The organism is Gordonia sp. BP-119, assembly GCF_016924115.1.
In the GTDB taxonomy this organism is placed as follows: Bacteria; Actinomycetota; Actinomycetes; order Mycobacteriales; family Mycobacteriaceae; genus Gordonia; species Gordonia hongkongensis.
The window spans coordinates 1-44,189 of sequence record NZ_JAFFZF010000039.1 but is presented as its reverse complement, the minus strand read 5'-3'; the positions used below and the strand labels follow the sequence as shown (position 1 = coordinate 44,189).

General features: G+C 69.3%; 27 protein-coding genes and 1 rRNA gene. 6 read left to right on the top strand and 22 right to left on the bottom strand.

The annotated features are described in order from the left end of the window. From JW364_RS19435 to infC, 20 genes are all read right to left on the bottom strand, one after another. Positions 1-123 (bottom strand): 16S ribosomal RNA (locus JW364_RS19435); the annotation flags it as partial. Positions 124-574: 451 nt separating this feature from the next. After that, on the bottom strand, positions 575-1,909 hold the full coding sequence (tyrS, locus tag JW364_RS19430) for a tyrosine--tRNA ligase (RefSeq protein ID WP_078113150.1): 1,335 nt from the start codon (positions 1,907-1,909) through the stop codon (positions 575-577). Positions 1,910-1,968: 59 nt separating this feature from the next. Next, positions 1,969-2,190: a Trm112 family protein gene (locus JW364_RS19425; RefSeq protein ID WP_078113151.1), complete on the bottom strand. Its 222-nt coding sequence runs from the start codon at positions 2,188-2,190 to the stop codon at positions 1,969-1,971. Positions 2,191-2,195: 5 nt separating this feature from the next. Beyond that, on the bottom strand, positions 2,196-5,192 hold the full coding sequence (locus tag JW364_RS19420) for an AMP-binding protein (protein ID WP_205334135.1): 2,997 nt from the start codon (positions 5,190-5,192) through the stop codon (positions 2,196-2,198). 95 nt (positions 5,193-5,287) lie between these two features. Next, a complete protein-coding gene (gene argH, locus JW364_RS19415; protein ID WP_137810672.1) occupies positions 5,288-6,760 on the bottom strand; it encodes an argininosuccinate lyase in 1,473 nt (490 codons plus the stop codon). Continuing rightward, the gene (locus tag JW364_RS19410) at positions 6,757-7,956 is read right to left on the bottom strand and encodes an argininosuccinate synthase (protein WP_058253842.1); all 1,200 of its coding nucleotides are present in this window, start codon (positions 7,954-7,956) and stop codon (positions 6,757-6,759) included. Before JW364_RS19410 ends, argH begins: the two co-directional genes overlap by 4 nt. Before the next feature lie 159 nt (positions 7,957-8,115). After that, on the bottom strand, positions 8,116-8,622 hold the full coding sequence (locus tag JW364_RS19405; protein WP_010844368.1) for an arginine repressor: 507 nt from the start codon (positions 8,620-8,622) through the stop codon (positions 8,116-8,118). A 13-nt stretch (positions 8,623-8,635) separates the two neighbouring features. Beyond that, positions 8,636-9,559 carry an ornithine carbamoyltransferase gene (gene argF / locus JW364_RS19400; protein ID WP_205334134.1) on the bottom strand — a complete coding sequence of 308 codons (924 nt, stop codon included), beginning with the start codon at positions 9,557-9,559 and terminating at the stop codon, positions 8,636-8,638. After that, positions 9,556-10,785: an acetylornithine transaminase gene (locus tag JW364_RS19395; RefSeq protein ID WP_205334133.1), complete on the bottom strand. Its 1,230-nt coding sequence runs from the start codon at positions 10,783-10,785 to the stop codon at positions 9,556-9,558. The genes argF and JW364_RS19395 overlap by 4 nt, the downstream gene beginning before the upstream one ends. Further along, entirely contained in the window at positions 10,782-11,699 is a 918-nt protein-coding gene (gene argB / locus JW364_RS19390; protein ID WP_205334132.1) for an acetylglutamate kinase, read from the bottom strand. The genes JW364_RS19395 and argB overlap by 4 nt, the downstream gene beginning before the upstream one ends. Continuing rightward, positions 11,696-12,958 (bottom strand): bifunctional glutamate N-acetyltransferase/amino-acid acetyltransferase ArgJ, encoded by a 1,263-nt coding sequence (argJ, locus tag JW364_RS19385; RefSeq protein ID WP_205334131.1) that lies wholly within the window; start codon positions 12,956-12,958, stop codon positions 11,696-11,698. Before argJ ends, argB begins: the two co-directional genes overlap by 4 nt. Continuing rightward, positions 12,955-14,004, bottom strand: coding sequence for an N-acetyl-gamma-glutamyl-phosphate reductase (argC, locus tag JW364_RS19380; RefSeq protein ID WP_058253847.1), 1,050 nt, complete (start codon positions 14,002-14,004; stop codon positions 12,955-12,957). The genes argJ and argC overlap by 4 nt, the downstream gene beginning before the upstream one ends. Before the next feature lie 58 nt (positions 14,005-14,062). Continuing rightward, complete coding sequence (pheT, locus tag JW364_RS19375; protein WP_205334130.1) at positions 14,063-16,540, bottom strand: phenylalanine--tRNA ligase subunit beta; 2,478 nt, start codon at positions 16,538-16,540, stop codon at positions 14,063-14,065. A gap of 63 nt (positions 16,541-16,603) precedes the next feature. Next, complete coding sequence (gene pheS, locus JW364_RS19370) at positions 16,604-17,656, bottom strand: phenylalanine--tRNA ligase subunit alpha (RefSeq protein ID WP_065632027.1); 1,053 nt, start codon at positions 17,654-17,656, stop codon at positions 16,604-16,606. 124 nt (positions 17,657-17,780) lie between these two features. Then, positions 17,781-19,175: an acyltransferase family protein gene (locus JW364_RS19365; RefSeq protein WP_065632026.1), complete on the bottom strand. Its 1,395-nt coding sequence runs from the start codon at positions 19,173-19,175 to the stop codon at positions 17,781-17,783. A 110-nt stretch (positions 19,176-19,285) separates the two neighbouring features. Next, on the bottom strand, positions 19,286-21,766 hold the full coding sequence (locus tag JW364_RS19360; protein WP_159371930.1) for a Tex family protein: 2,481 nt from the start codon (positions 21,764-21,766) through the stop codon (positions 19,286-19,288). A gap of 46 nt (positions 21,767-21,812) precedes the next feature. Continuing rightward, positions 21,813-22,622 (bottom strand): RNA methyltransferase, encoded by an 810-nt coding sequence (locus tag JW364_RS19355; RefSeq protein WP_159370970.1) that lies wholly within the window; start codon positions 22,620-22,622, stop codon positions 21,813-21,815. A 47-nt stretch (positions 22,623-22,669) separates the two neighbouring features. Continuing rightward, positions 22,670-23,050: a 50S ribosomal protein L20 gene (gene rplT / locus JW364_RS19350; RefSeq protein WP_010844357.1), complete on the bottom strand. Its 381-nt coding sequence runs from the start codon at positions 23,048-23,050 to the stop codon at positions 22,670-22,672. Between the two features lie 43 nt (positions 23,051-23,093). Beyond that, positions 23,094-23,288 (bottom strand): 50S ribosomal protein L35, encoded by a 195-nt coding sequence (gene rpmI, locus JW364_RS19345; RefSeq protein WP_012834577.1) that lies wholly within the window; start codon positions 23,286-23,288, stop codon positions 23,094-23,096. Positions 23,289-23,434: 146 nt separating this feature from the next. Further along, a complete protein-coding gene (infC, locus tag JW364_RS19340; RefSeq protein WP_162540013.1) occupies positions 23,435-24,076 on the bottom strand; it encodes a translation initiation factor IF-3 in 642 nt (213 codons plus the stop codon). A 264-nt stretch (positions 24,077-24,340) separates the two neighbouring features. On the opposite strand from infC, the gene JW364_RS19335 reads away from it, so the two are divergent. Beyond that, positions 24,341-24,766: a DUF1844 domain-containing protein gene (locus JW364_RS19335; RefSeq protein WP_058253854.1), complete on the top strand. Its 426-nt coding sequence runs from the start codon at positions 24,341-24,343 to the stop codon at positions 24,764-24,766. A 73-nt stretch (positions 24,767-24,839) separates the two neighbouring features. Further along, positions 24,840-25,127, top strand: coding sequence for a PspA domain-containing protein (locus tag JW364_RS19330; RefSeq protein WP_165629961.1), 288 nt, complete (start codon positions 24,840-24,842; stop codon positions 25,125-25,127). A 114-nt stretch (positions 25,128-25,241) separates the two neighbouring features. Here the strand turns inward: JW364_RS19330 and uvrA are convergent, their stop codons facing one another. After that, a complete protein-coding gene (gene uvrA / locus JW364_RS19325; RefSeq protein WP_159370971.1) occupies positions 25,242-28,124 on the bottom strand; it encodes an excinuclease ABC subunit UvrA in 2,883 nt (960 codons plus the stop codon). 241 nt (positions 28,125-28,365) lie between these two features. On the opposite strand from uvrA, the gene JW364_RS19320 reads away from it, so the two are divergent. The 4 genes from JW364_RS19320 to JW364_RS19305 all read left to right on the top strand — a co-directional run bounded on the left by JW364_RS19320 (position 28,366) and on the right by JW364_RS19305 (position 33,538). Continuing rightward, positions 28,366-29,064: an MBL fold metallo-hydrolase gene (locus JW364_RS19320; protein ID WP_159370972.1), complete on the top strand. Its 699-nt coding sequence runs from the start codon at positions 28,366-28,368 to the stop codon at positions 29,062-29,064. A gap of 238 nt (positions 29,065-29,302) precedes the next feature. Continuing rightward, positions 29,303-30,397 (top strand): DoxX family protein, encoded by a 1,095-nt coding sequence (locus JW364_RS19315; RefSeq protein ID WP_068971017.1) that lies wholly within the window; start codon positions 29,303-29,305, stop codon positions 30,395-30,397. Positions 30,398-30,503: 106 nt separating this feature from the next. Then, entirely contained in the window at positions 30,504-31,193 is a 690-nt protein-coding gene (locus JW364_RS19310; RefSeq protein WP_159370973.1) for a hypothetical protein, read from the top strand. Further along, entirely contained in the window at positions 31,190-33,538 is a 2,349-nt protein-coding gene (locus JW364_RS19305; protein ID WP_165629960.1) for an AAA family ATPase, read from the top strand. The genes JW364_RS19310 and JW364_RS19305 overlap by 4 nt, the downstream gene beginning before the upstream one ends. A 339-nt stretch (positions 33,539-33,877) precedes the next feature. Here the strand turns inward: JW364_RS19305 and JW364_RS19300 are convergent, their stop codons facing one another. Continuing rightward, on the bottom strand, positions 33,878-44,167 hold the full coding sequence (locus JW364_RS19300; RefSeq protein WP_374100854.1) for an amino acid adenylation domain-containing protein: 10,290 nt from the start codon (positions 44,165-44,167) through the stop codon (positions 33,878-33,880). Positions 44,168-44,189 lie beyond the last annotated feature (22 nt).

The following is a 44,189-nucleotide window of genomic DNA, read 5'->3' as shown; positions in this document are numbered from 1 at the left end:
ACCCACGTGTTACTCACCCGTTCGCCACTCGAGTACCCAGCAAGCTGGGCCTTTCCGTTCGACTTGCATGTGTTAAGCACGCCGCCAGCGTTCGTCCTGAGCCAGGATCAAACTCTCCATGAAAAAATGTAGAAACCAAACCAGCCCCAAAAGGGCCGACGTTTCAACACAAAATCTTCAACCAGGAAAGCAAAACCTGACCAAAATAATCCTCAAAAAAAACTGGCATCAAAAAATAAACTCATCAGCGTCACGCGACATCAAAGCCGCGGACACATCATCCAAGCAAACCATCTGACACCACAATATGGCATCAAACAATCCGCCAACACACTATCGAGTTCTCAAAGAACACACACCCACCAGACGCCTTCGATGTGAAGCCGGCTCCGATGAGCTTTCCCAGAGCGCGAGAAATACTCACGCTCTTGTTCTCGGGAGTGGCCCGCACAGGCGGCCCGAGCGAGTGGCTCGGGCGCTGTTACTTCCCCGGGGCTTGCGGCTCCGGGGGAGTTGCTCTCTGCGGTGCGTCGATTAAGTTACACAGGCGCGAACAACGCGTCAAATCGCCAGGTCAGAGGCCCAGTTTGGCGCCGGCGAAACTCTTCTTGCCGCGACGCACCACCAACCACCGCCCGTGGAGCAGATCGGCGTCGGCCGGCTGCCACTCCGGGTCGGTGATCTTGGTGTTGTTCACGTAGGCGCCGCCCTCGGACACTGCACGGCGAGCAGCTTTGTTGGACTCCGACAGCTTCGTGTCGACCAGCAACTCGATGATCGTCGGACGGGTCTCGCTGTACTCGGCGATCGAGGTCTCCCCGACCGCGGCCGCGAGGGTCGCCTCGTCGAGTTCATCGAGCTCGGCCCGACCGAACAGTGCCTGGCTGGCCAGTTGGACCGCATCGGTGTTGGCCTGACCGTGGATGAGGGTCGTCATCTCGGCGGCGAGTGTGCGCTGTGCGCGCCGCAGGTGCGGGGTCTCGGCGGTGGCACGTTCGAGTTCGTCGATCTCCTCGCGCCCCAGGAAGGTGAACCAGCGCAGGTAACGGATGACATCGGCGTCCGCCGTGTTCACGAAGTACTGGTACCAGGAGTAGGGGCTCGTCAGTTCCGGGTCGAGCCACAGACTGCCCCCACCCGTGGACTTGCCGAACTTCTTGCCGTCCGACGAGGTCACGAGCGGAACCGTCATCCCGTGCAGCGCCGAGCCGTCGAGTCGACGGGCCAGATCCACGCCGCCGACGATGTTGCCCCACTGGTCGGAACCACCGATCTGCAGCACACATCCGTACCGGCGGTTCAGTTCCACGAAGTCGTTCGACTGCAGGAGCAGGTAGCTGAACTCCGCGTAGCTCATGCCGTCGGCTTCGAGGCGTCGCTTCACCGTGTCGCGCGCGAGCATCACGTTCACCGAGAAGTGCTTACCCAGGTCGCGGAGGAACTCGATCGCCGACAGCTTGCCGGTCCAGTCCAGGTTGTTCACCACCACGGCGCCCGTAGGGGTGTCGTCGATGTCGACGAACCGCCGAAGCTGCGCATCGATACGCGCGGCCCACTCGGCCACGGTGTCGGCCGAGTTCATCGTCCGCTCGCCCACGTCGCGAGGATCACCGATCAGACCGGTGGCGCCGCCCGCGAGGACGATCGGACGATGACCCGCCAACTGGAAACGCTTGAGGGTCAGCAACGGGACGAGGTGACCGGCGTGCAGACTCGCCGCCGTCGGGTCGAAGCCCGCGTACAACGTGACCGGTCCGTTGGCGAGCGCCTCCCCCAGTGCACCGAGATCGGTGGACTGGGCGATCAGCCCGCGCCATTGCAGTTCGTCGAGGATGTCGACGGTGGCGGGGACGGCAGTCGGCCGGAAGGACTCGGCCGGTCGGGGGGGTTCGACGTTGTCAGCACTCACCCCTCGATCTTGTCATCCGACGAGATCGAGGTGCGGTCGAGGTGACGCCCGCAGGCGGGCTACTCCGGCTGAGAACCGACGATGCGCACGTGCTCGGCGTCGTCGACCGTGCGCGCCTCGTCGACGAGCATCACCGGGATGCCGTCGGAGTCGATGCGGTAGGCGACATGCAGCCGCGGGTTGTAGAGCTCGTCGCCGGCGTCGACCAGCGGACCGTGGTCCTGCGGGCAGGCCAGGCGTTCGCGCACGATCGGGTCGATGGCCTCAGCGCGTGTCGTCACCCGGATCAGCCTAGGGCATTGCGCGTCGAGGTCCCGCTCCAGTCCAGCTTCTCCGCCACGGTCCTCGTGTACCTGCGATAGCGCCCTTCGTCGTCGCGGTACCAGACGCGCGCACCCGGTTTCGGAAGTCCGTCCTCGACCAGACCGGTGCTGAGCGGGCGGAACGACGCCGACTGCGGGATGTCGTCGACGACGTGGACGAGATGAGGGCGCTCTTCGGCCCGGTACTCCCCGAGCGCGATCCGCAGTTGTGTGACCGTGAGCGAGTCCGGCGTGACCCCGGGCCGGAGGGTCATCGCCGCGACGACGACCTGGTGGCCGGGTTCGCCGACCCCGTAGACGACGACCTGGTCGACGCTCTTCAGTCGGGACAGGGCGTGTGCGATCGGGGGGATGAACACCGGGCCGTCCGCGGTCCGGAGCACGCGGTCGGTCGCTCCGAGGAAGTACAGGTCGCCGTCGGCGTCGCGCACGAACAAGTGACCCGACACCTCCCACCGATCACGCGTCGTGAAGACGTCGCGGAGCACCGTCCCGTTGGTGTCGAACTTGTGCTTGGCCTTGGCGAGGAGCAGACCGGGCTCCCCCGTCTCTGCCCGGCGGACGAAGCCCGAGTCGTCGATGAGCAACCGGTCGCCGACGATGTCGTAGGCCGCGACCTCGACGGGGTTCGTCTCCGGCAGTGGCCGGCCGACGGAGGACAACTTGTCTCCGGAGACGTTCGCGAGGATCGCCGAGCCGTCGGCGGTCGCGAAGAACTCGAGGATGCGCGCGCGGGGGAAGCTCGAGCACACGTCCTCCCAGAGTCCCGCCGACATACCCGAGCCCATGAACAGCCGGATCGGATTGTGCTGGTTGATGTGGAAGTCGGGGTCGCGCACGATGCCGCTGAGCATCGACCAGGTGTAGGACACGACGGTGATGCCGTAGCGCTGCACCTCGACGGCGAAGTTCGTGGGATCGATGCCGTTCGACAGCGCGATCCTCGACCGCCCGACCACCGTCGCTCCCAGGGTCGTGAGCAGCCCCGACGCGTGGTGCAGGGGCGGCAGGCAGTACACGGTGTCGCGGTCGGTGAGCGCTGCCGCGGCCGCGGCGCCGAAGGCCGACATCGCGAACCGGTGGTTGGTCACCGGCCACGGAACGAGCTTGCCGTAAGCCCGGCTGAACAGGATGAACGCGAGGTCACCCGCGAGGCCGGGGTCGGGCCGGTACCAGGTCGGCATCACGACTTCGTCGGGATCGATGCGTTCCATGTCGACGATCGACGTGCCGTCCGCACCGTCGATCGCCCGGGAGTCGCCACTGCCGCCGCCGAGCACCAGGACACGGTCAGAGGCGGCACTGGCGAGATCGAGATTGGTGGGGTCGGTGACGATGACCGAACTGTCGGCGAGCCGCATCATCTCGCGGACGTCGGCGTCCGCGGCGAGCAGCACCGCCACCGCGCCCAGACGCGAGAGCGCCGCGATGACGACCAGGGCGCTCGGCCGGGTGTCCATCAGGACGCCGATGTGCTGACCGGGGCGGATGCAGCAGTCGACCAGCCCGGCCACCACGTTGTCGATACGCGTGTTCACCTGGGCGTGGGTGAGCACACGGTTCTCGAAGAGGAACAGTTCCTTGTCGCCGCCGCGCTTGGTGTTCTCGGCCATCAGCTTCGACAGGGAGATGCGCGTCCCGCTCTGGATCTGTCCCAGCCGGAACAATCGGGGGACGGTCCGCACCGACTCCGAGGCGACGGCCCGCGAGGTGCGCTGCAGGGAGTTGGCCAGGCCGAGCAACTCGCGCGAGGCGGCGGTGCCGGCGTCGGCCACCGACCCCACACCGTGCGTGAGTCGCGACGACAGGCTGACCCCGCCGCCGTGACCCGGCTCGACGAGCGACATCTCGGAGACGAGTTCGGGGCGCGGACCGTTGTCGGAGAGCCAGTTCACCCAGTCGGAGGTCGTCGGCCAGGTGTGTTCACCGGCCGCGCTACCGACCACGAGTCCGAAATGTCCGGCCGGCAAGGTGGATTCGTACACCTCCGCGTCGGGCGCGGCGCGGACGATGCCCCGTACCGCCGCCGGTTGCCCGATGTCGTCGGCATCGCCCACGAACGCGAGCACCGGGCAGGTGATCTCGGCGAGGGACACCAGATCGCCGTTGATCACGAAGCCGCCGGAGACCATGCGGTTGTGCGCCACGAACTGCCGGAGCAGCTCGGCGATCGCCGGGCCGGACCATGCGACCCAGCCGTCGGCCTCCAAGAAGCGGCGCTGGTCCTCCCGTGGGAGCAGCGCCTCACGATCGTGCAGACGGCGCAGGAAGTCGATGCGGCTGCGCACCGTCTTCACCGGATCCAGGAGCTGGAAGCCGGTGCGCGCCATCCAATCCCGCACCCAGAGGTTGCGTGAGAACGCCTTGTCGGCCAGGAATTCGGCCGCCGGGGCCACCAGTCCCGCGGGTAGCCCCAGGGGCAGTGCGGCGAGGACGTCGACCGGACTGCCGAACGTGATCAGACTCGCGATCCCCTTGGACCGGCGGTACGCCGCGGTCTGGTAGGCGAACATCCCGCCCTGCGAATACCCGGCGAGGTGGATGTCACGGCCGGTCGCCTCGACGATCAGGTCGATCGCGTGGCTGATCGCGACCACGTGGTCGGCGAGATTGCGTTCCATCCCGCCTTCTTCGGAGTCGGGTGACCCGAAGTCGACGACCCACGGCGTGATGCCGTTGCGGTGCAGAATCGACACCGCTCCGTTGTGCTCGGTGACGTCATAGACGTTGGCCGACACCATCATCGGCGGCACCAGGACGATGTTCGGGCCGGTCGACGGATCGTTCGGGAAATACCGACGCAGCCGGAACATCTTGTGCGTCTCGACGACCGCGAAGGGCGCCGGTTCGGTACCGGTCTCCAGTCCACCGAACCGCAGCACCTCGAGGCCGTTCTGCGCGGTGGCCAACACCCTGCCGACCGCCCCCACGAGATCGGGGCCCCCGTCCCACACCGCCATCGTGTCGATCCTCCCGTCGTCGGTGTACCGGCCTCACCGGCGCGTTGATTGACGCGGCGTCGGTGACACAGGTCACTGTACCCAGTCGTGCGGGATCAGCGGCGCCCGCCGTGCCCAGCGGTCCAGCGTGTCCTGAGATCGGCGGTCTGGGCCGTGACGACGTCGATCTGCCGCCGGACCTGTCCGGGTGCGGTGCCGCCGTGCGCGTTGCGCGACTCGACCGAACCGCGAACGGTCAGGACGTCACGCACCGCCGGCGTCAACGCCGGATGGACACCGGCCAGCGTCGCGTCGTCGAGTTCGTCCAGGCCGACGCCCCGGGACTCGGCCTCGCGGACACACGCACCCGCGGCCTCGTGCGCCACCCGGAACGGCACGCCCTGTCGGACCATCCATTCGGCGATGTCGGTGGCCAGGGTGAAACCCGCCGGTGCGAGTTCCGCCATGCGATCGGTGTGAAACTCCAGCGTGGCGACCAGGCCGGTCACCGCGGGCAGCAGCAGCTCCAGTTGGGCCACCGCGTCGAAGACCGGTTCCTTGTCCTCCTGCAGATCCCGGTTGTAGGCCAGCGGTTGCGCCTTCAGTGTCGCCAGCAGTCCGGTGAGGTCGCCGATGAGACGACCCGCCTTGCCGCGCATGAGTTCGGCGACGTCCGGATTCTTCTTCTGCGGCATGATCGAGCTGCCGGTGGACCACGCGTCGGCCAGCGTCACGTAACCGAATTCCGGTGTGCTCCAGATGATCACCTCTTCGGACAACCGGGAGAGGTCGACTGCGATCATCGCGAAGACGAACGCGGCCTCCGCGGCGAAATCGCGCGATGAAGTGGCGTCGATCGAGTTCTCCGCGGGTGCGTCGAAGCCCAGGTCGGCGGCGATCGCCGCCGGATCGAGGCCCAGGGAGGAGCCGGCCAGGGCGCCGGAACCGTACGGCGACACCGCGGTTCGACGATCCGCGTCGGCGAGCCGGTCGATGTCGCGCAGGAGTGGTTGCGCGTGCGCCAGCAGGTGGTGCCCCAGCAGGACCGGTTGTGCGGCCTGCAGGTGCGTCTTGCCCGGCATGATCGCGTCGGGATGGGCCGCCGCCTGTGCGGTGAGCGCGTCGACGACGTCGAGCAGGCCCAGCGCGACCCGCCGCATGGCGGCGCGCAACCACATCCGGAACAGGGTCGCGACCTGGTCGTTGCGTGAGCGTCCGGCGCGTAACCGGCCCCCGAGTTCGGGACCGACGCGCTCGATCAGGCCGCGCTCGAGGGCACCGTGGACGTCCTCGTCGGATTCGGCCGGCCCGAAGCTGCCGTCGGCGACATCGGCGGCCAGGCGATCGAGCCCGTCGAGCATCCCGGTGAGGTCCTCGGCGGTGAGCAGCCCGGCCTTGTTCAGCACCCGCGCGTGCGCTTTGGACGCCTCGATATCGAACGGGGCCAGGGCCCAGTCGAAATGGGTCGACTTGCTCAGCGCGGCCATCGCCTCCGCCGGACCACCGGCGAAGCGACCGCCCCAGAGCGAACCCTGGTTGGTCGTCCCGCCGGTCTCCGGGCCGCTGCCGCCGCCGGTGCCCGCACTCACAGATTCAGGTCCCGCTTCGCGGCGATCTTCGACGACAGGCCGTGCAGCTCGACGAAGCCGCGGGCCGCGGACTGATCGAAGGTGTCGCCCTCGTCATAGGTCGCGAGGTTGAAGTCGTAGAGCGACTCCGAGCTGCGGCGGCCGGTCGCGGCGATCGTGCCGCCGTGCAGGGTCAGCCGGATCTCGCCGGTCACGTGCTCCTGCGTGGAGGCGACGAACGCGTCCAGCGACCGCTTCAACGGCGAGAACCAGAGGCCGTCGTACACCAGCTCGGCCCACTTCTGGTCGGTGCCGCGCTTGTAGCGACCGAGCTCACGCTCGATGGTCACGTGCTCGAGTTCTTCGTGTGCGCGGATGAGAACCATGGCGCCGGGCGCCTCGTACACCTCACGGCTCTTGATGCCCACCAGTCGGTCCTCGACCACGTCGAGGCGTCCGACGCCTTGGGCGCCGGCCCGACGGTTGAGTTCCTGGATCGCCTCGAGGACGCTCACCGGGCGGCCGTCGATGCTGACCGGGCGGCCCTTGTCGAAGCCGATGATGACCTCGTCAGGCGAGTTCCAGTTGACGGTGGGGTCTTCGGTGTAGTCGTAGACGTCCTTCGTCGGCGCGTTCCACAGGTCCTCGAGGAAGCCGGTCTCGACGGCGCGTCCCCACACGTTCTGGTCGATCGAGAACGGCGACTTCTTGGTCACGTTGATCGGGATGTCGTTCTCCCCGGCGAAGGCGATCGCCTTCTCGCGGGTCCAGGCGTAGTCGCGCACCGGCGCGAGCACCTGCAGATCGGGCGCCAGGGTGGCGAAACCGACTTCGAAGCGGACCTGGTCGTTGCCCTTGCCGGTGCATCCGTGGGCGACGACGGTGCCGCCGTGATCCCGGGCGGCGGTGACCAGGTGCTTGGCGATCAGCGGGCGCGACAGCGCCGAGACGAGCGGATAACGATCCATGTAGAGCGCGTTCGAGGTGATCGCGCCGAGGCAGTACTCGTCGGCGAACTCGTCGCGGGCGTCGACCACGACGGCCTCGACCGCGCCGCAGTCGAGTGCGCGCTGGCGGATGACCTCCATGTCCTCGCCGCCCTGACCGAGGTCGAGTGCCACGGCGACGACCTCTTTGCCGGTCTCCTTCTGGATCCAGCTGATCGCGACCGAGGTGTCCAAGCCGCCCGAGTATGCGAGTACGACACGTTCTGCCATGAGGTGAAGCTCCTGTTCTGCGCGATGACCGAGTCCATCATCGGCCCCGGTGTTCCGACGACACCGCCCGGGTATCCGGTTGGCGGCGTCTCGGCTGTTCGTTTGGTGTGGTCTGCCGGTTCCGCGGAGGCGGAACCGAGAATGTCGATGCGGCGAGGGTTACACGAGGCCCTCGATCCGGCGGGCGAGTTCCGCTCCGTCGAGCGGCTCGCGCGCGACGACGAAGATCGTGTCGTCCCCGGCGATCGTCCCCACGACGTCGGGCAGGCGCGCCCGGTCGAGCGCAGCCGCCAAGTAGTGCGCGGCGCCCGGGGGCGTTCGCAACACCGCGAGGTTGCCGCTGCTGTCGGTCGAGACCAGGAGGTCCGACACGAGCCGGCCGAGCCGGTCGGTGCCGCCGGACACCCCGCGGACGGGCGAACCGTCTTCGGGCACCACGTAGACCCCGGCGCCGCCGTCCGCTGCCCGCAGCTTCACGGCCCCGAGCTCGTCGAGGTCGCGCGACAGGGTGGCCTGGGTGGCGTCGACGCCCTCCTCGGCGAGCAACCGCTGCAGCTCCGACTGGCTGCGTACCTGATGCGTGGACAAGATCTCGATGATGCGCGCATGGCGACCCGCCCGGGTGGCGGCGAGGCGGCTCTCCGAGGGTTCGGCTCCGGCGGTCATCGTGGGTGTCCGCTCACTGGTGGTCCAGCAGCCAGATCAGCAGCGCCTTCTGCGCATGCAGGCGGTTCTCCGCCTCGTCGAACACGACGCTGCGGGGTCCGTCGATCACCGAGGCGGTGATCTCGTCGCCACGATGGGCCGGCAGGCAGTGCAGGACGATCGCATCATCGGCGGCATGCATGAGCAGGTCATCGTTGATCTGGTACGGCCGGAACGGCGCCGTGCGGTCCTTGCCGTCGTCCTCCTGCCCCATCGACACCCAGGTGTCGGTCACCAGGACGTCGGCCCCCGTCACAGCGGCGACGGGGTCGGTCTCGAGCTTCACCGAGCCGCCGGTCTGCGCGGCACGCTTCTCGGCGTCGGCGATCACCGCCGGGTCCGGCTGGAAGCCGTCCGGCGAGCTGAGGACGACGTGCATGCCGGCCGTGACGCCGCCGAGCGCCAGCGAATGCGCCATGTTGTTCGCGCCGTCACCCAGGTACGTCATCGTCAGACCCGCCGGCTGGCCCTTGTGCTCGGCGATCGTCTGCAGGTCGGCGAGCACCTGGCAGGGGTGGAACTCGTCGGACAGCGCGTTGACGACCGGGACGGTGGCGGTCGAGGACAGCGCCTCGAGCCGGTCCTGCCCGAACGTCCGCCACACGATGGCGTCGACGAAGCGGGACAGGACCAGGCCGGTGTCCTCCAGGGTCTCCTCGCGACCGAGCTGTGTCGTCCGGCCGTCGACGACGACCGCATGACCTCCGAGCTGGGCGATGCCGACCTCGAACGAGAACCGGGTGCGCGTGGAGTTCTTGTCGAAGATCACCCCGACCCCGCGGGGGCCCTCCAGCGGCCGGAAGTCGAACGGCTTCGCCTTGACCTCGGCCGCGAGTGCGAGCACCTCGGCCTGCTCGGCCGGGGTCAGGTCGTCGTCGCGCAGGAAATGTCTGGTCATGGCTTGTCCCCCTCGTTCGATGTGGCGGCGTGCGCGGCGGTGTCGACCTGTGCCGCTGCCGCGGCGGTGTCGAGCAGTGTCGGTAGCGCGCGCACGAAATCCTGTCCCTGCTCCTCGGTGAGGATCAGCGGCGGGGCCAGGCGCAGGACGTCGGGCGCGGGTGCGTTGATGAGGAACCCCGCGTCCCGGGCGGCGGCCTCGACGCGCTGCGAGAGCGCCTGCGTCAGCACGACTCCGAGCAACAGGCCGGACCCTCGTACGTGCGAGACCAACGGGTGCTGCAGGTCCTCGATGCCGGTCGCGATCGACTTCCCCACCGCGGCAACAGAATCGAGGAGACCGTCGGCTTCGATGACCCTCAGGACGGCCAGCGCGGCGGCCGCACTGACCGGATTGCCACCGAAAGTGGTGCCGTGCTGGCCCGGCCCGAACAGGTCGGCCGCCGGTCCGGTGGCGATGCACGCACCGATGGGGAGGCCACCGCCCAGCCCCTTCGCAAGTGTCATCACATCGGGAACCACGCCCACCTGCTGATGGGCGAAGAACGTGCCGGTGCGAGCGACGCCGGTCTGCACCTCGTCAAGGATCAGCAGCGCGCCGCGCTCCTCGGTGATCCGGCGAGCGGCCGCCAGGTAGTCGGCGGGGGGCACGACGACGCCGGCCTCGCCGAGGATCGGTTCGAGGATCACCGCGGCGGTCTGGTCGGTGACCATGGCGTCGAGCGCGTCGACGTCACCGTAGGGAACGAACCGGACGCCCGGCGGCATCGGTTCGAACGGTGTGCGTTTGGCGGGCTGACCGGTCATCGCGAGCGCACCCATGGTGCGTCCGTGGAAGGCCTGCTCCGCCGCGACGATCTCGGGCCGGCCGGTCCGCCGGGCCAGTTTGAACGCGGCCTCGTTCGCCTCGGTGCCGGAGTTGCAGAAGAACACGCGACCCGGATGACCGAACCGGCCGAGCAATGCCTCGGCGAGTTCGACGACGGGCGGGGCGATGTAGAGGTTCGACACGTGCCCGAGCGTCTGGAGCTGGTGGGTGACCGCGTCGACGATCGCCGGGTGGGCGTGGCCGAGGGCGTTCACCGCGATCCCGCCGAGCAGGTCGAGGTAGCGCTTGCCATCGGCGTCGGTGACATACGCTCCCGAGCCCTCCACGAGGGCGATCGGGGGTGTGCCGTAGTTGTTCATCAGCGACTGTGCCCAGCGCTGCTGCAGTGGCGCGGTCATGCGTCCTCCTCAGGCACGACGACGGTGGTGCCGGTCGAGCTCTCGGTCAACAGTTCGGCCAGTACGGAATGGGCGACACGCCCGTCGATCACGTGTGCGCGGTCGACGCCGCCGGTGACGGCGCGCAGGCAGGCCTCCATCTTGGGGACCATGCCGGAGTCCAGCGACGGCAACAGCTCGGTGAGTGTGTCGGTGTCGATCTGGGACACCAGGGATCCGCGGTCGGGCCAGTCCGTGTACAGGCCTTCGACATCGGTCAGCATCACCAGCCGGGACGCCCCCAACGCCTCGGCGAGAGCACCGGCCGCGGTGTCGGCGTTGATGTTGTGCACCACCCCGTCGCGGTCCGGTGCGATCGTCGAGACGACCGGGATGCGGCCGGCGGCAACCAGATCCAGCACCGCCGAGGTGTTGACCGACGCGATGTCGCCGACGAGGCCGATGTCGGTGGGAACACCCTCGACGAGCACCGTGCGCCGCGTCGCGGTGAACAGGTGGGCATCTTCACCGGTGATGCCGACGGCATACGGTCCGTGCGAGTTGATCAGCCCGACGAGCTCCCGCCCGACCTGACCGAAGAGAACCATGCGGGCGACGTCCATGACCTCGGGGGTCGTCACCCGGAATCCGCCCTTGAACTCACCCGAGAGTCCCAGTCGCTTCAGCATCGCCGAGATCTGCGGGCCACCACCGTGAACCACCACGGGATGCATGCCGCACGCGCGCAGAAAGACCATGTCTGCCGCGAACGCCTTCTTCAACTCGTCGTCGATCATGGCGTTGCCGCCGTACTTGACGACGACGGTCGCACCGGCGAGCCGCTGCAGCGCGGGCAGGGCCTCGGCGAGCACCTTCGCCTTGGCCAGGCCGGCCGCGGGGTCGATCGGGTGGACGCCCGATGTCGTCTCGCTCATGACGAATACGCCGAGTTCTCTTCGACGTACGCATGGGAGAGGTCGGTGGTCCGGACACTGGCCGCCGACTCTCCCAGCTTCAGGTCCACGACGACGGCGATGTCGGGGCCGGACAGGTCCACATCTCGCGCGCCCTCGACCCCGAAACCGTTCTCGCACACCGGGTTGCCGTTGAACGACACCGCGATGCGGTCGGGGTCGACGGTGACCGGCGCGGCGCCGACCGCGGCGAGTACGCGTCCCCAGTTGGGGTCCGATCCGAACAGGGCGGTCTTCACCAGCGAGTCCCGCGCGACGGCACGGGCGACAGTCAGCGCGTCGTCCTCGGTGTGCGCGCCGGTGACCGTGATCACGACCCGCTTCGTGACGCCCTCGGCGTCGGCCATCATCTGGGCGGCGAGATCGTCGCAGACTTCGAACACCGCGTCGTCGAGATCGGTCTGCTCGACCGGGATCTGGCTGGCGCCCGAACTCAGCAGCAGAACCGTGTCGTTCGTCGAGCACGAGCCGTCGATGTCGAGCCGGTCGAAGGTGCGTGCCGTCGCCCTGCGCAAGGCGGTGTCGAGCTGCTCGGCGGTGGCCACCGCGTCGGTCGTGAGCACGACCAGCATCGTCGCCAGTGACGGCGCCAGCATTCCGGCGCCCTTGCCCATGCCGCCGACGTTCCACCCCTGCGGGTGGTGCAGCGCAGCCTGTTTGGGGACGGTGTCGGTGGTCATGATCGCGTGGGCCGCGTCGGTGCCGCCGGACAGGCCGCCGCCCATGTCCTGGACGATCTCGGTGACCCCGGCGAGGACCTTGTCCATCGGCAGCCGGTCGCCGATCAGTCCGGTGGAGCACACCGCGACCTCCACGGCGCCCGTGCTGGTCCCCCAGTTGCTGAGCGCGTCGGCCACCGCCTCCGCGGTCTTGTGGGTGTCCTGGAAGCCGCCCGGTCCGGTACAGGCGTTCGCGCCGCCGGAGTTGAGGATCACGGTGCGCAGCCGGCCGGTGGTGAGGACCTGCTGTGACCACAGCACCGGTGCCGCCTTCACCTGGTTGCGGGTGAAGACGCCGGCGGCGGAGTGGTCGGGGCCCTCGTTGAAGACAAGTGCGAGGTCGAGCGCACCGGATGCCTTGATGCCCGCCGCGATTCCGGCGGCCCGGAACCCCAGGGGCGCGGTGACGCCCTGGTTCCGCACGAGCCGCGGGTGATCTCCGGGGGCGCCGCCCTCGATCCGGTCCTGCTCTGTTTCCGCGCTGCCCTGCGATCCGGTCACGGTGCCACTCCCACGGTGCTCAGTCCCTCGTTCTCGGTCCAGCCCAGCGCCAGGTTCATCGATTGGACCGCGGCGCCACCGGTCCCCTTGGTCAGGTTGTCGACTGCGCCGACGACCACGAGGGTCTGTGCGCGTTCGTCGACGGTCACGCCGAGCTGGACGGCGTTGGAGCCGATCACCGAACCGGTGGCAGGCAGCCGCCCCTCCGGCAGCACGTGCACGAATTCCTCGTCCGCATAGGCCTTCTCGTAGACCGCGCGGGCCTCCTCCGCGGTGGCCCCGGTGCGCGCGGTGCACGTCGCGAGGATGCCGCGGGCCATCGGGGCGAGGATGGGCGTGAACGAGACGGTCACCGGCTGTTCCGCGGCGGCCGAGAGCGCCTGGGAGATCTCCGGCGTGTGCCGGTGGACCCCGCCCACGCCGTAGGCCCGCGCGGACCCGATGACCTCGGACGCCAGCAGGTCGACCTTGGGCGACCGACCGGCACCCGATGCCCCGCTCACCGCGACGACGGTCACGTGTGGATCGGCGATGCCCGCGGCGATGGCCGGGAGCAACGACAGGATCGACACCGTCGGATAGCAACCGGGCACCGCGATCCGGCTCGCGTCCCGGAGCGTCTCCCGGTTGCCGGGCAACTCGGGCAGACCATACGGCCAGGTCCCGGCGTGGTCGCCGCCGTAGTACGACGTCCATTCACCGGCGTCGCGCAACCGGAAGTCGGCCCCGCAGTCGATGATCAGCGTCGTCGGCGGCAGGGCGTCGGCGATCACCGCGGATGCGCCATGCGGCAGGCCCAGGAAGACGACGTCGTGTCCGGCGAGGATCTCCGGGGTCGTGTCCTCCAGGACTCGGTCGGCCAGCGGGAGCAGGTGGGGATGGTGCGCACCCAGGAGCGTCCCGGCATTGCCACCCGCGGTGAGCGCGCCGATCTCGAGTTCGCCGGATCGCAGACGGGGGTGCCCGCACAGCAACCGGAGTATCTCGCCACCCGCGTAGCCGCTCGCGCCGGCCACCGCCACCCTCACCTTGCTAGTCGAAGCCATGTGATCATTATGCAGCAGGCTGCAAATCAATTCACGGCGGGGTGACACGCCGATGGGGTCAGCGGAGACGGGCCCCCACCCGCGCGGCGGCTGCGTCGACGGCGGCCAGCTTGGCCTCGTTGGCCTCGTCCTCGGTGAGGGTACGGTCCGGGGCGCGGAACCGCAGCGAGAACGTCAGCGATTTGTTGCCCGCGCCGACCTGTTCACCGGTGAAGACGTCGAACAGAGCGATGTCCTCGAGCAGGTCGCCGGCCCCCTCACGAAGCGCCTTCTGGACGTCCGCGGCCGGGACCTCCCCTCCGACGACGACGTTGACGTCCTGCAGGACCGCGGGGAACACCGACACCGACGGCGCCGGGAGTCGCGCGTCCAGGGGCAGTGCGTCGATGTCGATCTCCACCGCGCAGGTCCGCTTCGGCAGATGGGCCCGCTCGAGCACCGCGGGGTGGAGTTCGCCGGCGTAACCGACCGTGCGGCCGTCGACCGTCAGCCGCGCGCAGCGGCCGGGATGCCACGGGCGCTGATCGTCGGCGGTGAGCTCGACGGTCACCCCCGCCGCGCGACCGATCGTGCGCGCCGCCTCGAAGGCATCGAGGTGGTCGGCGGCGCGTCCCGGACCCCAGGGACCCGCGGGATCGCGCAATCCGGTGAGGACGACGCCGACGTGCAGCGGCTGATGGGGCAGCGAGGCGTCGAGCGCCGCGATCTCCTCGTCGGTCGGGCGGCGCGTGACGTCGAGCGCGTCCACCGCGGCGACGTGATCGCCGGCGATGACGACCTGACCGATGGTGAACAGCGACAGATCCCGCTGACCGCGTGCGATGTTGCGGGCCGCCATCTCGAGTAGCCCCGGGAGCAACGTCGTGTTGAGCTCGGGGCGATCGGATTCGAGTGGGTTGAGGACCTTCACGGTGCGCCGGCGCTCATCGTCGGCGGGCAGGTCCCAGAGGTCGAACACGCCGGCCGGCATGAACGGATACGGCAGGACCTCGACGTAGCCGTCGAGCGCGAGGGTGCGTCCGACGCTGCGCCGGCGTCGCTGAACCGGGGTGAGTCCGGTGCCGCCGGGCGCGCGCGGAACCACGGCGGGGATGTCCTCCAAGCCCTCCAGACGCAGGACCTCCTCGACCAGGTCGGCGCGTTGCCGCAGATCGGGTCGCCACGAGGGCGGGAACACGTCCAGCTCGTCGGTCCCGGTCACCACGCAACCGACCTCGGTCAGCCGCGTCAGGGTGGTCCCCGGCGGATAGCTGACGCCCGCGACCCGGTCCGGTTCGTCGGCGGCGATGGCGATGGTCGACCTGATCGGGGTCTGGACATGGGTCTCGGACAGCGGTGAGGCGATCCGTCCGCCGGCGATCTCGACGATCAGCCCGGCGGCGCGGTCGGAGGCCACCGCGGTGATCTCGGGGTCGACGATCCGCTCGAACCGCTTGCTGGCCTCGGAGGTCAGCTTGTGACGCTTCGTGGTGCGGAAGACCCGAACCGGATCGAAGGTCGCCGACTCCAGCAGCACCGTCGTCGTCTCGGGACCCACCTCGGTGCTCGCGCCGCCCATGACACCGGCCAGGGCGATCGGTCCGGTCTCGTCGGCGATCAGCACATCCTCGGGGTCGAGGACGCGAACGGTGTCGTCGAGGGTGGTGAGCTTCTCCCCCGGCTGGGCCGACCGGACCGTGACGGCTCCGGTGACACGGTCGGCGTCGAAGGCGTGCAGCGGCTGACCGAGTTCGATCATCACGTAGTTGGTGATGTCAACGATCGCGGAGATGGGGCGGATACCGGCGACCATGAGCCGCTTCTGCATCCACCACGGGGAGATCGCGGTCGGGTCCACACCGGTGATGACCCGAGCGGTGTAACGCGTCGCGCCGGAGTTCTCGTCGATGGCGACCGGCCACGCCGGGGCCGACCCGTCGTCCGCCAGGTCCGCGGCCCGGAGTCCGGGATCGACGAACGGGACCCCGAAGCTGCCCGCGAGCTCGCGGCCCAGGCCGCGCACCGAGAACGCGTAACCGCGGTCAGGGGTGACGTTGACGTCGATCGCCGCGTCGGCGAGTCCCAACACCTCGCGGGCGTCCGCACCCGGTTCGGCGGTCCCGGGCTCGAGCACGAGGATGCCGCTGTGATCGGTGCCGATCCCCAGCTCGGAGACCGAGCAGATCATGCCGTCGGACACCCGGCCGTAGGTCTTGCGCGATGCGATCTCGAAGGGACCGGGGAGCACGACCCCCGGCAGCGCGGCGACGATCAGGTCGCCCTCGGTGAAGTTGCGTGCACCACAGACGATTCCGCGGGGCTCATCCTCACCGACGGCGACCGTGCAGAACCGGATCGGCTTCTTGAACTCGGTGAGCTCCTCGATCGTCTCTACTCGACCGATCACCAGCGGTCCGGTGATCTCCGGGAACGCCTCGATGTCCTCGATCTCGAACCCGACACGGACGAAACCGGCGTCGATCTCATCGGTGGTCGCCGACCACTGCGGGTCGCCGGCGCGGAGTACCTCGGTGTACCAGGACTGTGGTGCACGCACTGTGTATCAACTACTTTCGTCGCGTCGTGAGGAGTCGTCGGGGCGGGATCTGCGCGGTGCCGGTCAGGCGGCCGGACCGAACGGGAGGGTGAACCGGATGTCCCCCTCGACCATGTCCCGCATGTCGGAGATGTCGTTGCGGAACTGCAGGGTGCGCTCCAGGCCCATGCCGAAAGCGAATCCGGAGTACACATCCGGGTCGATACCGCTGGCGCGCAACACATTCGGGTTGACCATGCCGCAGCCGCCCCACTCGACCCAGCCGGGTCCGCCCTTCTTGGCGGGGAACCACACGTCGACCTCGGCGGAGGGTTCGGTGAACGGGAAGTAGCTCGCCCGCATGCGGGTCGTCGTCTCCGGGCCGAAGAGTGCCCGCGCGAAGGTCTCCAGGGTGCCCCGCAGGTTCGCCAGTGTGAGTCCCTTGTCGACGGCGAGTCCCTCGATCTGATGGAAGACCGGGGTGTGGGTGGCGTCGAGCTCGTCGGTCCGGAACGTCCGGCCCGGGCACGCCACGTAGATGGGCAGGTCCCGGCTCAGCATCGAGCGCACCTGCACCGGCGAGGTGTGCGTCCGCAAGACCTGCCGCGATCCCTCGGGCGCGATGTAGAAGGTGTCCTGCATCGACCGGGCGGGGTGGTCGGGCAGGAAGTTGAGCGCGTCGAAATTGTAGTGCTCGGTTTCGACCTCCGGGCCCTCCGCGATCTCCCAGCCCATACCGACGAACACGTCGGCCACCTGCTCGGCGATGACGGTGATGGGATGACGCGCACCCACCGGACGCCGGCCGCTCGGCAACGTCACGTCGATCGATTCGGCGACGAGGACCGCCGCGTCCCGTTCGGCGTCGAGGACGGCGGTGCGCGCCTCCAGGGCCGCCGACACCCGGCCGCGCACCTGGTTGACCAGCTTGCCGGCTTCGGAACGCCCCTCTTTGGGGAGGGAACCCAGCGCGCGCCGGGCGAGTGCGATCGGCGAGCGATCACCGAGGTGCGCCGACTTGGCCGCGGCGAGCTGATCGAGGTCGGCCGCCGCCTCGAAGTCCTCGATGGCCGACGTCGCGGCCGCCTCGAGGTCGTCGGGTCCCGGGAATGCCGTTGCGTCGGCGGAAGTGGCCACGGTGGGCGTGCTCCTCGTGCGTCGATCGATGGATGGTCGGCATCGTCGTCGCGCTGTGCACGCCGACCCAACGGGCCGACGGACACCTCCGGCGCCGACGATGACTCCCGTCGAGGGTAGTCGACTACCGCGGGGCGCTGACCTGCAGGGAGGCGTCGTCACCGGGAAGCCCTGGCGCTGCCGTCGGACGACCGGCGGGAACCGCGAGGCAACGCGAGCAGGTGGCACAGGCGAGGCCCATGATCAGCCACCACACACCGTCGCCGGTCAGACCGCCGCGCGCGAGCATCAGCACTGCCACGCCGAGCCCGGCCAGCGCCGTCAGCAGGGCCGCGTTCCGCACCGGTCCGCTGCGCCGGGCGACCGGTTCGTCCCACCACGGCAGGGACCGGTTCTCGAGTGGGGACAGGATCGCGACCACCGGGACCATGCCCGCGAGCAGCAACACGGTCTGCGCCCCGACGATCATCGGGAAGGACGCCGCGCCGACGTCGCCGCGGTCGATGCCGGCCGCGGCGCACAGACCGATGATCGCCGCGAGCACCGGCAGATGCCAGAGATACAGCGTCATCGCGCCCCGGTTGCCCAGCACCACCCACCACCAGACGCGCGGACGGTCGGCCACGACCGCGAGGAATCGGCGCACCGCGATCGCGCCCGCGCACAACACGATCGCGTGGCCGGCGAGCAGCAGGCTCGGCGGACTCATGTTGGACAGGTGCTGGCCCGGAACCGTCACGAGGGAGACCTCGTAGGGTCCCCACGTGACGAGGACGAGGTCGGCTGCCAGCGCACCGGCGGCCGCGAGGACGGCGAGCCCGGGCCGCAGGATCTTCTTGGCGTACGCGACCCCGAGGACCGCGGGGATCGTCCACACGGCGAGGAAGTTCAGGTAGCCGAGCGCTGCGGGGCCGTCCGTCAGTCGGACGGCGTCGACGATCGCCGTGCTCCCCCAACACACCGCCAGGGCGGCCAGCACACCACCGACGGACCGGAGGCGCTGCAGGAACGGGACCACCGCCAGTACGAGCAGGTAGGCGCCGAGGAACCACAGCAACTGCACCCCGAGACGCGCGACCACGTCGGCCGCCGCCGTGGCACCGGTGCCGGACAGGACGGTGTACACGGCCGCGACGGCTCCGAGGTACCAGAACACCGGCCGCATCAAGCGTTGTGTCCGGGCGACGAGCCATTGCCCGGCGGTCGGTGTGTCACCGTCGCCGCGCGAGGTCCAGCCGCGGGTCGCCGCGGCGGCACCGGCGAAGAAGAACAGCGGCAGCACCTGCAGCAGCCAGGTCGCCGGCTGCAGTGCGGGCACGTCGCCGAGTGTGTTGCCGAGATGAATCGAGTCGTCGGTCACGTCGACGGTGAGCATGATCGAGTGACCGGCGACCACGACCGCCAGCGACATGATGCGGATCAGGTCGATGACGCGGTCGCGGTCCCCGGTGAGGGCGGCGAGTTCACGAGGCGTGGGCAGACCGGTCGACGCCGGCCGTCCCGAGACGATGCTGGGCATGGCGTCGAGTCTCGACCGCGGCGACCGGGACGGCCTGAGGGAAACTACTCGCTCGGGGTCGGCAATCCCCGCATCCGCGAACACACAACCGGCCCGCCCGGGCCGCGACCCTACTTGCCGAAGCCGGCTCGCTTGAGCGCGTCGGCCATCGCCCCGCTGGGTGCCGGGCGTCGATCGTTCCGGTTCCCGCCTCGGTTGCCCTGCCCCTGAGCGCCCCGGCCCTGGCCGCCCGGGTTGCCCCGTCCGCCGCCACGCTGCTCGTTCCTCCGCGGCTGATTGCCGCCGCCACGAGCACTGTCCTCCCGCCCTTGCCCGCGAGGCGCGCGGGAGGGTTTGCCGTCACTGCCCGGTTCGTCGTCGAGCCGCAGCGACAACCCGATGCGTTTGCGGTCGATGTCGACGTCCATGACCTTGACCTTTACGATGTCGCCGGACTTGACGACCTCGTGGGGGTCGGAGACGAAGCGGTGTGCCATCGCCGAGACGTGGACGAGGCCGTCCTGGTGCACGCCGACGTCGACGAATGCGCCGAAGGCGGCCACGTTGGTGACCTGACCTTCGAGGACCATCCCCGGGGTCAGGTCGGAGACCTTCTCGATGCCCATGGCAAACGTCGCGGTCTTGAACTCCGGCCGCGGGTCGCGCCCGGGCTTGTCGAGTTCGGCGATGATGTCGACGACGGTCGGACGACCGAACGTCTCGTCGACGAACTCCTCGGGTCGCAACTTGGTGAGGGTCGCGGTGTCGCCGATCAGCGACCGGACATCGGTGCCCACCTTCTCGAGGATGCGTGTGACGACCGGGTACGCCTCCGGGTGCACGCTCGACGCGTCGAGCGGATTGTCGCCGTCGGCGATACGCAGGAAGCCGGCGCACTGCTCGAATGCCTTGGGGCCGAGCCTGGGCACCGCGGTGATCTGCTTGCGATCCCGGAACGCACCATTGGTGTCACGATGCGCGACAATCGATTCCGCGAGGCCCGCGGTGATGCCGGACACGCGGGACAGCAGCGGCACAGACGCGGTGTTCACGTCGACGCCGACCGCGTTCACCGCGTCTTCGACGACCGCCCCGAGTGAGCGCGCGAGCAGGGTCTCGGAGATGTCGTGCTGGTACTGCCCCACCCCGATCGACTTCGGATCGATCTTCACGAGCTCGGCGAGCGGATCCTGCAACCGGCGGGCGATCGAGACCGCGCCGCGGATGGAGACGTCGAGGTCCGGCAATTCCTTCGACGCGTAGGCCGACGCCGAGTACACCGAGGCACCCGCCTCGGACACGACGACGCTCGTCGGCGGCTTCTTGCCGGCCTCCTTGATCGCGGACAGGAGTTCGCCGGCGAGCGCGTCGGTCTCGCGTGAGGCGGTGCCGTTGCCGATGGCGATGAGCTCGACGCCGTGCTTCTCGACGAGTGCGCCGAGCACGGCGAGCGAACCGGACTTGTCGCGCCGGGGCTCGTGCGGATAGATCGTTGCGTGGTCGACGACCCTGCCGGTCGCGTTCACCACTGCGACCTTCACGCCGGTGCGCAGACCGGGGTCGAGCCCCATCGTCGTACGGGACCCGGCGGGCGCGGCCAGCAGGAGGTCCTTGAGGTTCGTCGCGAACACCGCCACCGCGTCGGCCTCGGCGGCCTGACGCAGCCGCATCCGGACGTCGAGGGACAGCCCGACGAACAGCTTGGTACGCCATGCCCAGCGCACCGTGTCGGTAAGCCAGCGGTCGGCCGGACGCCCTTGATCGGCGATGCCGAACCGGGCGGCGATCCGCTGCTCGTACGGTCCGGGGCCGGCGGGCCGGTCGGCCGCTGCCGGATCGGCGTCGAGGGTGACCGACAGGATCTCCTCGCGCTCGCCGCGCAGCACGGCCAGCACCCGGTGCGACGGAAGCGAGGTGAACGGCTCGGAGAACTCGAAGTAGTCGGCGAACTTGGCGCCGGCCGACTCCTTGCCGTCCCGAACCGTTGTGCGCAACACTCCGGTCTGCCACATCAGCTCACGGAGTTCGCCGACGAGGTCGGCGTCTTCGGCGAACCGCTCCACGGCGATCGCGCGGGCGCCGTCGAGCTGCTCGGCGGTGAAGGTCGCCGGGTCCGTCGTCGGGTCCGAGAGCAGTGCATCGGCCACCGGCTCGTGTCCGGCCTCGCGTGCGATCTGGGCCTTGGTGCGGCGCTTCGGCTTGTAGGGCAGGTAGATGTCCTCCAGGCGCGCCTTGGTGTCGGCCTCGAGGATGCGCGCATCGAGTGCGGCGTCGAGTTTGCCCTGCGCGGCGATGGATTCGCGGACGGCCTGGCGTCGGGCCTCGAGGTCGCGCAGGTAACCGAGACGCTCGTCGAGGGTACGCAGTTGCGCGTCGTCGAGGCCGCCGGTGGCCTCTTTGCGGTATCGGGCGACGAACGGAACCGTCGATCCGCCGTCCAGCAACTCGATCGCCGATCGCACCTGACCGGCGCCCACCCCGAGTTCGGTCGCGATCGCCGAGGCGATGCGGGAGTTCACGACCGCGGGATCGGGCGCGGGCACCGTCTGGGGTGCAGCGGCCGGCGAGCCGGGGGTCGCGGGTGCGGGTTCGGGCGCGGAGTCGGGTGACACAGTTTCTGACACGATCGCCGACCCTACCGGCCGACTCGGACAGCGGTCAGACGCGACCCGCCGCGCCGTGGACACGGGCGCTCTCGTACAGACAGATGGCCGCCGCGGCAGCGACATTCAGGCTCTCGGCGCGGCCACGGATGGGGATGGACACGCGGTGGTCGGCGGAGCGTTGCACCTCGACCGACAGGCCGTGCGCCTCGTTGCCGAAGAGCCATGCGACGCGGCCGGAGAGGATGTCGCCCGCCGCGTCCAGGGCGACCTCGCCATCGGCCGCGGTCGCCAACAGGCTGATGCCGGACCCCCGGATGGCGTCGAGGGCGTCGTCGACGGCGCGCTCACGCACCACGGGCACCGTGAACACGCTTCCCGCGCTCGCACGGACGCACTTGCCGTTGTGGGGGTCGACGGCATCGCCGAGCAGGATCACCGCGTCGGCGCCCATCGCGTCGGCGCAGCGGATGAGCGTGCCCGCGTTCCCGGGCTCCCGCGGCTCGACCGCGATCGCGAGGAGTCGCGGCCCGGCGGTGAGGACGGCGTCGAGCGGCACGACGAGCAACGGGCAGATCGCGAAGATGCCCGCGGGCGTGGACGTCTCGGCCAGCTTCGACGCGGCGCGGCCGGTGATCACCGACACCGGGACGCCGGCCGCCGCGGCGGTCTCGACGAGATCGCGATGACGGAACTGCTCCTCGTCGGCGACCAGGACCGCCTCGGCCCGTCCGACGGCCAGCGCCGAAGCGACGGCATTGGCACCTTCGGCGACGAAACGACCCTGGTCGCGCCGCTCGGCCGCGCGATGCAGCTTCGCATACGACACGACCCGCGAGGACCGCTCAGACAGGACCTCCGTCATCGGAGGTTCGTCCGCGCGACTCGCGGGTCGTGGGTGCTGGTGCGCAATCAGGCAGCCGGCGCGTTGACGTCGGCCGGCAGTGCCTTGCGGGCGACCTCGACCAGACCGGTGAAGGCCTCGGGATCGGTCACGGCGATGTCGGCGAGCACCTTGCGGTCGACCTCGACACCCGCGGCCTTGAGGCCCTGGATGAGGCGGTTGTAGGTGATGTCGTTGGCGCGGGCCGCGGCGTTGATACGCGAGATCCACAGCTTGCGGAACTCACCCTTGCGCGCGCGACGGTCGCGGTAGGCGTAGTTCAGCGAGTGGAGCTGCTGCTCCTTCGCCTTGCGGTAGAGGCGCGACCGCTGTCCGCGGTAGCCCTTGGAGGCCTCGAGGGTGGACCGACGCTTCTTCTGGGCGTTGACGGCCCTTTTCACGCGTGCCATGTGTTAGATCCTTTTGCTTGTCAGATGTCTGGGGTCGCTGGCGTCAGCGGTTGAGCAGTCGCTTGATGCGCGGGGCGTCGTTCTCGCTGACGACGGTGGTGCCGTCGAGACGACGGGTGCGCCGGGACGACTTGTGCTCGAGCAGGTGGCGGCGGTTGGCCTTCTGGCGGACGATCTTTCCGCTGCCGGTCACCTTGAAGCGCTTCGCGGTGCCCTTGTGGGTCTTGCTCTTCGGCATGTTCTTCCTTTTCTCGGGCGAACTCGGGCACCGGACCCGGCGAGGTCCGGTGTGTACCCGTGTTCGCGTGTCGTGATCTCGGCCGGAGCGGTTCGGACTCTCGTCCGGCCGATCGACTCAGTTCTCGTCCGCTCAGTGCTCGCGGATCAGCTCGCGTCAGGGGCGGCCTTCGGGCCACCGGAACGCTCGCGGCTCTCTTGCGCCTTCTGGCGGGTCTTCGCACCCTTGTGCGGCGCGAGGACCATCGTCATGTTGCGGCCGTCCTGCTTGGCCGAGGTCTCGACGAAGCCGTAGTCGGCGACATCGTTGCCCAGGCGCTGCAGCAGTCGGTAGCCGAGCTCGGGGCGCGACTGCTCGCGGCCGCGGAACATGATGGTGACCTTCACCTTGGATCCCGCTTCGAGGAACCGGATGACGTGACCCTTCTTGGTCTCGTAATCGTGGTCGTCGATCTTGGGACGGAGCTTCTGCTCCTTGATCACGGTCATCTGCTGGTTGCGACGCGATTCGCGCTGCTTCTGGGCCGCTTCGTACTTGAACTTGCCGTAGTCCATGATCTTGCAGACCGGCGGACGGGCGTCCGGAGCCACCTCGACCAGGTCGAGATCGGCCTCGTAGGCCAAGCGAAGCGCATCTTCAACACGCACGATGCCCACCTGCTCCGAGTTGGGTCCGACGAGTCGGACCTCGGGGACGCGGATGCGCTCGTTGATGCGGGTCTCAGTGCTGATGGGGCCTCCTTGTTCAATCCTGCAGTGGTAACCGTCGCGTCGTGGCGAGGGACGTATGCAAGAGACCTGCGGGACACCTCAGCAAGGAAGCCCCGGGACTGATGTCCGCGGGGCTCCGATACCGACCGGTTCGTCCACGCGTGCCAGTGCTGACACACGCTGCCGACGACGTACAGCTCAGCATCCAGAGATGCGATCTGCGACGATCGGCGTGAACCGGACCGTGCAACTGCGAGAACCTCGCGTCGAACGGTGGGAGCGGAACTCCACTTACGACCCCGGCGCATACCAGGGCGGTCGTGCTATGGGAGTCTAACAGCCATGGCCGAGAACTCCTATTCGTCACCTGCACCGTTACCCCCGGAGGGTGCGACGGGCGATGGCGCCGACCTGGGAGATGCGGCGCACACCGATCCCGACAACGTCCGTGACCTGGGCGATATTCCGGCCATCGAGGTCATCACCCGATCCATCGTCATGCTGATGAGCGCGGCGGCCGAGAAGCTCGGCCTGGCCGAGGGGACCCCGGCCGACCGGATCGACCTGCCCGAGGCCCGCACCCTGATCACCGCCCTGGCCGGCATCGTCGACGCGTCGAAAGCCGATCTCGGCATCCACGCCGCGCCCATCCGCGACGGCCTCAAAGGGCTGCAGCTGGCGTTCCGGGAGGCCAGTGCATACCCGGACGAACCCGGCGAGGGCCCGGGCGAGAAGTACACCGGCCCGGTTCGCGCGCCTCGGCGGTAGTGGCCTCGACACGCGGCGGCCTCGCTCCGCTCGGCCGGCGCTGCTCGACCAGCGGAGGGCCTACGCTGGACCCATGACGAATGCCGAGGAGCCCGGACGGTCCGACGAGATCATCGACGCGGAGATCGTGCCGACCGGCCCGGTGCCCGGCGCGGTTCCCGATCCTAATTACTCCGACAGCGGAGTCCCGACCTTCGACTTCGTGCGCGACAAGATCGAGAACCGCATCACCACCGCGATCGGGTCGCAGGAGCTGGCGGAGGCGAGCGCCGAGGGCCAGTCCGTCGACGAGATGATGCGTGAACGCGACGAGGCCGCGAAGAAGCGACTCGAGGAGATCCGCAAATCGATGGGTTCGTAGCGCACTCCCCCGCCGCGCATTCCCCTCCGAACACGCACATCGCCACTCCCGTTGACGCGCGCCGGTCACAAACCAGCGCTGCTACAACGGAAGTGGCGATTCGCGTTCGGCGACTCAGCCGACCGACGCCACCGCGTGACCAATGTCGACGATCTCGGCCAGGAATTTGCCGGTGTGGCTGCCCGGGGTCGCGGCGATGTCCTCCGGAGTACCTTCGCCGACCACGGTTCCACCGCCCGCGCCACCCTCGGGCCCCATGTCGATGACCCAGTCGGCGGTCTTGATGACATCGAGGTTGTGCTCGATCACGATGACCGTGTTGCCCTTGTCGACCAGACCGTTGATCACGGCGAGCAGCTTCTTGATGTCTTCGAAATGCAGACCGGTGGTCGGCTCGTCGAGGATGTAGACCGTCCGGCCCATCGACCGCTTCTGCAATTCGGCCGCCAGCTTCACGCGCTGTGCCTCACCGCCGGACAGCGTCGGCGCCGGCTGCCCGAGCCGGACATAGCCCAGACCGACGTCGACGAGTGTCTTCAGGTAGCGATGGATCGAGGTGACGGGCTCGAAGAAGTCGGCGGCCTCCTCGATCGGCATGTCGAGCACCTCGGAGATGGTCTTGCCCTTGTAGTGCACCTCGAGGGTCTCGCGGTTGTACCGCGCGCCGTGGCAGACCTCGCACGGGACGTACACGTCCGGCAGGAAGTTCATCTCGATCTTGATCGTGCCCTCACCGGTGCACGCCTCGCAGCGGCCGCCCTTGACGTTGAACGAGAACCGGCCCGGTTGATAACCGCGCACCTTCGCCTCGGTCGTCGCCGCGAACAACGTGCGGATCTTGTCGAAGACACCGGTGTAGGTGGCCGGGTTCGACCGCGGGGTGCGCCCGATCGGCGACTGGTCGACCTGCACGAGCTTGTCCAGGTTGTCCAGACCCTTGATGCGGGTGTGACGCCCGGGCACCTGACGCGCACCGTTGAGCTTGTTGGCGAGCACGGTGGCCAGGATGTCGTTGACGAGCGTCGACTTGCCCGACCCCGAGACACCGGTGACAGCGGTCATCACGCCGAGCGGGAACGACACGTCGATGCCACGGAGATTGTGTTCCCGCGCACCGACGACCGTCAGCTGGCGCTTGCGATCGATCGGCCGCCGGATGTCCGGAACCGGCAGGGTGTCGCGACCGGCGAGGTACGCACCGGTCAGCGACTTCCGGTTCTTCAGCAGGTCCTTGTAACTGCCGCTGTGCACGACGTGCCCGCCGTGCTCCCCGGCCCGGGGGCCGATGTCGACGATCCAGTCGGCGGCGCGGATGGTGTCCTCGTCGTGTTCGACGACGATCAGTGTGTTGCCCAGATCCCGAAGACGGGTCAACGTGTCGATGAGCCGACGGTTGTCGCGCTGGTGCAGACCGATCGACGGCTCGTCGAGAACATAGAGCACGCCCGCGAGACCCGAACCGATCTGGGTGGCCAGGCGGATGCGCTGCGCCTCACCACCCGACAACGAACCCGCGGCGCGCTCGAGCGACAAATACTCGAGTCCGACGTCGAGCAGGAAGCGGATGCGGGCCTGAACCTCCTTGAGGACCCGTCCCGCGATCGCGGCCTGCCGGGAGTCGAGCCGCAGTTGGTCGAGGAAATCGGCGCAGTCGGCGACCGACAGGGCGCACACCTCGGCGATCGACTTCGGCCCGAACTCCGGGTGGTCGAGCGTGACGGCAAGGATCTCCGGGCGCAGGCGCGCACCCTGACAGGCAGGACACGGCACGTCCCGCATATAGCCCTCGTATCGCTCCTTCATCTGCTCGGACTCGGTCTGGTCCATGCGACGCGCGAGGAACGAGAGCACGCCCTCGAACTCGGTGTAGTACGAGCGGGTGCGGCCGTACCGGTTGCGGAACTTGACGTGGACCTGGTGGTCGCTGCCGTTGAGCAGGGCCCTGCGCGCCTTGATCGGCAGCTTCTTCCAGGGCGTGTTGATGTCGAACTTCATCTGATCGGCCAGACCGGACATCAACCGAAGGAAGTAATCGGCGTTGTGCCCGGTCGACCACGGCGCGATCGCACCCTCGGCGAGCGACATCTCCGGGTCGGGCACGACGAGTTCCTCGTCGACCTCCTTGCGGATGCCGAGCCCGTCGCATTCCGGGCAGGCGCCGTACGGCGAGTTGAACGAGAACGACCGCGGTTCGAGGTCGTCGATCGCGATCGGATGCGCATTCGGGCAGGCCATCCGCTCCGAGAAGCGGCGCTCGCGTTCCGGATCGTCCTCCTCGAGGTCGACGAAGTCGAGCACGATGATGCCGTCGGCCAGGCGCAGACCGGTCTCGACCGAATCCGTCAGGCGCTGCTTGGCGCTGGCCTTGACGACCAGGCGGTCGACGACCACCTCGATGTCGTGCTTCTCCTGTTTCTTCAGCTTCGGCGGATCGGTCAGCTGATGGACGACGCCGTCGATGCGGGCGCGGGAGAAGCCCTGGGTCTGGAGCTCGGCGAAGAGGTCGACGAACTCGCCCTTGCGGGTACGCACGACCGGCGCGAGCACCTGGAAGCGCGTGCCCTCGTCCATCGCGAGCACCTGGTCCACGATCTGCTGGGGTGTCTGCTTGGCGATGGGCTCGCCGCAGATCGGGCAGTGCGCCTTGCCGGCGCGGGCGTAGAGGAGACGGAGGTAGTCGTAGACCTCGGTGATGGTGCCGACGGTCGACCGGGGATTGCGGTTGGTCGACTTCTGATCGATGGACACCGCGGGCGAGAGGCCCTCGATGAAGTCCACATCCGGCTTGTCCATCTGCCCGAGGAACTGCCTCGCATAGGCGGACAGTGACTCCACGTAGCGCCGCTGCCCCTCCGCGAAGATCGTGTCGAAGGCGAGGGATGACTTGCCCGATCCCGACAACCCCGTGAAGACGATGAGGCTGTCCCGGGGCAGGTCGACATCGATGCCGCGCAGATTGTGTTCGCGGGCACCTCGGACGATCAGACGATCAACCACTGCAGTCCTTACATTCTCGAGTCACAGGGCGCACAGACGGCGCACGGGCACAGTACCGACGGCCACCGACAGAAACGTCGCCATGCACTCGCCCCGGGGAGATTCGGAGTCCGACGACCGGGCGATCGGTCTCGCCGCCCGCGTGTCATCGCCGAACCGATGGTCCAGGATACGCGCGCCACGCCGGGTTTCATGGTCGCGACCGTCACATTCCGGCTGCCCGCTGTCATAGCCTGTCGGCATGACCTCCCCAGCGACACCGATCAGCGACGACTACACCGGCGACCTCTCCGAGTCGAAGACCCCACAGCGCCGCACGCTGTCGTCGGCCACCATCGTCAAGCTGTCCGTCGGCCCGATGGACAACAACGTCTACCTGGTGACCTCGCGTGCGACGGGCGATCAGCTGATCATCGACGCGGCCAACGACGCGGAGGCGATCACCGAGGTCTTGTCGGCCGTCGAGGGAACGCCGAAGCTCATCTTCACGACCCACCAGCATTTCGATCACTGGCAGGCCCTCGCCGCCGTCACCGAGTCCACCGGGGTGCCGACCGCGGCGGGGCGCCTCGACGCCGGTGAACTGCCCGTCACCCCCGACCGCCTCGTCGACGACGGTGACGTCCTCGAGGTCGGCGACCTCACGTTCGAGGCCATCCACCTCGTCGGGCACACCCCGGGATCGATCGCTCTCGCACTCACCGACGTCGACGACAGCGGCGAGCGAACCGTGCACCTCTTCACCGGTGACTGCCTCTTCCCCGGCGGCATCGGCAAGACCTGGAAGCCGGAGGACTTCGACACCCTCCTCGAGGACGTCTCGACGAAGCTGTTCGACCGCTTCGACGACTCGACCATCGTCTACCCCGGCCACGGCAAGGACACGACCCTGGGCGCCGAGCGCGGGTCACTCCCCGAATGGCGTGAGCGCCGCTGGTGATCCGGAAGCGGGCGACGCCGGTCGACTCCGGAGTGTTTGGTCGCCGTCGCGGGCGGTTACCTGTTCCTCGGATCGTTCGGCGAGTCGTGACCCCAGATGCCCCGTAGGTACGCAAACCGGTCACGGCACGCCGAGTGACCTGCAGATTCGTTGCGACAGGGTAGCGTTGAACGGGCCAGAAACGCGCTTCACCCGACGGATCTCGATAGCCAAACCCGACTGAAGAAGGTTGTGACCGATGATTCTCCGCCGTATAGCCCGTCCGCTCCTCGCCTCGGCGTTCGTCGCCAGCGGCGTGGACGCCATCCGGAGCCCCAAACCGATCGCGCAGTCCGCGGAGCCGGTCGTGGACAAGGCCCGGTCGTCGCTCCCGCCCGAGGTGGCCGGCCGGATCCCGGAGAACACCGAGACCCTGGTGCAGATCAACGCCGCCGCCCAGATCGGCGGCGGAATCCTGCTCGCCACCGGCAAGTTCCCGCGCGTGGCGTCCGTCGTCCTGGCCGGCACCCTGATCCCGACGACGGCAGCGGGCACCGACTTCTGGAACGAGGCCGACCCGGTCAAGAAGGAAGCCCAGCGCAACGCGTTCATCAAGAACGTCGGCCTGCTCGGCGGAGTCCTGTTGGCGGCGGTCGACACCGAGGGCAAGCCGTCGCTCGCGTGGCGCGGCCGTCAGAAGGCATCCGCTGTGGCCGCGGCGCTGCCGATCGGTGCCGCCGCCGGGTCGTCGACCTGGGAGCACCTCGTCGAGCGCACCCACGACGGCGCCGAGATCGTCTCCGAGCGGTCCGCCGACGCCGCGGCGAAGTTCCGCGAGCACGCACCCGAGATCGCCGAGGCCGCGCAGAAGCGCTCCCTCGAGCTGGCCGGCAAGGCCGCCGAGACCGCCTCCGATGTCGCGGATCGCATCAAGGACCGCGCCCCGGTCGTCGCCGACGCGGCTCTCCACCGGTCGTCGGAGCTCGCCGACACGGCGCTCGCGCGTTCGTCTGATCTCGCCGAGACCGCGCGCAAGCGGGGCCCGAAGCTCGTGAAGGAAGCGCAGAAGCGAGCCGAGAAGGCTCAGAAGCAGGCCGCGAAGGCGCAGAAGCAGGCGAAGAAGAAGGCTCCGAAGATCGCCGATTCGGCCCGCGACCGCGCGTCCGATCTCGCCGACACCGCCCGCAAGCGCGCACCGGAGTTCGCCGACGTGGCACGCGATCGGTCCGCCGAACTCGCCGACGTCGCCCGCGCACGGTCGGCCGAGCTCGCCGAGACCGCACGCCAGCTCGCCGCAGCTGCCGAGGACTCCGCCGAGCAGAGTCGCAAGCGTCTGCGCAAGGCACGTCGCTGATCCCTCGGGGTCTCCACGCGCACGAGCAACAGATACGAGCACGACCCTGAGCACAACCGATCTCACGACCACGGACGCGGAGCACCCGCCAGAGGATTATCCCTGGGTGCCCGCGTCCGCGGCGCTGAGAGAGGCCTCGCTGCACGAGATGACGCTCGCGGGTCCGCCGTTCGGGACGGTCCCGTCGGCCGGCTCGCGGCTCGTGATCGCAGTCGGGTCGAATGCCGCCCCCGACGTTCTCCGTCGCAAGCTCGCCCACGTTCCGTCGACGGACCGGATCTGCCTCCGCACGGTCCGCGTCACGAACATCACAGTCGGCCATTCCGCCCATGTAGCGGCCCGGGGATACATCCCGGCCGCACCGATCCTCGCAGGTGAGGGCGCGATCACTACGACCGCGGCCTGGCTGGGTCCCACCCACATCGATGCTCTCGACGCCACCGAACCCAACTATGATCGACAGACAGTGACTACGCGCGACCACCCCGTTCTCGGCCGTCCCTCTCCCCTCCTTCCGGACGAGTGGACCCCGCCTGCGACCTTCGACCTGTACGTGTCCCGGCACGGCGTCCTCGCCGACCCGGTCACCGGTGACCCCGTCCCCTTCGGCGCACAGACCGACGTTCTCGAGTGGCTGTCCCGCCGACTCGACGACGCGACGCTTGCCCGTCCGGCGTCGCAGGTCTGCAGCCGCTTGTCCGCCGACCCCCGCGCGATGACCACCCGCATCCGGGCCGCCGGACTGGCCCGGTCCCACGGGTCCCGCGCACCGCTGTCGATCGGGGACGGCCGATGACCGCCCTCTCGCCGGACACCGACCCCCGCGTGGACGAGGAACAACGGCACCTCGACCGCGTGTACGGCAGGCTGGACCGGATGCGTCGGACCACCCAGCGTCGGTTGTCGTCGACGCTCTCCGAACGCGGCGGCACACCGCAGGCGCTGTCCGAACGCGAGTCCTACGAGCGGATGTACAACGAGGATCTCGCCAAATTCGATGCCGCCGAACACAATCTGTATTTCGGTCGTCTCGACCTCGAGGACGGCGAGATCCGGCGCATCGGACGCATCGGTGTCCTCGACGACGGTTTCGCCGACGACGGCGAACTCGACGCCACCGCCACCGACGCCACCCTGCTGCTGGACTGGCGCGCGCCGCTGGCCCGGCCGTTCTATCTGGCGACGCCCGCCGCGCCCGAGGACGTCGCGCGCCGTCGCCACATCCGGACCCGCAGCCGCAAGGTCCGCGGGGTGAGCGATGAGTCCCTGACCGCAGGCGATGCGCTGCTCGACGACTTCGGACACGGCGACGTCGTCAACGAGTCGGCTCTTGTCGCGGCCCTCAACGCCGCCCGCACCGGCGAGATGACCGACATCGTCGAGACGATCCAGCGCGAGCAGGACCTGATCATCCGGTCGACGCATCGCGGGGTCACCGTCATCCAGGGCGGCCCCGGAACCGGCAAGACCGCCGTGGCGCTGCACCGAGCCGCCTACCTGCTCTACACACATCGCGAGAACCTCTCGCGCAGCGGCATTCTCATCATCGGACCCAACGACGACTTCCTGAACTACATCGGCCAGGTGCTGCCCTCCCTGGGCGAGTCCGGCGTGCTCCTCTCGACCATCGGGGACCTGTTCCCCGGCGTCCGCGCGGGCACTGCCGACCCGCGGACGACCGCCGCGGTCAAGGGCGGGCTGCGCATGGTCGACGTCCTCAAGCGGGCGGTGCGCGCCCAGCAGTCGCTGCCGTCTCGGCCCGAGTCAGTCGATTTCGACAGCTACACCGTCGAGATCGACTCGGCTCTGGTCAAGGCCGCACGCGCCAAGGCCCGCGCGACTCGACGCGCCCACAACCTCTCGCAGAACGCTTTCCTGAAGGCGGGACTCGCCGAACTCGCGGCGCGGCACGCGGCGACCATCGGATCGAGCCTGCTCGACGGTTCGCAGTTGCTCAGCCCCGCCGACATCGCCGACATCCGCGACGACATGAGCCGCGATCCCGACATCCGTGCCGCGTTGCTGCGGTACTGGCCGACGCTGACCCCGCAGGCCCTGCTTCGCGACCTGCTCGGCGACGAACGCGCGATTCGCAAGGCCACCCCGGGTTGGACGGACGCCGATCGTGCTGCGCTGCACCGTCCGTCGCGCCCGGCCACGACGTCGGGTGCGGACTTCTCGCCTGCCGACGTCCCATTGCTGGACGAACTCGCCGAGCTGATCGGTTACGGCACCGAGGACGCGGAGCGGGCCGAACGCGCACGCTGGCGTCGCCAGTTGGCCGAGGCGCAGGACGCACTGGACATCCTGACCGGCTCGGCGCCGCAGGACCTCGAGGACGAACTCGATCCCGAGATCCTGATGGCCTACGACCTGATCGACGCAGAACAGCTCGCGTCCCGCCAGACCGAGACACGACGCGCCACGACGGCCGAACGTGCCTACGGCGACCGCACCTGGACGTTCGGCCACGTCATCGTCGACGAGGCCCAAGAGCTCTCCGCCATGTCCTGGCGGATGGTGATGCGACGCATCCCGAATCGGTGGATGACGATCATCGGCGACACCGCTCAGACATCCGACGAGGCGGGCACGCGCTCGTGGGGCGAGGTCCTGGAGCCGTATGTCGCGAAGCGCTGGCAGTTCAAGGAGCTGTCGGTCAACTACCGGACCCCGAGCGAGATCATGGAGTACGCCGCGCGCGTCCTCGACGAGATCGGCAACGGCGAGAAGGCACCGACCTCGTTGCGCAGCAACGGCATCGAGCCGGTGGCGCTGCGGGCGGACGACGACTCCCCGGAGAGCATCGCCGACGCCGTCCTCCGCGCCGTCGGGCTCGCCGAACCCGACGGCCTCACCGCCGTCGTGGTGCCCGATCACCTGCACGACGCGATCGACGCGGCGCTGGCGCCGGATCGCTCCACGCTCTCGGACCGGGAACCACCCCGGGTGTACACGGTGCGGAGCTGTAAGGGCCTGGAGTTCGACACGACCATCGTCGTCGAGCCCGCTGCGATCATCGACCAGTCACCACGCGGGCTCAGCGACCTGTACGTCGCCCTCACCCGGGCGACCCAGCGACTCGTCGTCGTCCATCGGGACGACCTCCCCGACGCCCTCGCGGATCTCCCGGCCGGATGAGGAGCGCGATCCCCGCTCCGCTCCCAGTTGATGCGACCTGGCGGCCGTAGTGGACTGCGAAAGAACACTCGTGAACGTCCGAACTCTGTGCTCCCTGAGGTGGCGAAGCGAGCCACGAAGGGTGTAGCAACGCGTCTCACCAGGCCCTTCGTGGCTCATCGACCTCGACGCGCTCCTTCGTCGCTTGCTCGGCCCGGCGGCTAACGCTCCTCGCACCTCAGGGAGCAATGGTCGTGTCCGTTCTTTCGGATCAGGGAGTAATGGCTCACAAGGCCCCTTGGGCTCTAGACCAGGGGCTATGCGCTTCTTTCGGATTGGGGAGCGGGGTTGACGCGTACCTCAGGCGTTGTCGCCGCGCGACTCGGCCTCGCGGATCGCCGCGTCGATCCCCGGTCCGATCACCTCGAGCGCGTCGGTACCGACGATGCCGAGGTGATCGGCATCGACGTCGACACGGGTGACCCGCCCGCCGAGGAACGGTGTCCAGCGTCCGGCGGTGGTGTCCGGGTCGGCCTCCCCCGCCGCCGCGACGACGAGCATCGCGTCGCCGTCGTAGGTTCGGGGTCGGTGGTCGACGGCACGTCGGGCCGACGTCGCCATCCGTTGGAGCATGCGGTCGAACGCGGGTCCGTCGAGGAGTCCGAGTCCGACGACCCGCTCGCGGACCGCCGCCGCCATCGCGGCCGGATCGTCGGAGGCGGTCACCGCGTCGATGTCGATGACCGCTCGCCACCCGCCGAGCAGGTCCGCGACCGTGGCTCGCGCATCCTCCGCGGACACCTCGGCACGCGCCGCCGCCCCGTCGGTCTCGAGTTCACCGCCGGTCTCGAGTTCGTCACCGGTCGCGGGATAGCTGTCGAGGAGGCCGAGGAACCCGACTTCGGCACCCTGCGAACGCAATTCGGCCGCCATCTCCTGGGCAATGAGCCCGCCGAGGGACCAACCGACGAGGTGGTAGGGCCCCTGCGGGACGATCGCCCGGATCTCGGCCACATACCGCGCGGCGAGTTCGCGGATCGACGTGGCGGCCGTGTCGCCGGCCACCACGAAGGGGTCCTGCAGACCGAAGACCGGCCGGTCGTCGAGATACGGTGTGAGACCAGCGAACAGCCACGCCAACCCATCGGCGGGGTGGACGCAGAAGACCGGTTCGCGGCTGCCGTCCGCCCGTAGCGGCACGACGACCTGGCCCCGCGTGGCGGCGGTGTCGGCTGAGTCCTCGTGCGTCGCCTGAGCAGCGAGCCGGGCGCCGAGATCGCGCGGTGTGGGTCCGGCGAAGATCCATGCGACCTCGACGGGCAGTCCGGTCCGTCGCCGCAGCAGCGACACCAGCCGCACCGCCGACAGCGAGGTCCCGCCGAGGTCGAAGAACCCCTGGTCCGCGTCGGTCACCGCAGTCCCGGTGATCTCCGACATCGCGTCGGCGACCGTCACTTCCCAGCGGCCGGTCGGGGCCGCGGGCTCGGCGTCCTCGCGCCCCCCACCGGCTGAGTTCATGAGCGACGCGACCTCGCGGCGTCCGGGTCGCCCGTCCGCGCCGACCGGGATGGCGTCGACGACGCTGATCACCGTCGGAATACAGTGTGCGGGCAGCACTCTCGACAGCTCGCGTCGGAGGTCGGAGGCGCCGGGGCCGTCGCGGTCGACCACGACCCAGGCCCCCACCTCGACTCCGTCAATTGTCGGCTGACCGTCGGACGCCGACGCCACGACCGCTGCAGTGACGACGCCCGCCACCGCGTTGAGTGCCGCCTCCACCGCATCGAGATCCACTCGCCGCCCGCCGATCCGGGGGTGACGCTCGACCGGCCCGAGGATCTCCGGTCGTGTCATCGAGGCGTCGACCCACCGCGCCCGCATACCCGTCGCGAGCAGCGAACCGTCTGCCGTGCGCTCGTGCAACTCACCCGGCACCCGCGCCGGTACCGCCCGGCCCGCGCTGTCGAGGATCAGCGACGCACCGTCAACGGCACCGGTCACATCGACCTCGTCCAGCACCATGTCGATGTCACCGGTCACGGCGTCGAGCATGCCTAGGAAGACGTCGCGTATCGACTCAACCGTCTCGATGTCGAACAGCGCTGCGGCGTAGTCGATCTCGCCGACCAACTCGACAGCCGCACCGACGGACCGCTCCGCGAGACCGAGGGTGAGGTCGACCTTCGCCGGCGGCGGCCCCGGTTCGACGGCCACGACCTCGAGACCGTCCACGATGAGCGGCTCGGCGTCCGCGCCGATACCAGGCACCGCCGGTGTCCCGGACGACTCGCCGAGATAGTTGATCATGATCTGCACGAGCGGCGCGTGGGCGGTGGACCGGACCGGGGTGAGGTGCTCGACGAGGGTCTCGAACGGGATGTCGGCGTGCGCGAAGGCCGCGAGATCGGCGTCGCGGACCCGGCGGAGCAGGTCCTCGACCGTGTCCTCGGAGTGCACCGATGTGCGGAGCACCACGGTGTTGACGAACATCCCGATGAGCCCCGCCGTGGCCGCGTGCCCGCGACCGGAGATGGCGGCGCCGACGCTGATGTCCCGCACATCGGCCACACGGGCGAGTGCGGCGACGAAGGCGGCGTGACAGACCATGAACGGGGTCATCCCGTGCACGCGTGCGGTCGCCGCCACCGCCGCGCTGCGCTCCTCGCCGATCTGGAGGGGCAGCCGACCACCGGTGGGGTCGGCGATCGGTGGACGCGGACGGTCACCGGGGATCTCCAGTGCGGCCGGAACGTCGGCCAGCGTCTCGGTCCAGAACGAGTACTGCGCCGCCATCGGTGAGGTCGGGTCGTCGAGGTCCCCAAGCAGATCGCGTTGCCACAGCGCGTGATCGGCGTATGCGATCTCCGGTACGTCGATCGACCCGACTTCGGGGCGTCGACCGTTGCGGTACCCACCGAGGAGCTCCGCGGCCAGGATCGCCAGGGACGCCGCATCGCCGGCTATGTGGTGCAGGACCAGCACGACTCGAAACACTGGCGGCGACGCACCCTCCGCTGATACCAGCGACGTCACCACACGCAACGGCAGCTGCGTCGTCACGTCGAATCCCTCCGCGCACAACGCCATCGCGTCCTCGGGCGTCCCGGCCGATTCCCAGCGCAGTCGGGCCGCCGCCACCGAAGGATCGAGGATGTGCTGTAGCGGCACCCCGCCGTCGCCGAGCGGGTAGACGGTCCGCAGCGGTTCGTGTCGCGTCATCACAGCCGCGACCGCGGCGCGTAGTGCGTCGACATCGAGGAATCCCCGGATGTCGAATGCGATCGGCATGTTGTACGTCGGGGACGTCACGTCGAACTGGTTGATGAACCACAGTCGTTGTTGCGCATACGACAACGGGATGCGCTCGGGCCGGGGTCGTGCGACGAGCGGATGGTCGGAGACCCGACGACGCGTGACGAGTTGCGCGAGCTCGCGGACCGTCGGGGTGCGGAAGAGGTCGCGCACATCGAGGTCGGTCCCGAGCTGCTCGCCGATCCGGGCGACGACCCGCATCGCGGCGAGCGAGTTGCCGCCCAGATCGAAGAACGGCGTCGTCACCGAGATCTCGTCGAGTCCCAGCACGTCGGCGACGACGACGGCCACCGCCCGTTCGACGGCGTCGGCGGGCGGCACCATCTCGACCGGCTCGCTCCGCGGCGCGGGCAGGGCCCGGCGGTCGAGTTTGCCGGTCGCGGTCACCGGGACCGAATCGAGGACCACCCACTGCGTCGGGTGCATGTACTGCGGCAACGCCTGCCGCAGATGCTCACGGATCGCGTCGAGATCGACACGGCCGGCGAGGTATCCGACCAGTGCATCGCCCGCCGGTCCGCTCCGGACGGTGACCGCCGCGTGCGAGATGCCGTCGACACGGGCGAGGACGGTCTCGATCTCCCCGAGCTCGATGCGCTGTCCGCGCAACTTCACCTGGAAGTCTGCCCGGCCGAGGTATTCGAGCGCACCGGAGGCGTTCCAGCGCACCAGGTCACCGGTCCGGTAGAGGCGGCCTCCGTGCGGGCCGGTGGGGTCGGCCACGAACCGTTCGGCGGTGAGGTCGGGCCGGGCGGCATAACCGCGCGCCAGCTGATCGCCGCCGACGTACAGCTCGCCGACCACCCCGACCGGCGCCGGGCGCAACCCGTCGTCCAGCACCCACGTGGTGGTGTTCGCGTTCGGGCGCCCGATCGGCACGATCACGTCGCCGGGGGCGAAGCGGTACGCCGTCACCTCGACGGCCGCCTCGGTCGGCCCGTAGAGATTGTCGAGGTCCGCCTGCGGCACGAGCGCCGCCATGGCCTCGGCGGTGGCCGCCGGCAGTGCCTCGCCCGACGCGTTGACCCGCCGCAACGACGACAGTGCCGCGCGCCGCCGCGGGTGGTCGCCGATGTACTCGACGAACGCCGCCATCATCGACGGCACGAAGTGCACCGAGGTGACCCGATGCCGCTCGATCTCGGCGAGGACGTGGGCCGGGTCGATGTGGCGGCCGTCCTCGACGATGACGAGGCGGGCCCCGGCCATCAGCGGTTCGAACAACTCGGGGACGGACACGTCGAAGGTGACCGGCGTCTTGAGCAGAACGGCATCGTCGGGACGCAGCGGGGAACGCACCGCCATCCATGCGAGTCGGTTGAGTACGGCGCCGTGACTGACCGTGACTCCCTTGGGCGTTCCGGTCGAGCCGGACGTGAACAACGTGTAGAGGGCGTTGCCCGGACACGGGCGACGGAGTTCCGGCCGGGGACCCGAGCGGTCTTCCGGCGGGGCGTTTCCGTCAACGACGAGCGTCGGTACCGACAGACCGGACAGCGCGGACGGGGACACCTCAGCGGTCAGGATGACCGCGATCGACGCGGCGTCGACCATCGCGGCCACTCGTTCGGGCGGAGTCGACGGGTCGATGCTGACATAGCTGCCGCCGGCCATCACCACCGCGTGGATCGCGAGCACCAGCTCCACCGACCGCGGGATACACACGCCCACGGCCACTTCGGGACCCACGCCGTGGGCGGACATCATCTCGGCCAGCTGGGTGATCCGGTCCATGAACTCGCGGTAGGTCACGGATCGCGCACCGGCCACCAGTGCCGTCGACTCCGGTGAGCGTCGCGCGGCCGCCTCGATCGCATCGGTGACCGTCGACCACGGCACCGACAGATCGGGGCCCGCGATCAGTTCGGCGATCCGCGCGCGCTCGGCCGCGTCGGTCAGGTCGATGGCACCGACAGCCATGTCGTCGGCACCGACGACCGCCTCGAGGACCCTGGTCAGGCGGGTGATCGCGGTGCGCGCGGTCCGCTCGTCGAACAGGTCGGTGGCATAGACGATCTCGACGTCCCACGCGCCTTCGGGACGGATCGTCACCGCCACGGTCAGGTCGAGCTGGGTGGTGCCGGTGGACGCCTCGATCGGCTCGAAGGTCAGATTCGCCGATCCCGAGGGGTCGGTCCCGACCGTTCCGGTGTCCTGATCGTGCAGCACCGACAGCATCACCTGGCTGATCGGGGCGAACGCCTCCGACCGGACCGGGGACAGTCGGTCCACCAGATACTCGAACGGGACATCGGCGCGTGCGAGGGCGTTGATGTCGTCGACGCGCACCCGTTCGAGGAACTCCCCGACCGGCGTCCGGGGGTCGACGTCGGTGCGCAGGACCACGGTGTTGACGAACATGCCCACGAGGTCGTCGAGATGCGCATGGCCCCGTCCGGCAACCGGGGTGCTGATCACGATGTCGCGGGTCGCGGACAGCCTCGCCAGCACGATCGACAGCGCGGCGTGGACGACCATGAACTCGGTGGCCCCGTGGGCGCGGGCCGTGTCCGCGATCCGCTGTGTCAGTTCGGTCGGGATGGCCGCGGTGACGCGACCGCCCCGTTGCGACGCGACCGCCGGTCGCGGCCGGTCCGTGGGCAGCGGGAGGAGGTCGGGGATCCCCGACAGTCGATTCACCCAGTAGCCGACCTGGCGACCGAGAACGGACTCCGGCGAGTCGATGTCCCCCAGCGTCTCTCGTTGCCACAATGCGTGATCGGCGAACTGGATCGCCGGTGCGGCCGCCGCTGGCGCATGGCCCCCGGCACGCGCCAGATAGGCCCCCCACAGATCGGCGACGAGGGGCCGCATCGACTCACCGTCGGCGGCGATGTGATGCAGTACGACGACGAGGACGTGGTCGTCGGTGTCGATCCCACCGTCGCCGACGGCGAACAGGCGGATACGCAGCGGCAGCTCGGACGTGATGTCGAAGGCGGCATCACCGACGAGTGCGGCCGGGTCGGCGAGCTCCCGCGGAGCCTCGATGTCCTCCCACCGCAGGCGGGCCCGGGCCTCGTCGATCGGCAGGATGTGCTGCCGCGGTTCGCCGCCCGGCGCCGGGAACAAGGTCCGCAGGATCTCGTGGCGGGCCAGCAGGTCGACTACGGCGGCGCGTAACGCAGTCCGATCGAGCCGGCCGCGGAGGCGGACGGCCATCGGGATGGTGTAGGCCCCCGAATTCGGGTCCAACCGGTTCAGGAACCAGATCCGTTGCTGGGCATATGACAGTGGAATGTACGCGGGCCGTGGATCGACACGGCGCAGCGGCGGCGGTCGCGACGCATCGTCGTAAGCGGCGTCGACGCGACGAGCAAGCAGGCGAACCGTCGGCGCCTCGAAGACGTCACGGACACCGACGCGGACCCCGAAAGCGTCCCCCGCGCGGGCACTCACACGCGTGGCCGACAACGAGTTGCCGCCGATGACGAAGAAGTCAGCGGTCACCGACACGTCGTCGAGTCCGAGAACCTCGCCGACGATGGCCGCGAGTAACCGCTCGGTGTGCGTCGACGGCGGAACGCGTTCGGCGTCGGCCTTCGACGGCTCGATGGCGGGGAGGCCGGCGCGGTCGATCTTCCCGATCGGGCTGCGCGGGATGGAGTCGAGCACCATGAGTGCCGCCGGGACCATGTGCGATGGCAGATGGGTCGCGAGATGTTCACGGAGGGCAGAGATCTCGACCGGCCGTCCGGGCTCGACGGGTTCGACGTAACCGGCCAGCGAGGTCACCGGGTTCCCGACCCCGATGACCGCCGCCGTCCGCACCTGCGGGTGTGCGGTCAGGACGGCCTCGATCTCACCGAGTTCGAGCCGTTGTCCGCGCAATTTGACCTGGAAGTCGGCGCGGCCGACGTAGACCAATCCGCCACTGCGGTCCCGGCGCACGAGATCCCCGGTCCGGTACATCCGCGTGCCCGGTGCCCCGTCGACGGCGGCGACGAAGCGCTCGGCGGTCAGCGCCGGCCGTCCGTGGTAACCGCGTGCGAGTTCGGGACCGGCGAGGTACAGCTCCCCGACGACCCCCGGCGGCACCGGATGCAGCCGCTCGTCCAGGACATGGGCGCTCGCGCCAGGGACCGGGCTGCCGAGGTGGACCGGCTCGTCGACGCCGATCGGAGGCGAGGTGACGCTGATGATCGTGGTCTCGGTGGGTCCGTAACCGTTGTGGAACGCCACGTGCGCGGCCCACCGGTCCTTCTCCGTGTCGGGGACGGCCTCGCCGCCGACGAGGACGTCGGTCATGGGCAGGCGACCGGGATCCGGCAACGACGCCGCCACCGACGTCACCAGGAAGGCGTGGGTGGTGCGGTGCGTCGTGATGACGTCGGCGAGCTCGCGGCCCCCGTACACCTCGGGAGGCGCGACGACGAGCGTCGCAGCACTGCCGTAGGCACCGAGGACCTCGAGTATGGCGGCATCGAACGCGGGCGAGCTGATCCCCAGCCAGCGCGCGTCGGACCCGGATCGGTGCCGGTCGCGCAGCACCGTACTGACACCCGCGAGGCCGCGGTGCGTCACGAGCACCCCCTTCGGCGTCCCGGTCGATCCGGAGGTGAAGATCATGTAGGCGCCGGAATCGGGTGTCACCGGCCGGTTGCGACGCGGCGGGTCGAGCGCCGGGCGTTTGCGCAGGTCGGCGACGAGCGCCGCGTCGAGCCGCAGTCGCGGCGGCCACGTGGAGGCCGTGTCGGCGGTGGGCCCCTCGACACTCCCGTCGGTGAGCACCAGCACGGCGTTCGCGGCGTCCAGGACCCGAGCGATGCGTTCCGCCGGGTAGCGGGGGTCGATCGGGCAGTACACCGCACCGGTCTTGGCCACTGCCCACAAGGCGAGCTGCGCCGTCGCCGAGCGCGGGAACGCGCTGACGACCACGTCCTCCGGACCGATACCGCGGCCGATGAGGACCGTCGCGAGATGCGAACTCGCCGAATCGATTTCGGCATAGGTCCAGACGTGTTCGGGGTCCGCGGCGGCGGGGTCGACGACGGCCGGGTGGGTCGGACGCATCCGCGCCGCGTCGATGAGCAGGTCCGAGAGGAGTTCCGGGGCGGGATCGGGGTCGCCCGAGACGAGCGGGATCATCTCCTCGTCCGGGGTCAGCAGCTCGAGGTCCCCGACCGGCAGTGTGCTGTCGCCGACCGCGGACGTCAGCACGCCGACGAATCGGTCCGCGAGCCGGCGCGCGTCGGATTCGTCGTAGAGGTCCGTTGCGTAGGTGAGCGAACCGCGCCACGGAGCCCCCGCGGCCGGGTCCGTCAGAACACCGAGGGTCAGGTCGACTTTTGCCGAGTTGTCCTCGACGGCAACGGGTTCGACGTCGAGGCCGGCGAACTGCCCACCGGGGGCGCCGGGGGCGGCGAGATCGGACGTGGTGAGCAGCACCTGGACCAGTGGCGCATGGGACGCGGTGCGGGCCACCCCGAGTTCGTCGACGACGTCGTCAAAGGGCACGCCGGCGTGATCGAGGGCGTCGAGATCCACCTCGCGCACCACCCGCAGGAGGTCGGTGAACGGCTGTGCGGGGACGATCGGGGTCCGCAGCGCGACCGTGTTGACGAACATGCCGATCAAGTCGTCGGTGTCGCCGTCGCGGCCCGCGGCGGCGGTCCCGATGACGACGTCGCGGCTGCCCGACAGCCGACCCAGCACCGCGGCGAGTGCGGCGTGCAGCACCATGAATGCGGTGGCGTCGCCGGCGCGGGCGAGGATGCCGATCCCCTGCGCGACACGTCCCGGGATGACGAACTCGACGGTCGCGCCGCGCATGGTCGGCGTGGCCGGGCGTGGATGGGTGGTGGGCAGATCCATGAGGACCGGGGCGCCGTCGAGCCGGCGGGCCCACCACTGCCGGTGCTCGTCCTGCTCGTCCGCTCGTCCGGCGACCTGCAGGACGTGATCGGCGTACTGGATCGGGAGCGGCGGCCAGTCCGGGCTCCGACCGTCGCGTCGTGCCGAGTACGCGGTGAGCAGATCGCGCGACAGCGCCCGGCCCGACTCGCCGTCGGCGGCGATGTGATGGATGCTGACAGCCAGCAGCGCACTTGTGCCGGGATCGACGTACACACGGGCGCGCACGGGCAGGTCACGGGTCAGGTCATATGGCTCGGCGGCGACGGCCAACGCTTCGGACTCGGAATCCGCCACCGCCCAGTCGAATCCGGGATTCTCCGGATCGACGTCGTGGATTCGTTGCTCGGGGCGTCCGTCGCGGGACACCGGGTAGGTGGTCCGGAGAACCTCGTGACGCGCGACCACGTCCGCGAGCGCTCGACGGACGTGTTCGACTTCGACCGTGCCGCGGAGTCGGAAGGCGAACGGGATGATGTACGACGCCACCGCCGGCTCGTACTGGTTGATGAACCACATGCGGCGCTGGGCGCTCGAGAGAGGCAAGACCGACGGACGGGCCGGTGCAGCCGACCGATCCGGGACTACTGTTCCGGCCCCGGCGATGTCTGCCGCCTGGACTCGACGCGCGAGATCACGGACCGTCGGGGCGTCGAAGACGTCTCGCACCCGTACCGGGACCCCGAGCATCCGGGAGACGCGGGCCGCGAGTCGGGTCGCGGCCAGTGAGTTGCCGCCGAGATCGAAGAAGCTGTCGGTCACCGACACCGAGTCCGCGGCAGACAGCCCGAGCACGTCGGCGAAGACACCGGTGATCGCGACTTCGGCGTCGGTCTCGGGGAGCACGCGTTCGGCGGCGACGAAATTCGGTGCGGGCAGCGCCTTGCGGTCCACCTTGCCCGCAGTGTTCAACGGCAACGCGTCCAGGACGACCCAGGACGTGGGCCGCATGTACGCGGGTAGTTGCTCAGCCGTCGCGCGCAGATGCTCGACGTCGACATCCGCTCCGGTCACGTGAGCCACGAGTTGTTCTCCCGCAGCGAGTTCCATGACCGAGACCACCACCTGGGCGACACCCGGCGTGGTGCCGAGGACGGTTTCGATCTCCCCCAACTCGATCCGCTGCCCCCGCAACTTCACCTGAAAATCAACACGACCCACATACTCCAACTCACCCACACCACTCCACCGCACCCGATCACCCGTCCGATACAACCGCACACCCACCCCACCAAACGGATCCGCCACAAACCGCTCCGCAGTCAACCCCGCCCGCGACGCATACCCCCGCGCCACCTGCACACCACCCAGATACAACTCACCCACCACACCCACCGGCACCGGACGCAACCGCGAATCCAACACCCACACCGACACATTCGGCACCGCCCGACCAATCGGCACCACCACCTCACCACCCGACACCACATACGACGTCACATCCACCGCCGCCTCAGTCGGCCCATACAAATTCACCACCCGCACCCCCGGCACCAACCCCCGCAAC

Coding starts and splice junctions, on each gene's coding strand:
- rpmI (WP_012834577.1), bottom strand. CDS start 23,288: ATGCCGAAGAGCAAGACCCACAAGGGCACCGCGAAGCGCTTCAAGGTG.
- JW364_RS19365 (WP_065632026.1), bottom strand. CDS start 19,175: ATGCCCAGCATCGTCTCGGGACGGCCGGCGTCGACCGGTCTGCCCACG.
- argF (WP_205334134.1), bottom strand. CDS start 9,559: ATGACCAGACATTTCCTGCGCGACGACGACCTGACCCCGGCCGAGCAG.
- JW364_RS19410 (WP_058253842.1), bottom strand. CDS start 7,956: ATGGCAGAACGTGTCGTACTCGCATACTCGGGCGGCTTGGACACCTCG.
- JW364_RS19395 (WP_205334133.1), bottom strand. CDS start 10,785: ATGACCGCGCCACTGCAGCAGCGCTGGGCACAGTCGCTGATGAACAAC.
- JW364_RS19355 (WP_159370970.1), bottom strand. CDS start 22,622: ATGACGGAGGTCCTGTCTGAGCGGTCCTCGCGGGTCGTGTCGTATGCG.
- JW364_RS19305 (WP_165629960.1), top strand. CDS start 31,190: ATGACCGCCCTCTCGCCGGACACCGACCCCCGCGTGGACGAGGAACAA.
- rplT (WP_010844357.1), bottom strand. CDS start 23,050: ATGGCACGCGTGAAAAGGGCCGTCAACGCCCAGAAGAAGCGTCGGTCC.
- JW364_RS19315 (WP_068971017.1), top strand. CDS start 29,303: ATGATTCTCCGCCGTATAGCCCGTCCGCTCCTCGCCTCGGCGTTCGTC.
- JW364_RS19320 (WP_159370972.1), top strand. CDS start 28,366: ATGACCTCCCCAGCGACACCGATCAGCGACGACTACACCGGCGACCTC.
- argC (WP_058253847.1), bottom strand. CDS start 14,004: ATGGCTTCGACTAGCAAGGTGAGGGTGGCGGTGGCCGGCGCGAGCGGC.
- argB (WP_205334132.1), bottom strand. CDS start 11,699: ATGAGCGAGACGACATCGGGCGTCCACCCGATCGACCCCGCGGCCGGC.
- JW364_RS19330 (WP_165629961.1), top strand. CDS start 24,840: ATGACGAATGCCGAGGAGCCCGGACGGTCCGACGAGATCATCGACGCG.
- JW364_RS19420 (WP_205334135.1), bottom strand. CDS start 5,192: ATGGCGGTGTGGGACGGGGGCCCCGATCTCGTGGGGGCGGTCGGCAGG.
- JW364_RS19405 (WP_010844368.1), bottom strand. CDS start 8,622: ATGACCGCCGGAGCCGAACCCTCGGAGAGCCGCCTCGCCGCCACCCGG.
- JW364_RS19335 (WP_058253854.1), top strand. CDS start 24,341: ATGGCCGAGAACTCCTATTCGTCACCTGCACCGTTACCCCCGGAGGGT.